The following is a 57,671-nucleotide window of genomic DNA, read 5'->3' as shown; positions in this document are numbered from 1 at the left end:
GTCAGTATATTTTTGTGCTGCCGTATCGTATGTGCTTTGACCAACAACGCCAATTTTTGCGCCTTCAAGGTCTGCTTCAGATGTGATTTCTGTATTGCCAGCTTTCGTGAAAATAACGCCACCTGAGTAATAGTATGGATCAGAGAACGAAACTTGTTCTTCACGCTCTTCTGTTATCGCCATTGATCCGATGATTGCATCGAAACGATTCGTCGTCAATCCCTGAAGAATGGTCTCCCAAGGGGTTGTGACCGGGTTTGGCTCAAGACCCATTTCTTCTGAAAGCGCGTTACTAATATCAATATCAAAGCCTGTTAAGTCGCCGCCTTCCGTAAAGTTGAATGGCTTATAAAGACCACTTGAAGCAGTAGTGAATTTGCCTTCTTCAACCAAGTTCAAATCGCTGCTTCCGCCATCTGAGTTTGATCCTTCTTCCGAGCTAGATGAGTCGTCTCCTCCACAAGCTGCTAACAACATTCCTGCAGAAAAAATTACGCTTAAAAATGATAATTTCTTTTTCATTTTGCTCTCCCCTTTTCGTTTATAATTGACCAAACCGCTAAAGCGTTTCGGAAATTCCCAGTAAATCGAGTGTTGTTAAATAAAGAGATTTCGATCTTTATAGATCGCTTCTACTTTTGCCAAACTGCCAGTTACTTTTGCATGTTCTTTGACGTATACAAATCGCATAATCGAAGTTAACAAAGCATGTACAGAAGTATACGAATCAATATTCAAATTTGAGTTCACAGCTACTGTTAAATTGTAATCTGCATAAGCAAGAGCTGGAGATTCTTCCGAATCTGTCAAAACAATCACTTCAGCACCCTGCGCTTTAGCACTTTTCAACGTATCAATAGCTAATCTGGTGTATCTAGGGAACACAAAGGCGATGATCAAATCCCCTTTTTCTACTTTAGAAAGCTGTGTATAGTATTCGCCAGTTGAAGGATACATTGTTTCCGTATGACCCAATACAAGATTTAGCCAGTTAGCGAACCAGTGAGCAATGCCATAATCAAAGAAATTTCCAGTTACATAAATCTGATTTGCTTGACTGATTTTGTCGACGACTTCGAGAAGTTTTTCTTCATTAATCGTTTTTTTCAGTTGTACAATGCTCAGAATATCCGCATCCAATAAATTTTCTAAAAAAGATTGATCAGCAACAGGTTCTGGTGTTTTTTGTTCGGCTTTATCTAATCGCTCTTCAGCCAATTTTCGCTGTATAACTTGTTGAAACTCTGCATAGCCCTTGTACCCAAGTTTTTGTGTCCACCGAATTACTGTCGATTCACTGACATTAACCCGCTTGCCGACTTCTAGAGCAGATGAGAATGCTAAAAAAATGGGTTCTTTAAAAAATAAATCGCCGATCTTTTTCTGTCCTGCACTAAATTCTGGGTAGGAACTAGACACACTTCGCAGTAAATCCTGCATATTTAACGCCTCCACTTGAAGAACACACTCATTTACTCTCTAAAGTATACCTTTATGCAGGAAACCCTGCAATAGTTTACTGAAAATTCGATAACGATTGTTTTATCAGATAACTGAAAATTCAGCTCATAAACCGCGTCCTAATAACATTAATGACATGATCTATGAATTTAAAAAAATTTAGTTTTTGACGCTCGTTTAACTAAATAAGCATCTAGAAATCAAAATTACTTGAGGAATTACTAGAGAATGAGGAGTTTCAGTGAAAAATTTAACTGTGTAACTTATTTAATAAGAATAATAGAAAAATACCCACAAAATACCATCCCCTTTTTTATACAATTCAAACGCGAAATTCATACTTTGTTTACTCGACCACTTGTTTTCATATTTTAAGTGGACTCCTGTATAATATTTGTATAAGTCATTTTATTAAGGAGCTGTTGTTGTGTGGGAAAATCGGATATTTAAACTCTTTATTTTTTGGTATATTTGTGGAGTTGTATTGCTTGGATTCGACCTCTTACCTTCTTGGTTGGAATGGGCAAATGCATTCTTTTTGATACTCGCTGGTTCTCTAGGGTTTTTATATTTTCTTAACCGTTTCGGAGTAATTAGTGGATCTATATTAGGTAGTTTCATCTTCTTCTCTACTTTTATCGTAGAGTGGGCAGGTTCAGACAGCGGATTCTTATTTGGCTCTTATGATTACACAGAACGTTTTGCACCAAACATATTTGGTGTACCTATCGCTATTGGTTTTGCTTGGTTAATGGTTATGGCTACTACGCATGTCGTGGCACGTTGGGCAGTTCCTACTGGCGGTTTTCTGTACGCCGTGGTGGGAGCAATTGGCGCTGTGATTATAGATTTGATCATTGACCCTGTAGCCTATCAAGTTAAACAATATTGGATTTGGGAAGATACTGGTCTTTATTATGATATTCCGTGGACGAACTTTTTTGGATGGTTCGTAGTAGCCTTTGTGCTTCATATTGCAATTGACTTGCTAATGAAAAAGAAATCTTTGATTATCACTGCCGAACAACCTGAAAAACGAATGGTTCTTTTATATGTATTGATGATCGCTATGTTTGTTATGCTCGGGTCTATCGGTGGTTTATTGTTAGCCGCTTTCTTGACTACTGGATTAACCACTTTGATCGTTTTAATCGCTTGGAAGAGGCGACCCGTATGATTAAAGCCAATAAATCCACCTTATTTGAAACCGGTTTTAATCTGTATTTAACACCACTTATTCGATTCTCTTTTTCTCGCTTGCTTGGACAAGGAGTAAAAGTAATTCCTGAAAAGCCGGTATTGTTTATCGCCAATCATAGCTCTTGGTGGGATGGCCTTGTGTTCTTTTATTTAAATCGCACGATTTGGCATCACGATATTCATATGATGATGCATGAAGAAGGCCTTAAAAAGTATCCTTATTTCCGCTTTCTTGGAGCATTCTCTGTTAATCGGCAGAAACCAAAAGAAATTCTGACTTCCCTTCAATATGCGGAGTCTTTATTAAAAGAAGGAAAATCCGTTGTTCTTTTTCCTCAAGGAGATGAATTTCATCTCGAAAAGAGACCGCTTGTGTTCCAATCAGGTGTCGCGTATTTGATGGAGAATTGTCCAGAAGTTCCTATAATCCCGATTAGCTTTTATTATTCTTTTGGACATCAGCAAAAGCCCGATCTTTGGATTCGCCAACACGCACCGGTTCGAAATGAAGAAATCGCTCATTTGACGCGAAAAGAAAAAACCTTGCACCTTCAACAACTTTGCACTGAACAGCTCAACCGTTTAAAAAGCACCGTTATAAGCGAAAACAGCGAAGCGTTTCAGTCTCTCAGGAAAAGGAGAAGTTGATCATGATTCTTTATATCGGAATCCACGTATTTTTTTTAGCCTGGATTATTATCAATCGACTGTTTCTGCCTTCCTTGCCAAAACAGCCTAAACTTATAACCGAACCTTTAGTTTCTGTCTTGGTTCCTATGAGAAACGAAGAACGCAATGTCGCAACGTTAATAAAATCCTTAAAAGGTGCTACTTATCGTCATGTAGAATTCATCATTTTAAACGATCAATCAACGGATGGCACACAACAATTACTTACTCAAGAAATTGCAGGAGACCCCCGTTTTAAAATTATTATGGGCAAAGAACTTCCTAAAGATTGGGTCGGCAAAGTTCATGCCTGTCATCAATTACAACAGGAAGCTTCCGGAGAATATTTATTGTTTGTAGATGCTGATGTTCGGTTCCGGCCAAAAGCAATTGAGCAATCACTTGCTTTGCTTCAACGAAAAAAAGCGCAATTGTTAACGGGCTTCCCGGCTTTTGATGTATCGCCTTTTCTAAGTAAACTTCTCGTTCCGATGTTGCATTTTTTAGTACTGTTTCATCTACCTATTTTTCTAGCCAATCACACTAAGTTTAAAGCAGCTACTGCTGCTAATGGGATGTGGATGATGTTTGAAGCAACTAGCTACCGGAAGATGGGTGGTCATGCAACAGTATATGATTCCTTAGTTGAAGATGTTCATATCGCCCGGGAAATAAAAGAGCATGGCTATAAAGTCGTACTCGCAAACATCACAATGTCTGTAAAATGTCGAATGTATGATACTAACGCCGAAGTTTGGGAAGGTTTTTTGAAAAATAGTTACGCTGGAATTGGCCGCTCTCCTGTCATGGCTTTTTTTCTCATTCTCTTTTACTTTATTTTCTATATCCTTCCCCCGTTTCTCGCAATCTATGGCCTAGGGAATGGATTTTATGTATGGGCAGTTCCATTTGCGTTAACAGTGGCTCAGCGGTGGTACATTGATATGGTAACCAACCAACGCTGGTACTTAGCATTCCTCATTCCTTTCCAAGCTTTAGCAATGCTTGCCGTACTCACACAATCTATGCGCAAATCCTTTAAAAACCAATCTTATTCATGGAAGGGAAGGCATTACTCATGAAAAAAATTGTTATTGTTGGCGGGGGACTAGGTGGATTGGCTTCTGCCGTGACTCTTGCCCATGCAGGTTTTGACGTAGAGTTATTTGAAAAAAACGATCATTTTGGTGGGAAAATGATGCCTGTTCAACTTGGAAATTACCATTTTGATTTCGGTCCAAATACCATTACAATGCCAGATATTTTCACTAAAATTATTTCTCAAACGGGAGAAAATCCACAAGACTATTTAGACTTTATCCCTTTAAAAGCGCATACCCGCAATCACTTTCCCGATGGTAGTTTTTTTGACTTTACAAACAATCAGCAGCATATGATTTCTCAGCTTCAAACAATTGATTCTCATGCAGCAGTGACTTACCCAACTTTTATAAAGGAAATTAGCCGTTTGTATAAATTATCCGAACGCTATTTTTTCCCAGTAACATTTCAATCTTGGCGCGATTATTTGTCACCCTCCCTCGGTTTTGCACTTTTCCAAGTACGTCCTGCGGAATCTATGCATCACTTTTTTAAACGTTATTTTTCAAACCCTTTCTTAGTACAGGCTTTTGACCGGTATGCCACATATATCGGCTCATCCCCTTACCAAGCACCTGCTACATTCTCCATGATTGCTTATTTAGAGTTAGTTGAAGGGGTGTACTATACAAAAGGAGGAAATACAAAAATCGCTGAAGCATTTGCTGCCGTTGCAAAAAAATCTGGGGCTCAACTACATTTGAATACAGCCGTTACTAAGATTGTTACAGAAAAAGGGCAAGCAAGGGGTGTCGAACTTCAAGATGAGACATTTATTGCAGCTGACAAAGTAATTTTAAACGGAGATTTGTTATCGGCTTTTCCTGACTTAGTCGCAGAAAAAGCACGCCCATCTTTATCCGATAAGAAAATAGCAGCTTTTGAACCATCTATATCGGCGTTCGTGATCACCGCTGGCTTAACAAGAAAACTCGACACCCTAAAACATCACAATGTTTTTTTCTCATCGGATTATAAAAAGGAATTTGATGAGTTATTCGAGACTTCGACATATAGTGATGAACCCACAGTTTATATCAGCAATTCATCTTATACAGATCCAACCGTCTCACCTGATGGTGACAATTTGTTTATTTTGATCAATGCACCTGCGTTAACTAAAGAAGGACATCTTCAAATTGACCCTGAGTTATATAAAGAACGGATATACGATTTTTTGTTAAGTTATGGCATTGATATTCGAAGTTATTTGATAGAAGAAAAAATTTTCACTCCTGCTTTTATTCGCGAGAAATTCGGTTCGTTCCGAGGCGCATTGTATGGCCCGTCATCTAACCGTAGAAAAGATGCTTTTTTGCGCCCTCCCAATGCAAGCCGCGATATTCAAAATCTTTATTTCGTTGGTGGCAGTACACACCCAGGCGGTGGATCGCCGATGGTGGTTTTAAGCGGGTGGAATGTGTCGCAAGAGATTATCAAAAAAAGGTAAAAATATCTCTCGACTTATACTAGTAAAAATAAAAAACCACTTAAACATGGGTTCTATCCGTGTTTAAGTGGTTTTATTATTTATCTTCTGGTAAAGAGTCAAATTCTACTCTTTTCTGTTCAAACCATGCCTTCATTTCTTCCGGTGTTAATTTACTCATCTTGTTCATCGCATCTAGATGAGCTTGATCTCTTTGCTGAAACATTTCTTTCCCGTGTTGTTGACTTTTATTCGCCATTTCTTCAAAAGAATTTGCACTAAATGGTTGATCGCAAGCACCTGCTAATTGTTTACAGGTCATGGTCTTCATTATGGTGCACTCCTCTCAGTTAACAATCTCTTTTTCATAAACAAGCTAATATGGCTTGTTTTGATTCGTCTGGCACAAAATGCTTTTCACGGAACACGTTATATTCTTTTGAGCGAATTGTTGCTAAAATCTCGCGGTAAACGAGGGCTGCTCCTTTAACAGGTACACGCGAAGATAATGGATACTCATGAATGGTTTCAAAAGCTTTTTTGTAATGACATTCAGCTTTGTCAGCTAAGTCTTCCCAAACTGCGATAAATTGAGGACTAACAATCCCTGCTCGTAATTCATCTTCACGCAAATCATATTTCTCCATAATTTCTTCTGGCAAATAGATTCTTCCCATCTCCAAATCTTCACCAATATCACGAAGTATATTGGTAATTTGCATAGCATAACCAAGCGAAATAGCACCTTCTTTTAAAATCGCTATTTTCCCCGGAGCTAAAATTGGCAACAACATTAAACCCACTGTACTAGCTACATAAAAGCTATAGTTCAACAATTCTTCCATGGTCCGGTAGCGATTGATGGTCAAGTCCATTTCTTGCCCCGTAATTAAGCCAGAAAATGCCTCAACGTCCATTTCATAATTATCGAATACATCTGCCAGTGCTACCCACATTGGGTTTTCTTTGTCATAGATGCCTGTCAAAAACCTTTGAAAATCTTGTTAAAATTGTGCAAGCTCTTCAGTGGAATTTGTTCCTTCATCGACAATATCGTCTACTGTGCGACAAAAAGCATATACGGCCCAAACTGCTTTTCTTTTTTCTTTCGGCAATAATGAAAAAGCTTTATAGAAACTTTTCGAATGCATAGCAATGACTTTTTCACAGGAGATATAAGCATCTTTTAAATTCATTATGCATTGCTCCTTTCCTTTGCAAAATCGCCTTGGATTTGTTCAGCTAGCAACTTTGCGCCTTGCATCACAATTGGAATGCCTCCTCCTGGATGTACTGAAGCACCTACTGCATACAAGCGATCTGTTTTAAACGGTTTAACTTGCGGACGGAAAACACCTGATTGGAATAAAGTGGGGCCAATTCCGAAACTACCTCCTTTGAATAAACCAAAAGCCTCTGCTTCAGAAGGTGTACGAACTTCCATCCATTCAACAGCTTTACGAAAATCCGGGAAGGCTAAACTTTCCATACGATCGATAATTCGGTCAATCCATGCTTGATCATTTGCCCAATCAATATCCGTTCCGGAAGGTACAGGAACTAATACATATAGTACGCCCTTGCCTTCTGGCGCTAGTGAATCATCTATTTTTGATGGATGGAACGTGTAAATTGCAGGATTTTCAGTCTTCTGCTTTTTCACAAATACATCATCCATATGATCAACGTAACTATCCCCCATGAAAAATTGATGAACATTTCCTTCTTCGTATACTTTATTTAATCCAAAATACAATAATACGCATCCAGAAGATGCTGTATAGCTTTTCTTTTTCTGTTCAGGCAATACTTTTTCAATGCCAGGAAAATCACCATTATAGACAACCGCATCGAACGCTTCAAAGCCGGCTGCTGTTTCAATACCAATCGCTTTTTGGTTTTCTGTTACGATTTGTTTAACTGGACTAATCGTTTTAATCGTTACGTTAGTACGTGATCGAAGTGCTTTTTCTAACACCGGAATTAAGCTGCCGTATCCACCTTTTAGGTAGTACACACCGTGTTCGTGTTCACTAAAAGGAACTAATGCATACATGGCAGGTGCACGAAATGGATCTCCACCGATATACAAGGACTGTAAGGAATAGGCTAATTGCAGTCGTTCATCTCGGAAATAATTCGACATGAGTTTGTTAACAGATTGCTGAGGTTTTAATTTCATTAACTTTTTTATATTTTCTGCTGTAAAAAAATCAGCTTTTCTAACAAATGAATGCTCTAAAAATGAAGATTTACCGACTTTAAAACGCTCACGCCCTTCTGAAATAAATCGAAGAAATCCTTCTTTTTCAGAAGGGAAAACGTCTTCGATCTCCTGTAACTGCCGATCAATGTCTGGATATTTTGTGTAGACTACTCCATCTGGAAAGCGAATTGAGTAAAGTGGATCACATAATAACAATTCGGTATCCTCTTCTGGAACTCCTGCTTGTTGTAAAAGGTCTTGGAACATTTCAGGTAGCAATACAATAGTAGGGCCTTGATCAATCTTAAAGCCATCCCGCTCAACAAATGTTAAACGGCCACCCAACTTTTCTTCTTTTTCAAATATGGTGACGTCAAAGCCCATATTAGACAAATACAAAGCACCCATCATGCCCCCAACGCCGCCACCAATCATTGCGATTTTCATGCAAATCCCTCCATTGCTGGAAGCGGTAAGATTGGAATTCCTTTTTTACCATGTTGCTCAAGAATACCGTTAGTTGTAATACGTGCCGATTCTAAGATTGTCGGTAATCCACTTCCTGGATGCGTACCTCCACCGACTAACCAACAATTGCCCAGTTCTTCAAATTTATTGTGAGGACGGAACACCATCATTTGTGTTAATTGATGTCCTAAGTTAAATGTTGCTCCTTGATAAACTGAATAATCTTCTTGCCAGCCCATCGGTGTTAACATTTTTTCAACTTCTATATGATCACGGAGGTTTTTAAATTCCGATTTTTCTTCAATCGTGTCTAATACCAATTCACGAAATGCCTGTTGCTCGTTTTCCCAACCGATGTCGCTGAAGTTATTTGGAACTGGCGCTAAAATATACAAGGCCGATTTTCCTTCAGGGGCTAAAGTAGGGTCTGTCACACTTGCATTTTGCACATAAATTGAAGGGTCTGCAGAGAGGATACGCGATTTCGTCATTTCTTCCACATTTTTTTTATAATCTTTAGCGAATATAATCGTATGGTGAGAAAGATCGTATTTTTTATCCAGTCCTAAGTAGAGCATAAATGTAGAGCACGAATATTTTTTCTTCGCCAATTTCTCCGGTGTGTATTTTTTTAAAATTCCCGGTTCGACCAAATTATTCATAACGTGTGCAAAGTCACCGTTAATAATGACCTGATCGGCTTTTTCGCGCTTGCCATTTTCTAAGTCTACTCCTTTGACTTTACGATTTTCGATCCATAGTTTTTTTACACCTGTACTAGTATGAATTTTACCACCTAGTTCTTCTACTACTTTCGCCATGGCTTGCGATAATTGATTTACTCCACCAATTGGATGGTAAATGCCGTAAGCGTGCTCCATATAAGAAAGAATAGAAAATGCACCAGGACACTCCCATGGAGACATCCCTAAATACTTGGATTGAAAGGCAAAGGCCATTTTTAATCGCTCATCTTTAAAATATCTAGACAAAACATCGTACAGGGTTTTGTTTATTTCAAGTTCTGGCAACGCTTTTAAAACTTTAGGATGGACCATATCAAAATAGTTATCCATCTTTGATTGCAACATCGGCGACAATGCTTCTAATTTCTTTCCCGTTTCTTTCATAAAACGTTCATAACCTTCTCCATCGCCTTCGAATTTCTCGTTGATTTGCTTTTTCATTTCTTGGTTGTTTCGTGTCATTACTAAATTTTCATCTTCAAAAATCAGTTCATACATCGGATTTAGTTCAACTGCATTCATATAATCTTTTAAGTTACGACCTGTTGTTTCAAACAACTCTTCTACTAAATGCAACATACTTAAAAAAGTGGGGCCAGTATCAAAAGTAAACTCACCGAGGCGCAGCTTTGCATTTCGGCCACCTACCCATGGTTGTTTCTCATAGACATCTACTTTATATCCTCTACTTGCTAATAACATAGCAGCGGCTAGTCCACCTGGGCCTGCGCCTATGACAATCATTCTCTCTGACATAACAGATGCCTCCATTTCAAATCTTCCGTAAAACTCTACAATAGTTATACAAATATTATACCGTTCGATTTTAAAAAAGACTATTTATTTGAATTTACCCTCTTTCAAGCTTTTTTATGTCTTTATTCATGTTTAAGTAGGAATGTTTAAAATGTACGCTATTAACACTAACGAATTTATGTAAGAAATCTATTTCTTATTTAAATTTTTTAATACAAAAAACTCCAGCTCTCAAGATGAGCTGGAGTTTTATTTGTATTAGTTTAATATTTTTATTTTTACGTTTTTACGTCCCCAACGAAGCGCATTGCTTTGAGTTGGGATGAAAACATCAATTTTATTTCCTTTAATTGCGCTTCCTGTATCGCCAGCAACCGCGTAACCATAACCTTCTACATGAACTTTTGAGCCTAATGGAATAACCTTTGGATCCACTGCAATCACTTTAAGTCCTGGGTTTTTCTTTAAGTTAATCCCTGTTTTTGTAATACCCGAGCAACCTTTGCAATATGCGGTGTAGGCAGTCGCACTAACCGTGAATTCTTTTGCTACCGACCCGCTTGTTGAACGAGAAGGAGTTGTTTTCTTTGAAACTGTTGTTGCTGTTTTGTTTAACTTAAGTTTTTGGTTTGGATAAATCGTACTCGACTTTAAGCCATTCCATGCCTTTAAGTTACTAACTGACACTTTTTGCGATTTCGAAATTTTATATAATGTATCTCCACGTTTTACTGTGTATACTGTCGAACTTCCGCTCTTAGAAGCAGTAGCTTTTTTGGAAACTGTTTGTACTGTAGCTTTTTTTAATTTAATTTTTTGATTTGGATAAATTGTATTAGATTTTAAACCGTTCCAAGCTTTCAAGTTACTAACTGAAACATTGTTCATTTTAGAAATTTTATATAGGGAATCTCCACTTTTTACTATGTATACGTTTGATGCTGCTGAACTTTCAATCGAAGTGCCTAGGAATAAAATCAGTGCAAAACTCAAGACCATCAATAGTTTTTTCAATCCGCTATCCCCTTTGCTTTTTCTTAGTACAACCAAAATAGCACGTCAATATTACAAACGTGTAACAATTAGAGTCAAGTTTCATTACAATACAGCTTCATTTTGTGACATAAGTATTGCCAAGTCTTATTTTTACTCCTAAATAATGGTTTTAAAAAAGACTATTAGACCATTTCATATGGTACACACACAATTTATTTCCGAGGAAATAAAAAAACACGCACTCACAAGGAGCACGTGTTTTCGGCTTATTTATTTGCCTTATGAACTTTTAACGTCTTACCTTTTACGGTTTTATCCTTCATCGCTTTTAGCACCATCGGACCTTTACCATTCAAAATATCTATATACGTTACCGTATCTTGAATTTTAATGATCCCGATATCTTCAGCTGTCACTCCAGGAATGCTTGTTAACGTACCAACAAAGTCAAAAGCACGCAATTTCTTTTTCTTACCGCCATTAAAGTATAGTTTTAAAATATCTTTATTGACTTGCTCGTTTTTATTTTTCTTTAATTTTGGACGACTTTCTAGCTTTTCTGTAAATGCAAGCATCGCTGTGTCTACTTCATGAACAGAAGGTGCGGTTCTATGCGGAATTTCAAATCCGATATAGCTTTCAATTTCAGCTAAAAATTTATCTTCGTTAGGAGTTACAAACGAAATGGCTTTCCCTGTTTTCCCAGCACGTCCTGTACGACCTGAACGGTGCACATAACTTTCTTTTTCCATTGGCAAGTCAAAATTAATGACATGCGTAATGCTATCAATATCAATTCCGCGAGCTGCTACGTCAGTTGCTACTAAATAACGGAATTCTCCACGCTTAAATTCGTTCATAACCGCCGTTCGGTCTTCTTGCAACATACCCCCATGCAATTTATCACATGTGTAATAATGTTTTTCTAATTGTTCCATCACAAAATCAACATTGTCTTTTGTCCGACAAAAAATAATGCAGCTGTCTGGATTTTCAATAATCGTTACATCGCGCAACAACGAAAACTTCTTCTGCTCTGCTACAACAAATAACGAATGATCAATTTGATCTGTTAAAGTTTCTGTAGAAGCAATTTCAATATGCTGAGGATCGATCATGTATTTTTTTTGTAACTTCTCTACATTTTCAGGCAATGTTGCTGAAAACAGCATTGTAGTACGCTGTTTTGGCAATTTGTTTATAATCGATTCTACTTGTTCCACAAACCCCATATTTAACATTTCATCTGCTTCATCAAGAACAAGATACTCAATTTGCTCTAATTTTAATGTCCCGCGTTCAATATGATCTAATACGCGACCAGGAGTTCCAACCACTACGTGGCATTTCTGCTTGAGTTCCGCTTGCTGATAAGCAAATGGCTGCTTGCCGTAAACTGCCGCTGCTTTAATGCGTTTAAAACGTCCAATATTTGTTATGTCTTCTTTTACTTGGTCTGCAAGTTCCCGTGTGGGTGTCAAAATCAATGCTTGCGGCTTGTTTTCTTCCCAATCAACTAGTTCACAAATTGGAATACCGAATGCCGCTGTTTTCCCACTCCCGGTTTGAGACTTTACTGTTAGGTCAGTCTTAGAAAGTGCCACAGGAATAACTTTTTCCTGTACTTCCGTTGGTTCTGTGTAGCCAAGGCCGTCAAGTGCCTTTACAATTTGTTCACTTATTTGGTATTCGTCAAATTTTTTGGTATTCATAATTATTCTCCATCTCCGTTCAAAAATTTCAGGTTCTTTTATTATCGCACGGATTAGAAAATTCTGCAGTTAAACGATTATTAAGTTATATTCATCGTTATTGGTCCATTAAACTTACTGAAACTTTTACGTCTAGTGACTGACTGCCACCTCGGTATACACCTTGAACCGGGCTCACGTCATTGTAATCACGCCCAACTCCAACACGGATATGACTTTCTAATGCCTCTACGTTGTTTGTTGGATCTAGACCAACCCAACCAATTCCTGGCACCATCACTTCTACCCATGCATGACTTGCGGCATCGCCAACAAGAGCAGAGTTTTCACCTACATATAAATAACCGCTAACGTAACGCGCTGGTATATGCTTGCTTCGCAAAATTCCAAGCATTACATGGGTTATATCTTGGCATACCCCTTTTTTAAGGGCAAACGATTCTTCTGCTTTTGTATGAACAGTGGTAGAATCTCCGTCATAAGTAAAATGTTCGTGAATATATTCCATTACATCAATCGCATATTGCACCGGATTTTTCATCGTTCCTAGTTCGCGATCGATTTGGCTCATTTGTTCAGGGGTTAAATATGTGTAAGCCGTGTTGCTTAAAAAGGCTAAATAATGCTCTCCAAATAATTGCGAATGAAAAATAGCGTTCATTTCAGGCGAATAGTCAATTCTATGGATAAAAGGACTTTTTTGAATACTAACAATAGAGCTTGTCTTAACTTCTAAGTGTTGGTGGTGCTCCGCAATAAAAAAGGTTTCAACGTGATTGCCCCAAATATCGATATGTTCTTTCGTTAAAGAAGCGGGTGTTATGTCTGCTCGATAAGAGAGGAGACGCTGACATTCATCCGTTCTTGGCTTTAAGCGAATTGAGTTCATACTTTGATCTACAATGGTATCGTATTCGAATATATTCGTGTGCTCAATCTTATATTTCATAGTTGTTATTCCTTTCGCGCCCATGCTCTGTGATTGGCTAGACCCCACCAATTTCGTCTCGGAATCGCTTAAATAATAGGTTTTCGAAAAAATATGCCCTACTTCATTGCAATTGTTTTGAAAATCATTTAGAAACCCCATAATTTCATCCGAGTTCAACTCATCCATACTGACTTCTTTAAACTCTTTTTGCAATTGATCTAATTTTGCATAAAGCTCCCATGAATAATGCGAAATCTTCCCGCCTTCTAACTCGTCAACCGCTTGACGCACATGTGTTAGACAATAGCGAATTGACCGTGGAAAGTTTGTATTGGCAATAAGAAACGACAATACTTTTTTAGGTTTCATTTGGGGTGGGTTCATTTTTAAATAAGCGTTATAGCCATTAGTCATCCGCAAAGCAGCTAGCCAATAATAATAGTCTTCGGACTGAGTTTGAAACGAGCGCTCTAAGGTTCGCTCGCAAACTATATTTAAGATACGCGCTGTTTTTTCAGCACGTTCTAACCATTTACCAATTTTAATAATTTGATAAGGGACGCCTCGAGGCATTGAAGATTCGACAATCCCTTGGGTAACCAATGAAGTTAATTTGACTTGCTCTAGGAAGTCGCGCATTTCCTTCACTGTACAGCTTTGTTGATCCATCTCTTGTAATGTTAAATAACAGCGATTCCACGCTTCCCAATAGTCATCTGGAATGTGATCTCTACTAATACGCGCATTTTCTCGAACGACTTTTACGCAGCTTGCCACAGAGTTGAAATTACTTTCTTCCATCGCTAAATAATAAACAAGTTGGTCTTCTTGATAACTTGGCATGGATTGGATTTTTTCCATAGTTTCTGTTGAAGCGCAAATCTCATAAACCAATTTCCAGTCACTGCCTCGTGCCAACTCTTCATCAGAAGCTTCGATCATTTGCAATAATTGCACGTCTAAAATGCGGGCGTTATTTTCTGCCCTTTCTACATTTCTCGACATCCAATACAACGAATTCGCTACACGACTAAGCATCAAGAGTCCCCCTCCTCTTCTTTATTTTTGAACACCCACGTATCTTTTCCGCCGCCACCTTGCGAGGAATTGACAACTAACGACCCTTCTTTTAACGCAACTCGAGAAAGTCCGCCTGGCATAACATGGGTATCTTTGCCTCTTACCACAAAAACTCGTAAATCGACATGGCATGGGTAAAAGTCTTGTCCTTGATATGCAGGGGCACGAGATAACTTAATCGTTGGCTGAGCGATGTATTGGTGGGGCGTTTCAATGATTTTTTCTCGGAATATTTCAATCAGTTCTTCCGATGCATGAGGTCCAACAAGCATATCGTAGCCACCTGACGCTCCTACATTTTTGACTACTAGTTCGTGCAAGTGATCCAACACCCATTCCCGTTCTTCTGGGTTGTCTAATAGGTAGGTTTTTACATTATCGATGATAGGTTCTTCCCCCAAATAGTAGCGAATCATATCAGGAACATAAGCATAAATAGCTTTATCATCTGCCACTCCGTTGCCAATGCCATTTAAAATGGCTACATTGCCTTTTCTATAAGCCATCAAAAGTCCTGGAACACCTAACGCAGATTCGGCTAAAAATGCTTCTGGATCTAAGTAATCATCATCAATTCGACGATAAATGATATCTACCCGTTTTAAACCTCTCATAGACTTCATATAAACAATATTTTTTTTGACGATTAAGTCGCGACCTTCTACTAAATCGATTCCCATTTGTTGAGCTAAAAATACATGATCATAATAAGCAGAGTTATACATACCTGGTGTTAACAAAACCGCAAAAGCTTTCTCTTTTCTCGATTCTGGTGCATGATCTAATATCGCTTGATGCAAATGAGACAGTTGGTGCTCGAGGGTGTGAACAGACTGGCTAGCGAAAAATTCGGGGTACACTTGGCGCATAACATATCGATTTTGATATACGTATGACAATCCTGAAGGATTACGCAAGTTATCTTCAAGCACATGGTATTTCCCATCTTCATCACGGATCAAATCAATTCCAGCTAAAAAAATATGGTTTTTAAGCGGGATGTCTATCCCTTTTACTTGTTCATCGTAATAATAAGGGTTTTCTTCTACTAATCGTCTTGGGACGATTCCATCCTGAAGAATGCGTTTTTCATTGTATACATCTTCTAAAAATTGATTTAATGCTTCTGCACGTTGAATCATTCCTTTTTCAATTACTTCCCAATCTTCTGAAGGAATAATAATCGGAACAAAATCAAAAGGCATTGTTCTTTCAGTACCAACATTATTGTTATACACAGTGAATGTAATGCCTTGTCTTAAAAACGACAATTGAGCGGTCTCGTGCTTTTCTCTAAGCTCATCGTTTGAAAACCTTTGGAGAACCTCAAAGAATTTTCGATAATGCGATTTCGGCTTTCCATGCGGCGTAAACATTTCATCAAAAAATGCTCCAGTTGAATAAGTTTTGAACAAACCGGTGACCCCCTTCAATACATAGAATATTCAGACAAAAAATGAGTAAGAAAAAGCTATGCCGTTTCTGCAAACGCGCATAGCTTATCATACTTCTATTATAACAAATTCATTTTCCAAATGTTGAATCTTCTGAAGATGATGGATTTTTTTTCAAAGATTCGCTATATTCAGTGCTTCCGCCATAAACCCCACCTGTCGGCTTATTAGAATCCGAAGAACTTTTACTTTCGTCATCTGCAGAGCTATCGGCTGTTTTAGATGTCGACTCTTGAAATTCTTTATTGGCTTTATCCAATACTTCTTTTTCTTTATTCATCATTTCTTGCTGAGCGTCTATTGCTGTTTTCACTTTTTCTACAGCTTTATTGACCGTTGGTTTTACTTTATCAACCATGCCACCAGATTGTTCATTCAACCGGTCGAGCCCTTTTTTAATATTTGCCTTTATGTCTTCTTTACTGTTTTGACTAGTGCCGTTGGTCATTGTTTTTTGTTGAGTCATTGCCGCACCTATTACCGCACCGAGGCCGATTAACACGAGCTTACCGAATACCCCACCTGATGATTTTCTCGACATGTGAACCTCTCCTTTTCGTAAGTATTAAACGATTGTGTATAAAGTATTGACTATTTTTTTTATTTTCAAACATTTCATTGAAAACAAAAGACACCTAAATATATCATTGGTGTCTTGTCTCCTTAGTTATAAAGTTAACTTTCCTTCTTCTTTTAAAACCTGTTCAAAGGCTTTAACAACTTCCTCGTCATATTGAATCCCAATCAAGCTGTTAATTTCGGCCATTGCATATTCCGCAGACAAAGCAGCACGGTATGCACGATCTTCTGTCATCGCATCAAATGTATCGCAAACACCAATAATTTTAGCTTCTATTAAGATTTCATCACCCTTTAGTCCGAACGGATAGCCTCTTCCGTTTACACGCTCGTGATGCTGTTCAATGATGTCGGCAATATCTGCATAAGGTGTTTCACGAATCATAGCAGCCCCTTCGCCTGGATGAGTTTTCATCAAATCAAACTCTTCGTTTGTAAGTTTTCCAGGTTTCCTCAAAATTTCTTCTGGAATATTGATCTTCCCTATATCGTGCAGTATAGAGGCTAATAACAAGCCTTCTGTTTGCTCTTTTCTTAGTTTCATTTTAGATGCTGTCTTAACAGCATAATGAGCTACTCGAGAACTGTGTTTATGTGTATAGCGATCTTTTTTTTCGACTGCTTTCCCTATCTTGCGCAACTCTTTAATGACATCGCTCATATAATGAAAAGTAGGCGCTGTTGAAATCGATAAAAAAGAGACATCTGTTTTGGCTGTAAAATAAACTTCTTGTTCTAATTTTTTGGCCGAAAAACAATCGTGTGCTTTAAGTACACGTTTTTCGTTATCTATCTCTACTTCCATTTGCCCTTCTAGAACATAGTAAAATTCTTGGACAGTATCGTTCTCTCCTGGAAAAAGAATAATTAGCGTATCTTTTAAAAAGGCTTGTTTCATCAGTTCAATTCCTTCACCACGACCAAGTAAACTTAGCGTCGTACTTCCGTTATTAACTTGTTCAAGAAACCCATTCTCTAATATTTCCAAGCCTTTCATAAATCCACTTCCTCATATATCAAAAATAAAAGCATAGAATGCTCTATGCTTTTATTTTACACTTTTATTAATTTTTTAGGAAATAATTTTCACCAACCAACGCCGACCATTGGATCAATTTGTGCTTCGCGATCAGCAAATTGTACTGTGATCCATACTACTTCAACTGTCACTCCTGCAATTTCAGCCTTTTCGACTTCTTTTTTCGTAATACTTTGTGTTTTCATATCTAAACTCTTAATTTTCTCATTAATTTTGCTATCGTATTTTTCCCATAAAGCTGCTTTTTGCGCTTCGCTTTGAGTAACTTTGAGCTCTTCAAGATAGTTTTTGTACATTTCGTTAGTCTCAACTTGGACTTTTTCGATTTCTGTATAAATTTTCACGTTTGCTTTTTCGATACTTTCAATGATTGCAGCAATTTCTGGTGTCATTTCCTTTGAAGTATCATATTCAACAGGTGGTACATTGATTTCTGCAAGTACGTTCATACCCATTCCCATTGTCATAAGTACAGAAAGTATCGCAACGATTAAACCTTTTTTAAACATATTTATTCCTCCTAATTTCTATTTTGTAAGAGAGGATAAAGTCTCTAATAGTTTATAAGTAAAATAATGTATATTATCATTATTTTTTTACTATAAATTCCAACTCTTCACTCATATAGTATATACATTATAATGAAATTTCACAACGTCTGATTAGATTTCTTCATTCGAAATATATTTTAAAAAAAGCTGTGAACACCTCCTTATTGAAGGTATTCACAGCTTAAAACTATATGAAATTAGTCGTTAAGGTAAGACAGTTGTACCCATCAGGAAACGGTCGCATTCACGTGCGGCTTCACGACCTTCGTTTATCGCCCAAACGATTAAGCTTTGACCACGACGCACATCTCCTGCTGCAAAAATACCTTCTATACTCGTATTGTATTTGCCGTACTCTGCTTTTGCTCTTGAATTCGGTTCTGTCTCAATCTCCAATTGTTGAAGCAGCTCTTGTTCAGGACCACTAAACCCAATAGCAATCAACACTAAATCTGCTTTCCAAACTTTTTCAGTACCTGGAATTTCTTCGCGGATTCGATTGCCTTGCTCGTCTATTTTCAATTTCACATTGACTGTATGCACTTCTTTCAATTCACCTTGTTCGTTGCCGACAAATTTCTTAGTCATAACAGCATAAGCTCGTGGATCTTCCCCAAACGTTGCTGCCGCTTCTTTGTGACCATATTCGATTCGGTGAATTTTTGGATATTGCGGCCAAGGATTTCCTTTTTCATCCCGAATGGCACCTTTTTTATCATATACATCAAACTGAACAAGGCTCTTACATTCGTGACGGACGGAAGTTGCTAAACAATCTGTCCCGGTGTCTCCGCCTCCGATAACGATAACATTTTTGTCTTTTGCAGAAATATAATTACCATCTTCAAAATTCGAATCCAACAAACTTTTTGTACTAGCATGTAAAAAGTCCATTGCAAAGTGAACGCCCTTTAATTCGCGGCCTTCTACATCAATATTCCGATGCACAGTTGCTCCTGTACACATGATTACCGCATCGAAGTCTTCTTTTAGTTTTGAAGAAGGGTAGTTCTTCCCGACTTCTACGCTTGTAATAAACGTAATGCCTTCTTGCTCAAGGATATTCACACGTCTAGTTACCATGTCATATGGTAACTTCATTTCTGGAATACCGTATGTTAGCAAACCTCCAACACGGTCACTTTTCTCAAAGACTGTTACTAAGTGGCCTGCCTTATTTAACTGAGCTGCGGCAGCAAGACCTGCGGGACCAGAACCGATAACTGCAACTTTTTTGCCAGTCCGTGTTTTAGGCGGCTCTGGCACTACCCAACCTTCTGCAAATCCACGCTCGATAATTGAACGCTCTACTGTACGGATCGCTACAGGAGGTTCGTTAATGCCTAATACACAGGCACCTTCGCAAGGTGCTGGACATGCTACTCCGGTAAACTCTGGGAAATTGTTTTTCAAATGCTCTCGGTGCAATGCTTCTTTCCACTGGTCACGATAGACAAGATCATTCCATTCCGGAATGAGATGGTTTACAGGACATCCTGTCGTTACATTATCCAGTTCCATTCCCGTATGACATGTTGGCACGCCACAATCCATGCATCGTGCACCTTGCTTTGCGACTTCTTCATTTGATAAAGGGATGGTGTAATCGTTCCAGTCTTTTGTCCGTTCAGCCGGTTGGCGCTCTTTAACCGTTTGCCTATCGTATTCCATAAATCCTGTTGGTTTCCCCATAGTTTCCCTCCTATACACAATTGCTCATTTTAAAAATCATTGGGTTAAATCATTTTTGAGCGGAAACAGACTTACTTCCCTGCTCCGGCCATTTTACTTTCTTCAAATGCCGCCATTTCAGCTTCGTCTCTTGTCATTCCGCCGCTTTGCAACTTATCGATTCTTTCATTGATTTGAAGATAAGCTTTTGGAATAACACGTACAAATTTAGCCGAATAAATATCCCAATTTGCTAACAAGCGTGTTCCGTTGCGGCTGCTTGTATAATGCACATGTTTCGTAATCATTTCACGTAACTCTTCAATTTCAGCTGGTTCAGCAAGCGGTTGTAAATGAACCATTTCCGCATTGCACCGCTCGCTAAATGTTCCTTCTTCATCAAGGACGTATGCTACGCCTCCTGACATACCTGCTGCGAAGTTTTTGCCGGTTTGTCCTAAAATCGCAACTCGACCGCCAGTCATATATTCACAGCCATGGTCACCAACACCTTCTACCACAATGTTTGCTCCACTGTTTCTAACTGCAAAACGCTCGCCTGCTACCCCATAAATATATGCTTCACCGGCAGATGCTCCATAAAACGAAACATTCCCGATAATAATATTTTTTTCTGGGAGGAAGGTTGAGTCTAATGCTGGGTAAACCAGTATTTTACCACCTGATAATCCTTTTCCAACAAAATCATTGGCATCTCCGATTAAGTTCATCGTCATTCCTTTTGGAATAAATGCTCCGAAGCTTTGTCCGGCTGATCCTTGGAAATTCAAGTTAATGGTATCTTCTGGCAGCCCTTCGGCACCGTAACGCTTAGAAATCGCACTACCCACAATAGTTCCAGTTGCTCGATGAATGTTTCGAATTGCCGTTGCCACTTCGACACGTTCCCCTGTTTCGATGGCTTTTTTACAACGCGGCAATAATTCTTGATAATCTAAAGTTTTTTCCAACTCGTGGTTTTGTTTGATTGTTGCATAGCGCCCTACTTTTTCTGGTAAGTCTGGCTGGTACAACAGAGCCGTCAAATCGATGCCGCCCGCTTTCCAATGATCAATTGCTTGGTTCGCTTCGATAACATCTGTGCGGCCAATCATTTCATCAATTGTACGGAAACCAAGCTCTGCCATTAACTCACGTGCTTCTCTTGCGATAAAGCGCATAAAGTTAACCACATGCTCTGGATCTCCGCCGTATTTTTCACGCAACTCAGGATTTTGAGTGGCAATCCCAACAGGGCATGTATCTAAGTGACATACGCGCATCATGACGCAACCCAGCACTACTAAAGGCGCCGTCGAGAACCCAAATTCTTCAGCTCCAAGTAGAGCTGCTGTTACAACATCGCGACCCGTCATCATTTTGCCGTCTGTTTCAACAACAATGCGATCACGCAGACCATTTAACAACAGCGTTTGATGCGTTTCTGCTAAACCAATTTCCCATGGCAAGCCGGTATGCTTCAAACTTGTTTTAGGTGCCGCTCCAGTTCCTCCGTCATAACCACTAATTAATACGACATCCGCACGACCTTTTGCAACACCCGCTGCAATCGTTCCGACACCGACAGCCGATACCAATTTAACGCTAATACGTGCCGTAGGATTGGCATTTTTCAAGTTAAAAATCAATTCCGCTAAATCTTCAATTGAATAAATATCATGATGCGGTGGAGGTGAAATCAGTTCTACACCTGGAGTAGAGCCACGAACTTCTGCAATCCATGGGTAAACTTTTTTCCCTGGTAAATGTCCGCCTTCTCCAGGTTTAGCTCCTTGTGCTACTTTAATTTGAATTTCATCTGCGTTTACTAAATAATGGCTTGTTACGCCAAAACGACCAGAAGCGACTTGTTTAATCGCACTACGACGGTTATCTCCATTTTCATCCTGGATAAAACGTGAAGTTTCTTCTCCGCCTTCTCCTGAATTACTTCTTCCACCAATGCGATTCATCGCAACGGCAAGAGCTTCGTGCGCTTCTTTACTAATAGAACCATAAGACATGGCACCTGTTTTAAAGCGCGCACAAATTTCTTCAACTGTTTCTACTTCGTCAATCGGTACTGGCGTTTGTTTTTTAAAGGACATTAAGCCACGTAATGATTGAAGATTGGCTTTTTCATCGGTCAATAAGTTCGTATATTTTTTAAAGACATCGTAATTATTCGTACGACATGCATGTTGTAATGTATGAATAGTTTTCGGGTTGTATTGATGATTTTCTCCATTTTCACGGTATTGGAATTCATCTCCCGATTCTAGCGCTTGATCGTCTCCTTGAGCAACAGGATAAGCTGCTGCATGTCTCATGAGAACTTCTTTTGCAATAATATCAAGACCAATTCCGCCTAAACGTGAAGACGTACGAGTAAAGTATTTGTTGATCACGTCCATATGGATGCCGACAGCTTCAAAGATTTGTGCACCACGATAACTTTGAATCGTAGAAATCCCCATTTTAGACAGTACTTTAATAATCCCATCTGTTACAGCTTTAACATACGTTGTTTCTGCTTCTGCAAAGCTAACATTTGGAATATCACCTATCTCGATTAGGTTTTCGATTGTCTCAAAAGCTAAATAAGGGTTAATGCCTTCTGCACCGTATCCAAGAAGAGCCGCAAAATGATGGACTTCACGAGGTTCTGCAGACTCAAGTAAGATGCTCATTTGAACACGCGTTTCTTGGCGAATCAAATAATGATGCAAACCTGAAACTGCTAAAAGTGCAGGAATTGCTGCATACGCTTCATTTACGCCACGGTCGGACAAAATAATTAGTTTGGCGCCTTCTTTAATGGCTTGATCCGCTTCTGCAAAAACAGCTTCCAATCTTTCTTCCATCGCTGCTATGCCTTCATCTTTTTTGAATAAAATTGAAATTGTAGCAGGTTTAAAGGCAGGAAGGTCTTGCTGACGCAATTTTTCCAATTCTGCATTTGTCAAAATAGGTGTTTCTAATCGAATATGACGAGCGCTTTCCGCTGTTGGTTGAACCAAGTTCGCTTCTGCACCAATTGTCGTCCGTGCTGCTGTAATAATATGTTCACGAATCGCATCAATTGGCGGATTCGTTACTTGTGCAAACAATTGTTTAAAATAATTGTAAAGAAGTTGAGGTTTCTTCGATAAAACAGCTAACGGGGAATCATACCCCATCGAACCAACAGGATCTTTTCCTTCGGTCGCTAGCGGTTTAACGATTTTTTGAACTTCTTCCATTGTATAACCAAAAGCCAATTGCTTTTTGATCAACGGTTCCGCATCAATAGATTTTGATGGCATTACCGGTTCTGGAAGATCTTCCATATCAAACATGTTTTTATCGATGAAATCTTTGTATGGCATTTCTCCTGCTATTTGCAGTTTGATTTCTTCATCCGGAATAATTTTGCCTTCTTCTAAGTCAACTAACAACATTTTTCCTGGACGCAAGCGATCTTTATAAATAATGTCATCTGCAAAAATATCCAATGCACCAACTTCAGAACCCATCACAATCATGCCACTTTTTGTTACGTAATAACGGGCAGGACGTAGACCATTACGGTCAAGACAAGCCGCTATTTGATTGCCATCTGTAAATACAAGTGCAGCTGGGCCGTCCCATGGTTCCATCAAAGTACTATGGTATTCATAGAAATCTCTTTTTTCTTTTTTAATCGTTGGGTCATTAACCCATGGTTCTGGCACCATCATCATTGCTGTATGTGCAAGAGATCTTCCAGATAAATGCAAAAATTCAAAACAGTTATCGAACATTGAAGAGTCACTGCCTGTTTCATCAATAACAGGTAAAACTTTTTGAAGATCTTGTTCATTGAACGCAGGTGATTCGCAAAGCACTTGACGAGCGCGCATCCAATTGACGTTACCTCTTAAAGTATTGAATTCTCCATTGTGGATTGAGTAGCGGTTCGGATGTGAACGCTGCCAGCTTGGGAAGGTATTCGTACTAAAGCGAGAGTGGACTAGAGCCAACGCTGATTTGAATTCAGGGTGGTTGAGGTCTATATAAAATGAATCTAATTGTTCTGGGATAAGCATACCTTTGTAAACAATCGTGCCTGCTGAAAGACTACTAAAATAAACGTCTTTAAAATCTTCTTTTCCGAGCATAGCTTGCTCTACTCGCTTACGAATAACATAAAGTCGTCGCTCAAGGTCGATTCGATTTTCTAAACCTTGTGCAGCACCGATAAATACTTGTCGGATAACCGGCTTTGTTTTTGATGCCACTTTCCCAACAAATGAATCATTGACTGGTACTGGTCGCCATCCTAAACAAATTTGTCCTTCTTCTTGGATAATTTGATGAATCATTTCTTTTGTCTTCATGCGTAAATCGTAGTCTTGGGGCATAAAGAGCATACCGATGCCGTATTTTCCTTCTTCAGGTAAAGTAATTCCTTCTTTTTCACATTGCTTAAGGAAAAAACGATGTGGAATTTGAGTCAAAATTCCAGCGCCATCTCCCGTGCTCGTATCTGAAGATTGTCCGCCACGGTGTTCTAGGTTACACAATATATTAATTGCATTTTGTACAATTGCATGTGATTTTTCCCCATTGATATTGGCGATCATCCCTATTCCGCACGCCTCATGCTCTTGATCTGGATGATAAAGTCCTTGTGGGATTGGATACTCTTTTTTACTCATCAAACCGCCTCCTTCACAACACTCATGTGTCATAATATTTTGATAGTATATCATAAGTCTGAATATATATACAATTCCCCTAAGTAAAAAAATATTAATAGCAGTACTGAATTGCCTTCAAATCAATGAAACCGCTTCCAATTATCGGGTATCAAAGAAAAGGACCCTTTAATAAAAACATGTATATTTATACAAGTCAGACAATTTAAAATTTAAAAAACCCCATTTTACATGGGGTTTTTTCGCTTATATTTATTCATTTTTTATTGTCTCAAAAGAACGAATTGCCTGTAAAAATGCTTCTCCATATTTTTCAAGCTTATTCGCACCTACACCGTTCACTTCTAAAAATCCAGCTTCATTTTGCGGTTTTCTTGCAACCATGTCTTGTAAAGTTTTATCAGAAAAAATAACAAAAGGAGGAACACCAGCTTCATCTGCTAACCCTTTGCGAATAACGCGTAATTCCTCGAATAAAGGATCGTTCGTAGCAATTTGCTTTGTTACTACTGCACCTTTTCTTAATACTTGCCGTTTACCTAACAAGACATCTCTTCCGCCATCAGGAACGTAAATTGTTGGAAACGAACCTTGTTCGACAGCTAATAATTCTTGAGAAATCATGAATTCGATTAAATTTGACACTTCTTTTGAATTTTGGTGTTTTAAAATTCCGTAAGTTGAGAGTTTATCAAAACCAAAATCCAATACTTTTTTATTGCGCGACCCTGTTAACACTTGAGCCGTCATGACTTTCCCAAACTTTTGCCCCATGCGAATCACACATGATAGCACCATTTGAACATCTTTTGTGACATCTAAACTTTCGCGGTCATCCAAACAGTTCCCGCAATGTCCACAAGGTTCAGCCGCCGTATCTCCGAAATAGTGAATAATAAATTGCTGCAAACAATTTTCAGTATGACAATAGTCAACCATCCCTTGCAATTTCACCAATTCTCCAGGAATTCGACTCGGATCTTGTGCTTGATCGATTAAAAACCGTTGCGTTTGAACATCTTGGGACGCATACAGCACAATACATTCACTTGGCAAACCATCTCGCCCTGCACGCCCCGCTTCTTGATAGTAGCTTTCCATATTTTTAGGCACTTGATAATGAATTACGAACCGAATATTCGATTTGTCGATACCCATTCCAAATGCATTTGTTGCTACCATAACGGTAACTTCATCATTTAGAAAACGTTCCTGCCCTGTTTTTCTTTCATGATCCGACATCCCCGCATGGTATTTAGCTGCTTTAATGCCTTTTTTTATTAGCATTTCGTAAACCGAGTCTACTGTTTTGCGCGTAGCAGCGTAAATAATACCGGCTTCTTTATCGTTTTTTGCTACATATTCTTTTACAAATCGTTCACGATCTTGTCCTCGCACAACCGAAAACGTTAAGTTTGCTCGTTCAAAACCAGTCATTACCGTATGTTGTTCTTCGATATTTAAAATTCGACAAATGTCTTCACGAACTTGAGGAGTAGCAGTGGCAGTAAGTGCTAACACCGTCGGATTATTTGGAAACAATTCTGTCATACGGCTAATCAAGCGATAACTCGGACGGAAATCATGACCCCATTGCGAAATACAGTGGGCTTCATCCACTGCAATAAGCGGGACATGAACGCCTTGTAATTCATTAAGGAACATTTCTGAATCCAATCGTTCTGGGGCAATGTAAAGCAATTTAATCGCTCCGCGTTGAACGTCCATTAACGTTTCTCGGACTTCATCAAAATCGAGAGAACTATTTATATAAGCAGCCGGAATACCCGCTGCCAAAAGTGCATCCACTTGGTCTTTCATTAACGAAATCAAAGGCGACACCACAATTGTGGTCCCTTCCATCACAAGCGCCGGAATTTGATAGCACATTGACTTGCCTCCGCCTGTCGGCATGACACAAATTGAATTATGCCCTTCAAAAACTTGCGTAATGGCTTGCTCCTGACCGACCCGGAATGACTCATAGCCAAAGTGAGACTGTAGTAATTTCTTTGCGCTTTCCAACAAAATAGAACACTCCTAATACTCGTATCGTATGAGTTAGCTTACCACATTTCTATATCTTTTTCTGTGGCAGAATCTCGAGAAGAGCTTCTATAATAAGGGTCAAAAAAATCGCCCTTCAAGTTTGCAGTTGAAGGACGATTCTTTTATTCCTATTTAGTTCAAGAAATATCCTGCGTTTTAGGAGTTATTTCACACTTAATCTGACTATCTCCTTAATTTCTTCTATTAAATTTCCATATTCCACCGTTGTTCCTCTTCTTCTTTCATTTGTTTCGCTGTTTCATCTGGGAAAACAGTACGGAATTTATGTGTATCAAGAGGAATAATTTCTACCATCTTCTCAATCATTTCAGCAGGATCATATTGGCTTTCCAGAGCTTGATCCGCTTCGGCCATGTCCTCTTTACGCGTAAAGTGAATAGCTTCGTCGTACCACTTCCATTTCGCTTCTGCACTACGATCATTAAACCCTGTAGCAAAAGCACCTGGATTAATCGTAGCTACCTGGACACCATGTTCTTTTAATTCTTTTTGCATAGTAGCTGCAATTCCTTCGATTGCATGTTTGGTTGCGGTATAAGGCCCTACATAAGGAGTTGCCGTAATGCCTGCCATTGAAGACATGAAAATAATTTTCCCTTTTCCTTTGTCTACAAATTTTCGCGCAGCAATTTGTGCAGTTTCCAAAGTGCTGAAGACATTCACTTCAAACAACTCTCTGAAATTTGCCATCGGCACTTCCGCAAGAGGTCCACCTTCGTTTACTGCAGCGTTAGCTACGAAAACATCAAAATCATATTCAAGCATTTGGGATAAATCTTGAGGATTTTTTATGTCCATTTTAAATACTTCTAATTCTAGTCCTTTTGAAGCTGCTTCCTCACGTAAAGCTGTAACTTGTGGAGCTGTTTCAACCGGCGCAATTACTTTATGTCCTTTTTCTGCAAGTCCGAAAGCAGTCCCTTTCGCCAAACCACTTCCCGCGCCAGTAATAAATACTGTCTTAGTCATCTAATTCATCCTTCCTGCGTTTGTTCTACTATGTTTACTGTTTTCCCAGAAGAAGAGGAACTAAACAAAAATTATAGTTAATCAAAAAACCCCCGCTCTCTTTAAAAGAGCGGGGGTTTTATATCGGCCTTTTGACAATTATGAAGTTGCTGTACCATAACTGCCCATACGGCGTTTAACTTGAATGAATGAGGCAGCCTCAGCAATCTCAGTTTGGTTTAGTGGCTGGTCATCTAGCATTAAATTGTAGTCATTTAAGAAACTAGTATTTTGAAGATCTACATTAATAGTCCGTTCGTCGCGATCCAACAAACTGTCGACCGAAATCTCAAAATAATCAGCAAGTCTTTCAAGATGTACTACAGAGACCTGTTTTTTCCCACTTTCATAAGCCCACACCGTGCTTTTCGCAAAGCCGATTGCGTCTGCCAATTCTTCAGTAGATAGTCCTTTAGCTTCTCTTAAGTCCTTGATTCGTTTGCTTAACTGTTTCATTTACATTCCTGCTCCCTGAATAATATTCTAACTATTTTAAATATACTGCACTTTGAGTTTTTTTGCAATGTATATATGGTTATTATTTAAAAAAATTGTGAATTATTAGTGAACAACAACTAAAGATTACTAAAAATGGAAATTAAATAGGATATATTATTTACTTATTTTAACATAAAAATAGTTTTTTCAAATAACAGGTAAATAGACACTATAAATAAAAAATGAAATTTTCATTGTTCGAAATCATTTGCGGAGCTTTAATTTCCTTCTAAGTGCACCAGATGAATATCCACAAACATATTAGTTTCTTCTATAAAAAGAATAAAAGGGAGAAAATAAAATGAGGAGTCAATTAGTCATTACAAAATTAGTATTCAGAATTTAATAACTATTTTAAAAAAACAATACCTTCTTTTAAATGAGACTAATTACACGCCTAAAACAGCCTTTAGTATTGATTTTAAAATTTATTTTGATTTTTTTAACTAAAAAAAGTATTATGTTAGAATAAACAAAATGGAGGTTTGAATGATGTCTGAAAAGTATTCTCGACAAGAGATTGTTAAAAGTGTTCCTCAAAAAGGCTTTTTTGGTCATCCAAAAGGGTTGTTCACACTATTCTTCACTGAGTTCTGGGAACGGTTCTCTTATTATGGGATGAGAGCTATCCTAGTTTTCTATATGTACTACGAAATGTCCGAAGGCGGGCTTGGTCTTGATCAGACTACAGCTTTATCGATTATGTCTATTTACGGATCCCTTGTTTACATGTCTGGGATTATCGGTGGTTGGTTAGCCGACAGGATATTTGGTACTTCTAAAGCTGTATTTTACGGTGGGATACTGATTATGCTTGGGCATATTGCTCTAGCAATACCTGGTAATCTTGCATTATTCTTTGTTTCAATGGTCTTAATTGTACTGGGTACTGGTTTATTAAAACCGAATGTTTCAAGTGTAGTTGGTGAGATTTATGAAGAAAATGATGACCGTCGCGATGCGGGCTTTAGTATTTTCTATATGGGTATTAATATGGGTGGTTTTTTAGCACCGCTAATTGTTGGTACTGTCGGAATGAAAATTAGCTTCCACCTAGGCTTCAGTATTGCTGCTGTCGGGATGTTCCTTGGTCTTGTAATCTTTGTTCTTACAAAGAAAAAAAATCTTGGCTTGGCAGGAACTGTTGTACCAAACCCATTATTGCCTTCAGAACGCAAGGCAACAATGAAAGCGTTCACTATCGGAGCGTTAATTGTTGCAGCAGTAATTGCTATTGGAATTCCAACTGGATTGTTAACATTTAATAGTTTTGTTGGGATTGTCGGGATTTTTGGTATCTTAATTCCGGTCTTGTATTTCACGGTTATGTATCGCAGCAAAAAGACAACAGATGTAGAGCGCTCACATTTATTGGCTTATATTCCTTTGTTTATCGCTTCCGTGATGTTCTGGGCGATACAGGAACAAGGATCTACAATTCTTGCTGCATATGCAGATACGCGTACAGATCTTGAGTTTGCAGGAATGACGATTTCTCCTGCTTGGTTCCAGTCGTTAAATCCATTATTCATCATTATGTTAGCGCCAGTTTTTGCTTGGATGTGGGTTAAACTTGGAAGCAAACAGCCTTCAATTCCGCAAAAGTTCTCTCTTGGATTACTATTTGCCGGATTGTCTTTCTTAGTTATTTTATTGCCAGCTTATTTCGGCGGACCATCAGCATTGGTAAACCCACTTTGGCTTGTTCTTAGTTATTTCATCGTTGTATTAGGTGAACTTTGCCTATCTCCAGTTGGATTATCTGCGACAACAAAACTGGCTCCTACTGCTTTCTCAGCTCAAACAATGAGCTTATGGTTCCTTTCCAATGCTGCTGCTCAAGCAATCAATGCGCAGTTGGTTAAGTTCTACACAGTTGAAAACGAAATGATGTATTTCGGAATCATCGGTGGTGTATCAATCGTTCTAAGTATTGCGTTGTTCGCCTTTGCACCACGCATTCAAAGCTTCATGAAAGGCGTTCGTTAATATTTAGAAGAGTAACTACAAAACCCCGACAGTTTTTTAAACTGTCGGGGTTTTTATCTTTATTAAAAGTTTCTTCTATAACTACTAGTCATTTGCTATAATCATTCCCATTTGACGAGCGAAAGCGATTGCTTGGTCCGTGGAGACGATGCATCCTTGCAGTTTATCTATCGATACTTGAATGCTTTCAAACGTATTAGTGCTAAGGTCGATTCCTTTCAGACTTGTTTGCGTAAAGTTAATATCATTCATATCGCACAAGCGAAATTCACTGCTCTTTAGTTCCATCTCATAAAAGTCTGCAAATCGCATAGAAGAAGAAACAAAGCTCACCGTATTACATAAAGTAAAACCAAATGTGGCATAATTTAAAATACACTCTTCAAAAAGCGTATGGCGAATTCCCGCTTCAGCAAAATTTGCCCCCATCAATTTGGAATTCCGAAATTCCGTCCGGTGGAAAACTGCACGACTCATGTCCATATTGGATAAATCACAATTCAAAAAAACCACATCGACAAACTCCGAGCGTGGCCAACTCGTTTCAAGAAACTTAACGTTTTCAAATACAACTCTATCGATATGCAATGCTTCTTCTGTATTAAAATCAATAGTTTCCTGTGAAATGCGGCAATTGCTTATGTACTGATCATCTATCGCTTCCGTAAAAGAACGTGTTTCTAATTCTTTAGGGAGAAGTGGTGTTAATCTTTTCGTTTTCTTCATAACTTAACGTCTCCTCTTTAAAACACAAAAGACTGCCTCAATGAGGAAGCAGTCTTTTATTGTGGTGTATTTATTTTTTTATTAACTCTTTCCCTAGACACTCATCAATGATTTCAGGCAATTCGATTCGATCTTCTGTTACTTCCACTTGATATATTTTATTGTCATGCATGAATTTAAAGATTCCGTTATCAAAATCGGTACCAATTTCTTTAAAGAAAATCCCTTCAAGCTGACAATTTTTCGATTGGGTAAAGTTGACCTTATAGGTATCAGCGTCTTTCATCAAGTAACAGCGTACGCCTTTTTCAAACTCGTCACCTTCAACGCCTTTCACTGTGCGCGCTACAGAAACAACATGCAAGTCTACAAATGGAATTTCACGAAGCAACAAGTTCAAAAACGAACCTTTCGTAATTTCTTCCCATCTACTTCTCGCCGTCTGTCCCATGACAATTTGCGTGATGTTGCAATCATGTGCAACATCCCCGATGACTTTTGCGGTCGGGCGTTTTTCATTATCACGAACAATAAATTCCTCAGCATCATACTCTTCAGCAAGTTCTCTCCATCTTTCAATATAAGAGGCTTTTTCAGCATCAAATTCATCAACAGGTCTCGAATCTACCGTTAAAATATACAACGGACAGTCTAGCATAGTCGCAAGTTTGTTACCCCGATTGATCAAACGCTCACCATTCGGTCCGTAAAAAACACATACCAAAATACTTTCATCCATTCGCCCTCTGATTTTTTTCATTTATGTTCACCTCACTGAAAATATAATCTATATACTGACATTCAAAACTATGAAATTATACTTCTTCTAATAGAGAAAATCAAGTGCTGCAAGCTTTTTTTGGAATTATCATCCAGTCTGCTCTTTATAGATTTCCCATCGCCATGGGCTGACAAATGAAAACCACACTGATTTCCTGTATAATTTAGATTGATTGCTTAACGAATCCTTACTATAGTACAAGACAGGACAGTCGTAAACCTTTTGTCCTCATTATATACCCGCTTTGTGACTTTTACATTCAAACGTACTTAACTAGTCTATTAACAGGAGGTTTTGCTGTGTATCTATTGATTTTAGCCATTCTCGTCCCTTTTTTCTTTACTGCCTTCATTCCGCTTATACATAACCGAGTGGGGTCAATTCACCTTGGCTGGCTCGTACTAGTTGTGCCACTTGTGTTGTTTAGTATTTTCGTAGTACAAGTCCCCACCATTTCTAATAGTGATACATTGATGCAGACTGTTCATTGGATTCCTTCACTAGGCATTAACTTTACCGTTTATCTTGATGGCCTCAGTTTAATCATGGCCCTACTAATTACAGGTATGGGAGCTCTTGTCGTTCTATACTCCATCTACTATTTGTCACCATCCGATTCTTTTCCGCATTTTTACGCCTACCTACTGCTCTTTATGGGCGCAATGCTTGGGGTTGTCTTATCTGATAACTTGCTTGTGTTGTATGTCTTCTGGGAACTAACGAGTATTTCTTCTTTCCTGTTAATTGCTTTTTGGTACCATCGTAAAAATTCACGCTACGGGGCACAGAAATCACTATTAATTACAGTGTTCGGTGGACTGGGTATGCTCGCTGGTTTCTTAATGTTGCACTCTATGACTGGAACTTTCAGCATACGTGAAATTGTAGCGACAATCGGCCAATATCCAGAGCATGCTTTGTTTTATCCCGCGATGTTCCTAATACTGCTTGGCGCATTTACTAAATCAGCGCAATTTCCTTTTCATATATGGCTACCTGATGCGATGGAAGCACCGACACCGGTTAGTGCTTACTTGCACTCAGCCACAATGGTGAAAGCTGGCATTTATCTAGTCGCTCGTTTTACTCCAGTTTTTGGTGGCAATGCTGCATGGTTTTGGACAGTTACACTTGTCGGGCTTGTCACCTTATTCTGGGGAGCTTACTGCGCTGTTCGACAAACAGATTTAAAAGCGTTGCTTGCTTATTCGACAATTAGCCAATTGGGCTTAATTATGAGCTTGTTCGGCCTTGGTTCAGCGGCGTTACACTTTGGGGATGGTGAGCAAGGGGCACTGTACGGTTTAGCTATTTTTGCCGCTCTTTTCCATATGGTCAATCATTCTACATTTAAAGGTGCTCTTTTCATGGTAGTTGGTATTGTCGATCACCAAGTGGGTACCCGCGACATTCGGCGCTTGGGTGGGCTAATGGCAGCTCTGCCAATCACCTTTACGTTCGCTGTAATTGGCAGCTTCTCAATGGCTGGACTGCCATTTTTAAATGGCTTTTTAAGTAAAGAAATGTTTTTTACAGCTTCAGTTAATGCGGCTAGTCTGCCTATATTTGGTGCTTCAACTTGGGGAATAGTCATTCCAATTATCGCGTGGATCGCTTCAGTATTAACTTTTGTTTACTGTATGATTTTCGTCTTCCGCACTTTTTTCGGAACCCCTCAATCGAAAAAGGCCGATAGAAAACAGGTAGAACCTACGCTTGGTATGCTTGTTTCTCCAGCTATACTTTGTGTATTTATTATTGGTTTGTTTTTTGCTCCGAATTTATTGGGCGATCATTTGTTAAGACCAGCATTAAACGGTATCATTCCAGAAATTTCTGGGGCTACCCCACACATTTATGCATGGCATGGCTTTAATACAGAATTATTTATGACATTAGGAATTGTAATTGTTGGATCCGCTCTTTACCTTACTTTCCGTAGTTGGATTAAAATCTTCCGCCTTCAACCAGCTGGATGGACGTTTACCGCTTTGTACAACTCGTTTTTGAAAAACTTGAAGAGAGCATCTAACTGGATTACCACACATTATATGACAGGTCATTTACCCTCTTATTTTGCTTATATCTTTATGTTCTTTATATTGGCAGCTGGTGGAGCGCTTATATTTACTGGTGCGTTATCCATTGATTTAACTTCAGACTCTCCTATCAGTGTTTACGAAGGCTTATTAACGGCAGTAATGGCTATTGCAGCAATTAGCATCTTATTTGCCAAGTCGCACCTTGCCGCTGTTTTATTAAATGGGGTTTTAGGCTTTTCAATCGCAATATTTTTCGTTCTCTTTCGCGCACCGGATTTAGCACTGACACAGCTTGTTATCGAAACCGTAACAACAGTATTATTTCTTTTATGCTTTCTTTTTTTACCGGAATGGACGGCAGAAGATTCGTCAAAACGAACAAAATTCCGAAATGCCTTCATTGCAATTGGTGCTGGCGTTACCATCACGTTGATCGGTCTTACTGTCAATAGTGGAAAGTTATTCGAAAGCATTTCAGGTTATTTCGAAAATTCCTATGAACTTGCGGGCGGAGACAATATTGTCAATGCGATTTTAGGAGACTTCCGAGCTTTTGATACGATGCTTGAATCTCTTGTATTGTTTATTGCTGGTCTCGGAGTTTATACATTGATTCGCTTAAAGCTCGGAAAGGGGTCCGGAAAAGATGAACATCAATGATGTGATATTAAAAACGGTATCAAAAGCTGTTGTATTGATCATTTTAACGTTCGGCATTTATTTGTTTTTTTCCGGACATAATCATCCAGGCGGTGGGTTTATCGGTGGGTTGGTGATTGCGTCTGCTTTTGTATTGATGTTCTTATCCTACGATTCAGAAACCGTCAGTGAGGCATTGCCTATTGATTTTAAAAAACTTTCTGGGCTTGGCGTACTTCTTGCCATGTCGAGCGGAATAGCACCGATGTTTTTAGGTGGCGCCTTTCTAAGTCAAAGCTTCGGTTATTTTGATTTGCCGATTTTCGGAAAAACCGAATTGGCCACTGTTACCATATTCGAAGCCGGTATCGCATTAACTGTAATTGGCGTTGTCGTGAATATTATTCTAAGCATAAGTGAGGATGAGTAGCCTGTGGAATCATTGATCATTGTTTTGGTCGGCGTCCTTACCACGGTCGCCATCTACCTTGTTTTATCAAAAAACGTAGTTCGCGTCATATTAGGAACAGCTATTTTATCGCATGCAGTCCATCTTCTTATCTTATCAATGGGTGGTTTAAAACTTGGGACTGTCCCTCTCCTGGGTGAAGAAGCCGTCAAGTATGTAGATGCTTTGCCTCAAGCTTTAATTTTAACGGCCATAGTCATTAGCTTCGCTGTTACAGCATTTATACTCGTGCTTGCTTACCGAGCCTATCAGGAGTTGGGAACCGATAATTTAGGGGCAATGCGAGGTTCTGATGATGAATAATCTATTAGTTCTTCCAATGCTACTACCTATTATTGTAGGTGTTTTGCTTATTTTCCTTCGGACTTATGGTCGGATTCAAGCTTGGATCAGTTTAATTGCCATGGCATTAACTGCTAGTATTTCAGGCTTTCTTCTTCAACAAGTTCAAATGGATGGCATTATCCGCTTAGACTTCGGAGGATGGGAACCACCTTTTGGTATTTTGTTTGTCGCTGATTCTTTTGCTGTTTTGCTCGTACTGACTTCTAGTATTGTTACGGCTATTTGTTTGAGTTACGCACTTATTTCTACTAGCAAAGAGCTGCAAACCATGTATTTTTATCCCACGGTGCTATTTCTTATAGCCGGTGTTAATGGCTCTTTTTTAACCGGTGATTTGTTTAATTTATTCGTTTGTTTTGAAGTGATGTTGCTGTCCTCTTATGTATTACTAACTTTAGGTAATTCCAAACGTCAGTTGCGTGAAGCGATTAAGTATGTATCCATCAACATTGTTTCTTCATGGTTTTTCTTAGTCGCCTTAGCCTTTCTTTATGGAGCTGTCGGCACTTTAAACATGGCACATTTGGCTGACCGTGTAGCAGAAGTAGGACAAACTCCATTACTCACTACCATCAGCATTGTCTTTTTAGTTGTTTTCAGTTTAAAAGCTGGATTGCTTCTTTATTTCTGGTTGCCAGGCTCTTATAGTTCACCACCTATTGTCACCTCTGCCCTTTTCGGTGCATTGTTAACTAAAGTCGGCATATACGCTTTGTTTCGTGTATTCTCACTGATTTTTCACCATCAACCAGAAATCACACATACCATCATCGGAATTATGGCTGCATTAACGTTAATCGGCGGAAGTCTCGGCGCGATTTCTTTTAACGATTTGCGTAGTATAGCCGCTTATAATGTTGTCGTTGCAGTTGGGTTTATATTGGTCGGTTTAGCTATTGCGACACCCGCTGCAATTGAAGGATCTATTTACTACATCATCCACGATATGGTTGCAAAAGCGCTGCTATTCCTACTTATTGGGACGATGATTACGTTAAGCGGTACATCAAAAATGGCAGGAATGAGTGGGCTTATGAAAAACTATCCCCTACTAGGCTGGTCTTTCTTTATCGCCATGCTATCCCTTGCCGGAATTCCTCCACTCAGTGGTTTTATCGGTAAAGTCCTAATTTCAAGTGCCGCTATTGACAATGGGTCGTATGTTTTGTTGGCATTGTCCTTACTTTCCAGTATTTTTGTTCTTTACTCTTTGCTTCGCGTCTTTAAGAATTGCTTTTGGGGCGAAACCATTGTTAGTAAAGAAGAACAATTGCCATTACGCCGAGGCGTATTAATCCCATGCTTAGTTTTAGTCGGTTTAACGATTCTTATCGGCTTAGGCACAGAGAGCATGTCTCCTTATGTGAGCGGTGCTGCAGAAACATTAGTAAATCCTAGCATTTATATCGACGCGATATTAGGTAAAATCCAGTAATCCACTTTCTATTGAAAGGAGTGAATTAAAGTGCCGGCACAGTTTCTATTAAATATGACGATTGCGTTCTTATGGACTTTGTTGATGGATGAAGATGCTTTTTACGTCACCACTTTTTTGACGGGTTATTTGATCGGAATCGGAATTCTTTTCTTGATGCATCGTTTCTTTGGAACGAAGTTTTACTTATTGCGTGTGTATTCCACCATTAAATTATTATTGATCTTCATATCGGAACTTTTCCAATCTAGTCTGCTAATTATGAAACAAATTTTAAGTCCAAGATTAAAAATAAAACCCGGCATCTTCACTTACGAACATAGCATGGAAGGTGATTACGAATTAACAACACTTGCACTTTTGCTAACCTTGACCCCTGGTTCTGTAGTTATGGAAGTATCACCTGACGGAAAAACCTTTTATATTCACGCAATGGATGTAGAAAGTTCTCGAGATGCTGTATTAAAGTCTATTAAGGTATTTGAAAAAGCAATCATGGAGGTGACGAGAAATTGATTGAAACGACATTGACAATTGCCCTCTCTCTTTTTATCTTAGCTATTATTTTGGCATTGTATCGCATTATCCGCGGTCCATCCATGCCAGACCGTGTAGTAGCCCTAGACATGATAGGCGTGAATCTAATTTCAGGTGTAGCTGTATTTTCTGTTGTTCTCAGTACACACGCATTTCTCGAAGTTATTTTGATTGTTGGGATTTTGGCATTTATCAGTACCCTTGCGTTAGCTCGCTATGTTGAAAGGGGCGATATCGTTGAGCATAAACACAATCGGTGAGTATTTCGGAGTTTTTCTCATTTTAATCGGCAGCATCATGGCGGTCATTAGTGCGATTGGTATTCTTCGCTTGCCAGATGTTTACACGCGTTCACATGCAGCTACTAAAAGCTCTACATTGGCTGTTTTGTTATCACTATCTGGCACATTTATTTATTTTTGGGCAACGGAAAACTTTATCAGCGTTCGACTTCTACTTGGGATCACATTTGTTTTTTTAACGGCTCCTGTCTCAGGCCATTTGATCACTCGAGCCGCTTATCGATCAAACGTTAAACTAGCCAATGCTTCCACAGAAGATGCATTGGAAAAGTTATTTAAGAAATAAATAACTTTTCTATCTATCAACTATAAACACATTCGATTTAGTCGAGATGTTTGTAGTTTTTTTATTTAGAAAAATCGTTCCTAACACTTTTTTATCAACAAAGCAAAAGTTTACCAAAAACGACGAGAGGGAATAATGAGAGAAAAAGCAGTTAAGAAGGGATAATCGATGGACAATGTGAGAGACACTTTTAAAGAAGTTGCCGCCGCAATCCTTCCGGTTACCACTGTTGTTATTTTATTACAGCTTATTTTTATCCGAATCCCCTTTGAAGCGCTAATCCAATTTCTTGTTGGTGTTGCGTTTGTTAGCGTTGGATTTTTCTTATTTCTTATAGGTGTAAATGCCGGACTCTTGCCCATTGGTGAAATGATCGGTAGAAAACTTCCCAGTACGAAGAATGTCGGGTTAATTATCGCGACAGGTTTTTTGCTTGGGCTTGTAGTAACAATCGCAGAACCTGACGTCCGTATTCTTGCAAAACAAATCGACGAGACGTCTGAAGGAACTGTCAGTGCCACAATCCTTATTTGGTCGGTCTCACTTGGACTCGCTATTTTCGTAGCATTAGCCATGATTCGCACCATTTTCAGAATTCCCCTCCATTACTTGCTTATCGGTGGTTATACCGTGGTTTTTCTATTATCTTTTTTTGTTCCAAAAGATTTTATCGCTATTTCGTTCGATGCAGGAGGTGTGACTACAGGCCCAATGGCAGTTCCTTTCATTTTAGCGCTGGGGATTGGTGTTGCATCTGTTTTGCGCTTAGAGACTGAGAACTCTGGTGAGAAATTCGGGTTAATCGGCCTAGCATCTATCGGTCCTATCTTGGCAGTTATGTTGCTGGGGGTGTTATTCAGGTGAACATCCAAATTTTCGAAGGATTTCAAACGGTCATGCTCGAAGTTAGTATTGCACTACTTCCTTTGATAGCATTTTTTGCAGCTTTTCAAATTTTCTTATTAAAGTTACCTATGCAACGTGTTCTTCAAGTGGGACTCGGGTTTATTTTGACCTTTTTTGGTCTTTCTTTTTTTATCCAAGGCGTTCATGTCGGTTTTATGCCTATCGGAACAATGATTGGTGAAAGGCTTGGCAGTCGAGATTATAAATGGGTGTTGATCCCGATTGGCTTTGTCCTTGGATTTTCCGCTACTTTTGCGGAACCGGCAGTGAGCATTATGACAGATGAAGTCGACCAAGAAACAGGCGGCTATATTTCTCGCAAAATGATGCTCTACACCTTATCCATGGGAGTGGGCATTTCTATCGCCTTATCCATGTTACGAATTTTGACGGGTTGGTCGCTTTGGTATTTCATCATTCCTGGTTATTTATTAGCCTTTATACTCGTATTTTTTTCAACCCAAACTTTTATCGGCATTGCTTTTGATTCAGGAGGAGTGGCAACGGGTCCAATGACTGTTACATTTCTCGTTGCTGTTTCTGTAGGGATTTCATCTGTTATTAAAGGGAGTAATCCACTGACCGACGGTTTTGGCATGATTGCCCTTGTCGCTCTTACTCCAATCATTGCGGTACTTATATTGGGCATTATTTTCACTAAAAAAGGTGGGAAAAACAAATGATTCTTAATCATAGATTAATGATCGCCATCGTTAAAAGAGGCCAATCCCGCGATGTAATTGCTGCGGCTAAAAAAGCTGGAGTGGACGGGGCGACTATTATATATGGGGAAGGAATAGGACGAAATGAAAAACCAACTTTTCTCGGCTTGCCTGTAACTCACGAAAAAGACATTATCCTCTTTGCATTAGACGGTGACAGTGAGACGGCCATCGCAGAAGCTGTCGCTTCAGCTGGTAGCCTAGGAAAGTCTGGTCACGGTCTTGGCTTTACAATTCATTTGAGCAAATTGCTCGGCGTACCCCATCTCTCCCGTCGTCAAGACGATCGGAAAAGAAAGAGAGGTTTAACCAATTTGGACTCAGAAATGACAGCTTTTCAACTAATTGTCACCATTGTAAACTCAGGGGATTCCGCAGCTGTTGTGAAAGCTGCTGCAGAAGCGGGCGCAGAAGGCGGAACCATCTTAAATGGCCGTGGTACAGGCGTCAACGAACAGCAAAAATTTTTGAATTTTACTATTGATCCTGAAAAAGACATCGTACTTACATTAATTCCAAATAGCTATGCTGAAAAAGTGGTTAAAAGTATCGAACAAGCGATTGACTTAAACGCACCTGGTAAAGGGATTTCTTTTTTAATTGATGTTGAAAACGTATTTGGCGTTAACCATTCTTCTTTGCGAAATCAGAAATCTGATGTCTAAATCACTCAATTTAGACATCCGTTAATATGTCTTAAAAGCTGACTAGTCCTGAGGGCTCGCCAGCTTTTTCCTACGTACGTTCGGTGAACTCGTTGGCCAATACGCCTCAATAAATTACACGAATTCAAAATAGACAAAGAGCGCAATATATGAAAAACTAAAGAGATGATAACTAGCAGAAAGCAGGGTTTTAAATGAGTGTAGAATTAAAGGAAAAAGGCCGCTTAGATGCCTTAACTGTATTTTTCAAAGTATCAGCTGCCTATACCCTGTCTTTGTTTACCAAAAAGAAAGACAGCAAGAAAATTGTATTGGTTGGAGGAAATCTAGGAGAGAAATACGAGGATAATGCCGCAGTTTACCACAACTACTTACTAAACCACCATAAAGAACATGTGACCGCCTATTGGATGTATGACCCGAAAACCACATATGCCAAAGATCAAAAAATCGAAAATGCGGTACCACTTGGAAGTTTTAAAAACTACTTGTTGTTTTTCCAAGCTGACTACACATTTCATGGCCATTCTCTTCTTTACGATATTGCTCCAGCAGCGGATAAATTTCTTTTTCTTAACCGCAAAACAATCATTACTCACATTAGTCATGGTATTGAAGGATTTAAGAAAATACTTATCCAAAAAGAAGATGTTCCTTTATTAAAAAGAACCGATTATTTTAATTGCGCTTCTCAATACGAATATAGTTTAAAGCTACATGAATGGAAAATGCCCGAACATAAATTGATTGTTACAGGTTTTCCTCGGTTTGATCGTTATCCTCCTCAACAACCTGTTAAAGAAGTTAAAAATATCTTGATGATGATGACTTGGCGTGAATGGCTTTTTGACTTAACAAAAGAGGAATTTATCGACAGTCCTTATTTTAAAAGCATGACTGGTATATTGCAGCATGAAGGTATTCAAAAACTATTAGCAGAACACGATATTCATTTAAATATCGCGTTGCATCCTTTTATGAAAAAGTTTGAAAACTATTTTACCAATCTGTCGAACGATGAACAGCGTGTTGAATTCCTCGATTTCAACAAACAAACAATTGCACAATCTATTGATAAAAACGATATGTTATTAACCGATATCACAAGCGTCTCATGGGATTTTCTTTACTTAAACAAACCGATCATTTTCTACATGTTTGATCAACAAGAATATTTAGAGAAACGTGGAACCTACTTAAACATGGATACTGACCTTTCTGGATATAAAGCAAATTCTATCGAACACGTTTATGAATATTTGAACAAAATAGTCGAAGAAAAAATCACTTGGAATGAATGGTATCCAAAAGCAACCGATTATATCGACTACTTCGATCAAGACAATTGTAAACGTTTGACTCATCGTGTCATGAATTTACAATAGTTCCACGTGAAACGATTAAAACTAAAATAAAAGGACGCAGAAAAGCGACAGGCTTTTCTGCGTCCTTTTAACATTCTATTTGTAACTCAACAGGGCAATGATCAGAACCCCATATATCTTTGTGTATTTTCGCATTTTGAAGTTCTGGCACTAGTCGTTGAGATGCTAAGAAATAATCGATTCGCCATCCAACATTTTTCTCGCGACAGTTAGAACGGTACGACCACCAAGAATAATGCCCTTCTTCTTCTGGGTAAAAATAACGGAACGTGTCTACAAATCCACTTTCTAAAAACTGTGTCATCTTGCTTCGTTCTTCAGGTGTAAACCCAGAATTCTTTTTATTAGCTTTTGGATTTTTTAAATCTATTTCTTCGTGTGCCACGTTCAAATCCCCACATAACAATACCGGCTTATGATTGTCTAATGTTTTTACGAATGACAAAATAGCCTCTTCCCACAATAACCGATAGTCCAGACGCAACAAGCCATGCTGTGAATTCGGGGTATAAACGGTGATTACATAATAGCTATCAAATTCTAATGTAATAATTCGACCTTCTGTGTCGAGTTCTTCTAAACCCAAACCGTATTGAACTGCTACAGGCTTTTGTTTTGTGAAAATCGCTGTACCTGAATAGCCTTTTTTATGAGCGTAATTCCAATACGTATAATAACCAGGAAGATCCATCTCAATTTGTCCTTCTTGTAATTTTATTTCTTGTAAACAAAATACATCCGCATTTACTTCAGTAAAAAAATCCATAAAGCCTTTTTTCATAACTGCCCGAAGGCCGTTAACATTCCACGAAATTAACTTCAACAATTACCCCTTCTTTCTCTTTCTCAATTTTAAACGAAGCTTTACTCAGACTCAACAAATCGCCAGTAGCTACTCAATATATGTAAAATTTCTGTATTTTCTTAAATATTCTGCATCATTCATATGGAACTTCTTGTACAATAAAGCTATCTTACAAAGCACAGTGTCACTCGTCGCAAATTTGAGTCTCTTGAATGCCAACTATTCAATTGAGCTCCTCAGAGACAAAGGGGATTAAACCATGAAAAAGTATTCAAAAGAAGAGAAAAGCTGGGCATTATACGATTGGGGAAGTTCTGCTTATTCTATTATAATTACGACAGCCGTGTTCCCGATTTACTATAAAGCTTCAGCTACTGGAGCGGGTGTTAGTTTATCCGACTCTACAGCTTACTTAGGGTATACGATTGCGATCTTCACGTTCATATTAGCGATGATTGGACCTATATTAGGCACTATCGCTGATTACGAAGGCATGAAAAAGCGCTTTTTTGTTGGCTTCTTCCTACTAGGAACCATTTCAACAGCATTACTTGCTTTTATACCAAACGAAAATTGGTTGTTGATGTTAATTTGTTATGTATTCGCTGCTCTTGGCGCAACCGGTGCTAATTTATTTTATGATGCATTTATTGTCGACGTCACGACAGAAAAACGGATGAACAGCGTCTCTTCTTTTGGTTATGGATTGGGGTATATCGGCTCAACGATTCCATTTATCCTTTCGATCGCTATTATTTTACTGTCCCAAAATGGTGTATTGCCCATTTCTGTAACCATCGCTAGCCGAATCGCATTTTTAATCACAGCCATTTGGTGGGTTGTTTTCTCGATTCCAATGTTCCGTCATGTGAAACAAGTTCACTATATTAAACGAGAACCACGTCTTGTTCGGCAGAGCTTTAAGCGTCTGGGTAAAACAATTCGCGAAATCCGCCAATACCGTGCGTTAGTATTGTTTTTAATCGCTTATTTCTTTTATATTGATGGAGTCGGAACAATTATTGCTTTATCAACTGCTTATGGAACGGACCTAGGTTTGGATTCATCGAGCTTACTCATTGTTTTGTTTGTGACGCAAGTAGTTGCTGCTCCATTCGCCATCCTTTATGGACGGTTAGCAAACCGGTTTACAGGTAAAAAGATGCTGTATGTCGGCATTTGCGTTTATATTGTCATTTGCATTTACGCCTTTTTCCTTGAGACTATTACAGATTTTTGGATTCTTGCTATGCTTGTGGCAACGAGCCAAGGAGGCATTCAAGCACTCAGCCGTTCTTATTTCGGCAAGCTTGTCCCGAAAGAAAATTCCAATGAATTTTTCGGTTTTTATAATATTTTCGGAAAGTTTGCCGCTATTCTAGGACCGTTGCTTGTAGCAGTCACTTCTCAAGTAACGGGGAAATCCAATATGGGCGTGTTTAGCCTTGTTGTGTTATTTGTTATCGGACTTGTCGTCTTGTCCCGCGTACCAGAACCAAAACCTCATGAATCAATAGATGAAGTATCAAGCGTTTAAAATAATCTGCTTAAACTCAAAAAAAAGTGCCTTCCAATTAAATTGGAAGGCACTTTTTAATGATTATTTTTTATTGTGATCTTCAGTTTTTACGGTTACGTTGCCTGCATTGTCTTTTGTGACAGTGGCATCTTTTAAATCAACAACTTCCGTTCCACTTTCTTCTTTGCCTGCTTCTTTATTAGCCTTTTTGATTTCTTTTTCTACTGTTTTTTCAGCTTTTTCATGTTCTTTTTCAGCTTTTTCTTCTTGTTTTTCTTCTTTTTTCATAGCTTTTTCTTGCTCTTTTACTTCTTTTTCAATTGCTTTTTCTTGTTTTTTCACTTCTTTTTCTTCTTGTTTTTCCATACGTTTCGCTTTAAGTTCATCAGCTTTACCTTTAGCTGTTTCTTTTATGTCATTCGTTTTTTCTTTTAGTTGGTTGGCTCTTTCTTTTACTTGGTCTATTGCGCCACCCGAACCTTCAGCATTCTCTTCTTTTAACGATCCCGCTTTTTCTTTAACGATTTCTTGAAGTTCTTTGCCGCTCTTTGGCGCCAATAACAGTCCTGCTGCGGCTCCAATAAGTGCGCCGGTTGCAGCACCTGCTAGAAATCCTCCGCCTCCGCCACTTTCTTTACGCTCGGCTTCTGTAGGTTGTGGGTTATGAATTTTCCCACCGCGTACAAGACGTTCTTCTACTTCTTCTACGATTTCGTATAATGTACGACCTTTAGCTTCAACAAGCGATACGCTCATATGATAATCAGCTAAATCCTCCTGATCTCTTACAACGATTACGTCATAATCAGTCGAATCTGTCTTATCCTCTAACATATCTGCCTGATAACCCTTTTTCTCTAATGCTTCACGTACTGATGTAAATGGATGCTCAACTGCAACTTTTGCCATATTCTGTCCACTCCCTTTAATAAAGTCTATATCTATTCAGTTTCCCTAATTGGAAAATAATAAACATTCACTTAAATCCTGATCCCCATTGCCATACTTCGAGTGTATTGACTTTGCGCAATCGCACGATCAATACCATACCTAATAGGGCCCCCGTCAAGCTAGAGATGAAAAAAGGAGGGATAAAAAACAAAGCTCCAAATTCTGTGCCTAATAAAAGTCGGGCGTATGGTACTGCGATTAACGACGCAATTAGACCTGTCCCTACCACTTCACCAAGTGCAGCGAACCAAACTTTGCCGAACTTGACATATAGAACGCCTGCCAAAAATGCACCAATCATGCCTCCTGGAAAAGCTAACAATGAACCTGTGCCAGTTAACACGCGAACAACACCGGTCAAAAAAGCGATTAATACTGCTGGACCTGGTCCAAAGAGAATTGCCGCAATCACATTAATTGCGTGTTGAATTGGATACGCACGGGCAATACCTGCAGGAAAATAAACAAAAGCAGAACCTGCCACTCCTATCGCAACAAACATAGCCATTAAGATTAGTTTTTTTGTGTTCATCTTTCGATTCCTTCCCTACAAGATAATTGAAAAGCTTTTACTTGCTCGGCAATATCTTTTGCGTTCGTTATAGCCGAAATAACCGCAATCCCTGATGCACCTGCTCGCCACACTTGATCAGCGTTTTCTGGTGTAATTCCTCCAATGCCTACAATTGGCAAATGAGGATATTCCTGTTTAACTTCTATAATTCCTGCGACTCCTGCAGGCTTTTTTGCATCCGCTTTAGACGTCGTACCAAAAACCGGGCCCATTCCAACATAATCAGCACCCGCTTGAATAGCCAGCCTTGCTTCCTCTACAGAATGTACAGAAACACCTAACAACTTTTCTTCTCCAATCAGTTGACGTACTTGAAAAGCTGTTTCGTCATCTTGACCTACATGAACGCCAGCAGCATCAATACTACATGCTAATTCCACATCATCATTAATGATAAATGGCACTGAATAGCTTTGGCATAATTGCTGACACCTCAATGCAAAATTTCGTAAAGCATGACCCGTTAAAGCTCCCGTGCCTTTTTCACGCAACTGAAAATGCGTGATACCTCCTTCTAGCGCTTCTTCTAATGCAGTTAAAGGAGCTTTTGCCTTCAAATTTTGAGAACCCATTACAAAGTAAATGGCGGGTTTATTGGAAAACCTCAATTTTAGTTACCTCCATCTTTTCACTTCTTCTCAGTTGGTAAGCTCCGTGATTTGTAGGACCGTGCCCATTGCCGATATTCAGTGGCTCGTTAAGCGCCGCTTGGATAAATTCCTTCGCTGTCAAAATTGCTTTTTTAAGGTCTTGACCTTTAGCAAGCTGTGCCGTTACTGCCGCGGCGAATGTGCAACCTGTACCATGTGTTTGGTTTGTCGAAATGCGAGCGGCGCGATACACTGCCGATTCGCCGTTCATATGCAGAAAATAATCTTCTGCATATTTTGAATCAGTTGCATGCCCGCCTTTTATGACCACCGCTTGTGCTCCTAATGATAAAATCTGCTCGGCTGCTCGGCGTCGACTAAAAACATCCGTAATCGAAATACCGGTTAACGCTTCTGCTTCCGGAATGTTGGGTGTGACAAGAAACGCCAAAGGCAATAAATAATTTTTTAATGCTTCTACTGCGGCAGGCTGTAATAAATTTGCACCACCTTTAGCAATCATAACTGGATCGACGACTAAATTTTCCCACCCATAGTGTCGGATTGCATTTGCGGTTTCTTGAATTATTTCAGGATTAAATAGCATGCCCGTTTTCAAAGCGCTGATGTCAAAATCATCACCTACTGCTGCTAATTGAGTTTGAATCGCTCCTGTCGACATCGGATAAATTGCGCTAACACCCATTGTGTTTTGAGCTGTGACCGCCGTGATGGCAGAAGTCCCATAAACACCTAGTTCTTGAAAGGTTTTTAAATCGGCTTGAATGCCAGCTCCTCCTCCTGAATCTGAACCCGCTATTGTCAAAGTTTGTGGTGTTTTTTTCATACCGTCTCCTCCTGTAAAGAAATTCGCTGACTTACTTCCCTGTCGGTCAAGCTAGCTAATCGATTCATAAAAGCTTGCTGAAAATCTCCAGGCAGCTGTGCATCTCGACGAGCTTGTTCCCCCGCAATTGCGTAAAAACGTAAAACATCACGAACAGTTTCTACCGGTTTTTTAGTAGAAACAGCAAGACCCGCAGCAACTACACTACTCAATAAACAACCTGTACCTGTAATAGACGCCATAAGTGGATCTCCATAAGGAATTTCAATAACAGATTCTCCGTCCGTCACAATATCTATTGGCCCTGTGACCGCTATGATCACTTCTAATTTTTTTGAAGTGACAACAGCAAGCTCCTTAACGTCTATGAGCCCTTCTCCTGCGTCCACACCTTTTGACTCCCATTGTTCCCCTGCTATTGCCGCAAGCTCTCCTGCGTTGCATCGAAGCACATTAACGTATACTGTACCTAAAATTTCACGAACAGCGTTTAGACGAAAGCCACTTGCCCCTGCTCCAACGGGATCTAACACAACTGGAATGCCCAATTGATTCGCCCGTTTCCCCGCAAGCAACATGCTTTTTAATGACTCTGTATGCAAGGTTCCGATATTTAATGACAACGCTTGAGATAATGCTGCCAGTTCTGCCGCTTCTTCTGGTGCTTCCCCCATAATTGGTGACGCACCAATTGCTAAAAGACCATTCGCTTGAAAATTAGATACCACATGATTGGTAATACAATGCACCACTGGATTTTGCTCTTTTATAAGCTGAATCATATTAGACACCTACTTTTTCAATCGCTTCTATAGACCACGTTTCTTTTCTCCACGCTTGATCCCAGAAGTTCAATTCGTAATAACTGCTCTTTTGGAAATGGTCTTTTAGTTCTTTGCGACGTGTTTCTGGCAATCCTTCCGCTAACCGATTCATCCGTTCGATTTGTTCACGAACAAGTTCACCGAATTCCTCAGAACCGTAAGTTTCAATCCAGCGATCGTAAATCGGATGGTCTGGTTCTGCATTTTTCAAACGTTCTCCGATTTCGTAGTACAGCCAATAACACGGTAAAATGGCGGCTAATACATCTGCTAATTCTCCTGCAGATGCGCGATACATATGAGATACATATGCATATGCAGTCGGGGAAGGTTGGAATTCTAACCAATCTTTTTCCGTAACATCTAAAATTTTCATAAAGGATTGGTGTAAAGATAATTCAGCCGTACTTGTATGTGATGCATGAATCGCAAAACGTTGCGCTGTTTCTAAGTCTTTTGCTTTTGATGCACCAAGTGCTTGAATTTTTGCGAAATGTGATAAGTAATAAGCATCTTGCATGACGTAAAAACGGAATATATCGACCGGCAATGTCCCATCTTCAATTCCTTTAACAAACGGATGATCAAAACTTGCCTGCCATAGGTGGTCACATTCTTTTCTTACTTCTTTACAAAAAGTCATTTCTCCATCTCCCTTTTTTATGTTCATTTACACAAAATAAAAACGCCGCTCCCCAATAAAGGGAAGCGGCGTATGCAGTCGATAAGAAAATAGCAGACAGTCCGCCACTTCCCTCCGCTGGTATGATCCAGATCAGGTTCAAAGGGTCCGAGCTTATGCTCGTCTCAGCCGATATCCGGCTCCCCTAGTGGTGTTTTTATTTATGTTTTCGAAATCACTATATCATAGATTCAGAAAATTCTACAGCTTTTATAAAACTCTTCTTAACGTTAAAAGGTACAAAACTAAATTTTTATCGCTACTATTCTACATTCGATTTTACTAGATATTAATCAATCAATACTTCTATTTCTTTTTCATTTTCTTCTACCAGCTTTTCTATTAAATCATTGTATTCTTCTCCAAATTTCTCAATCCATTTTGGATCATTAATGTTTCCACCACCTAATTTCTCTTCAAGATACGTATTGATATAAGCACTTTGTTGATTGAGCTTTTTAGCGTATTGTTGTTGAAATTCTTCGGGTGTCATATCTAATTTTTTCGCTTGAGCGATGGCATATTTACGAACTTGTTTACTGCCTTCATCTTTTGTGTTTTCAGGAGGAAGTTTTTCAAAATCATCCTGACTTTCTTCAGCCATTAAGTGAGGAGAAATATCAAGATTCATTTCTTGTACTTCTTGTTTGATCAGTTCTGTCACTATTACCGAATCCAAATAATCTAATGCTTTATCATCTGGATATAAAAAGCGCAAATCACCTATCGTAATTTCATGATTATTTACAATAGCCGCTACTTCATTATCCTCATACGTTGAAATACCGTTACAACTAGCTAATATGGTTGCTCCGAGCAAAACCCCTATGCACAGAATCTTCTTCAATACCCCACTCCCTTTTAGTAGCTTAAGGTTAACGTATTCACCCTATAAAGATGGATACGCTCTTAACGTTCAATAAGTTTCATAAATTAAACAAAAAAGACCACAAACAACTCGAGTTGTTTGTGGTCTGAGGTTCCTGAACATCAGGAACACTGTTGTTTATTAAACTGTTACTTCTTTTTTATCTTTTTTGATTTGTTTGCTTCGTAATTGACCACAAGCAGCATCGATGTCGGCGCCTTGTTCGTGACGTACGCCACAGTTGATGCCTTTTTTCTTCAATGCATCATAGAAGGCACTGATTGCTTCTGGTGTACTTTGTTGATATTGATCGTGCTCATCAACAGAGTTGTACGGAATCAAGTTAACGTATGACAAGTGACGCTTATCTTCTAGCAATTTCGCCAGTTGATTTGCTTCTTCGACATGGTCATTCACATCACGCAATAAAATATATTCAAACGTGATACGACGGTTCGATTTCTCCAAATAGTAATCGATAGAAGCCATTAGCTTCTCGATTGGATACGCTTTGTTAATTTTCATGATGCGCGTACGCAATTCATTTGTTGGAGCATGAATTGAGATTGCAAGGTTTACTTGCAAGCCTTCGTCTGCGTAGTCATAAATTTTCGGTACAATACCACTTGTAGATACGGTAATGTGGCGAGCTCCAATAGCCAAGCCTTTTTGAGAATTGACAACTTTTAAGAAGTCCATCAAATTCGTATAGTTATCGAATGGTTCACCAATACCCATAACTACGATATGACTTACACGTTCTTCTTTTTGTTGTGTATCAAAATGCGCTTGTACTTGCATAATCTGCTCAACAATTTCGCCCGCATTTAAATCGCGGCTCTTTTTCAATAGTCCGCTGGCACAGAAACTACAGCCAATGTTACAACCAACTTGTGTTGTTACGCAGACAGAATTTCCGTATTTAAAGCGCATCAATACCGTTTCGATCAAGTTGCCATCTTGCATTTGGAAAAGGAACTTGATTGTGCCGTCTGCAGATTCTTGTTTAACTGTTTCTTTTAACGTACGAATCGCAAAGTTGTCTTCAAGTAGTTGAATACACTCTTTCGAAAGATTGTTCATTTCCGCAAATTCAGTGACACGTTTAATATACAACCAATCCCATACCTGCTCCGCACGGTACTTTTTCTGGCCGTTTTCTAAAAACCATTCTTTTAACTGGTCTATCGTTAATCCATAGATGGAATTTTTCATTTTAGAACCCTCATTTCAAATTTCACAATTGCTTATTATAATACTAAAAATAACGCTTGACAACAACTATTTTTGTTTAGACAGAAAAATCTGATTAAATAATCCAGTCATATCAAGGGCTCAAGAAATAATTTGGGTAAAAAGAATGGTATTCTCTAAGCTCAATTCCCTATTTTATAGATTAGCATGAGAAAAACCAGGCGCTTTTAGCAAACCTGGTTGGGGTGAATTATTAATAAATTGAGCTATGCGGCTGAAAAAACGCCGCTTCGCCAGAGTCTCTTATGCCCGTCAGAGCTACACGGGAGCCTCCGCTTTTCTTTTTGTCTAGCTCCAGCGCCCAGATTCTAGGGTCATAAGCCACTCTAGCTGTGCGGCTGAAAACACGCCGCTTCGCCAGAGCGTCTTATGCCCGTCGAATCTACACGGGAGCCTCCGCTTTTCTTTAGACTAATTGCTCTTTTTTTTGTAGCATGGTGCCATTTTTTGCTAGGTCTGTATGCCACGAGAAAGCTTTTTCTAATACGTGCGGTGTTTGTCCGCCGCGTGTTAATGCTTCATCGTAATACTCACGAAGTTGAGTTCGATACATCGGATGTACACAGTTAGCCAAAATCACTTCTACACGCTCACGCGGCGCAAGTCCACGAAGATCGGCATAGCCTTGTTCAGTTACTACTACGTCCACATCGTGTTCTGTGTGATCTACATGAGAAACAAACGGCACGACACTTGAGATGTTGCCGCCTTTCGCAATTGATTTCGTAACAAAAATCGCCAAGCGCGAGTTTCGAGCAAAATCACCGGAACCGCCGATGCCATTCATCATTTTTGTACCCGATACATGTGTTGAGTTAACGTTTCCATACATATCAAATTCTAATGCCGTATTGATCGCTATTAATCCGAGTCGACGGATAATTTCAGGATGATTGGAAATCTCTTGTGGCCGCATTACGATTTTGTTGCGGTAATTTTCAAATTCTCCGTAAACTTGTTTCATTTTTGGTTCGGATAACGTAATCGAACAACATGATGCAAAGCTTACTTTTCCGGCATCCATCAAATCAAAAACAGCGTCTTGCAATACTTCTGAATACACTTCTAAATCTTCGAATTCAGAATCAATCATGCCATGTAGAACTGCATTAGCGACTGATCCAATACCTGACTGCAATGGAGCCAATTTCTCCGTTAAACGTCCTGACCGGACTTCCGAACGTAAAAATTCGAGCAAATGATCCGCCATCATTTTTGTTTCTTCATCAGGTGACACGATAGTGGATGGTGAATCCAATTGTTCCGTGAAAACAATGCCACGGATTTTTTCCATGTCGACTGGAATACCTTTCGTTCCGATGCGTTGATCAACTGCTGTCAACGGAATTGGTAATCGTTCACCTTGTTTTCCTGTATCGTAAATATCATGAATGCCTTCAAACAATTCCGGTTGTGAGGTATTGATTTCAACGATGATATTTTTTGCGTGCTTGGCAAACACAGCAGAGTTTCCAACGGAAGTTGTCGGAATGATCATGCCGTCTTCTGTAATTGACAAAGCTTCCACAATGGCAAAGTCAATCGTTTCTGTCACACCTGTACGAATCCATTCTGCCGTATGTGATAAATGATGATCGACAAACAACATGTCACCTTCATTGATTTTTTTGCGCATGGTCGGTTCTGCTTGGAAAGGTAAGCGTTTGTTCACAATACCCGCTTCTGCAAAAAGTCGATCGATATCCGAGCCTAAAGAAGCACCAGTAAAAACGTTTACTTTAAAGCGTTCAGTTTCTGCCCGATCGACTAGCGCTAAAGGAACCGCTTTCACATCACCTGCTCGTGTAAAGCCGCTTAGGCCAAGCGTCATGCCGTCTTGTATCCATGAAGCTGCTTCTTGCGGAGTCACTACTCGTTTTTGTAACTGTTCTGCTTTGATTCGGTCTAATTTCTTTTCCATTATCTATCACTCTCTTTCACTAGTTGTTTTGGTTGTTCTTTGGATTAAATAAAGCGTTTTCATAAGCGTGTATCCGATTCAAAATCGCATCGCTTTTAAAAGGGTGTAATTTTTCATTATCTCGTAACACTTAATTATTAGATAATTTTAACTTATTCTTATGCATCATCGATTTTTACAGCGCGGAAAAGCGTTTAATGCTACAAAGCAGTAAATCGGGTGCTTTAAGCAGCATTTTTTCATCACAAATAAAAAAGCATCCATCCAAAAAATTTGGAAAGATACTTTTTCTTTGTGGCGATGCGATGTCGGAGCTAACCGGCTGCTTTCGCTTTTCTCTTTGTCTAGCTACAGCAGCCAGCTCCTCGGGTCATAAGTCGTTCTGGCTGTGTGGCTGGAAATACGCCACTTCGCCAGACCGTCTTATGCCTGTCGGAACTAACCGGCTGCTTTCGCTTTTCGTTAGAACCCTAGAAGTTTTCTGAAGTAACTTGAATAGGATTGGCTGACGGGGATTTTTACGTCGTTGTCCATTGCCAACATGAATGTCGAGTGTGTATCTGGGTAAATTTCTTTTATGTGATGCACATTAACGATAAACGATCGATGACAACGGATAAACGATTCACGTGGCAACAAAAATTCAAATTCCTGAAGTGAGTTTTTATTTGTTCCGGAATATCCTTCTGCGTACACATGCGTTTTACGATCCTTCACTTCCAAATACTTTACTTCTGTAAACGGAATCGGCTTCCAGCCATCTGGACTTTTTACCGTAACCACCGATTTCCCTTCTGTGAATGCCGGATAGATGGCCATGACACAACCTTGAAGCTCGCCTTCATGTTCAAATGGCACCGCCATCCCGTGATATGGTACACCAAAAAGTTCTCGATTGATAAACTCAGACGTTTTTTGATTGGCCTGTAATGCTTTGTGGGCAATCGTTCCCGGCTTGACGGGATCTCCCGGTTGAATTTTCAAATCTACTCGTTTGCTTGGGCGATAATATATGTACTCTTTTGTATTTGTGACAGCTATTGAGATTTCATCAGAAAACAATTCTCCCATGACATCCAATAGTGAACCCAGTGTAAAGCTTTCCATCATAACCCTCCCGTTTCGAATCTATGCTTCGATTATACATGAAAATATTTTTCTACATAAAAAACCAGCCCGTAACAGGCTGGTTTCAACCGTTATTCTGATAGCAACATACTGCCGTTAGTTGCTAAATTCGCATGCCATGAAAATGCTTTTTCTAAAACATGCGGGGTTTGACCACCACGTAACAGTGCTTCCGCATAATAAGCACGCATTTGGTCTCGGTACATTGGGTGAACACAATTTTCTATAATAACAGGTACTCGTTCGCGTGGAGCCAGTCCTCGCAAATCTGCATATCCTTGTTCGGTCACTACAATGTCTACATCGTGTTCCGTATGATCAACATGCGATACAAATGGCACCACACTTGAAATAATACCTTCTTTAGCAATTGACTTCGTTACAAAAATGGATAATCGTGCATTACGCGCAAAATCTCCTGATCCACCAATACCATTCATCATTCTTGTACCCGATACATGGGTCGAATTCACATTGCCATAAATATCGAACTCTAGCGCAGTATTAATCGATATCAACCCGAGTCGGCGAATAAGTCCGGGATGATTTGTAATTTCTTGTGGACGCAAAAGAATTTTATCGCGATAGTTTTCAAAGTCTCCAAATACTTGCGCCATTTTTTCTTTTGATAAAGTGATAGAAGAAGCCGAAGCAAAATTCACTTTCCCTGCATCAATCAAATCAAAAACGGCATCTTGAAGCACTTCTGAATAAACTTCCATATCGTGAAACTCTGAATCGACCAAACCGTGGAGAACTGCGTTCGCTACTGAACCGATTCCTGACTGTAAAGGGGCAAGCTGGTTAGTTAATCGCCCTGAGGCTACTTCTGCTCGCAAGAAATCCAGTAAATGACCGGCCATCATTTCTGTTTCTTCATCTGACTGTAAAATTGTTGATGGCGAATCCGCTTGATCAGTAAACACAATACCTCTTACCTTATCTAAGTCCACCGGTATGCCGATTGTTCCAATGCGATCGTTCACACCCGTCAATGGAATCGGCGAGCGTTGACCTTGTTTGCCAGGTTCATAAATATCATGAACCCCTCTAAATAGCTCTGGCTGCGAAAGATTGATTTCAATAATGACGTTTTTCGCATGCTTCACGAAAACCGATGAGTTCCCAACAGAAGTTGTGGGAATAATCATGCCGTCTTCAGTAATTTCTAAAGCTTCAATAACAGCAAAGTCGATTGGTTCGATGACGCCTGCTCGAATCCATTCAGCTGTTTGAGACAAATGATGGTCGACAAACATGATGTCGCCATTGTTTATTTTTCTACGCATGGCGGGATCGGCCTGAAATGGCAATCGCTTATGAACGATTCCTGCTTCTGCCATTAATTTATCAACGTCTGAGCCTAAAGAAGCTCCCGTAAAGACATTTACTTTAAACTGTTCTTTTTCGGCGCGACGCACCAATGCATAAGGGATTGCTTTCGCATCTCCTGCACGCGTGAATCCACTTAATCCGAGTGTCATTCCGTCTTCTATCCAAGAAGCTGCTTCATCAGCAGATACAACTCGTTCCTGTAATTCCGTGACTTTAATACGATGAAGTTTATTGTCCATCCTTATCACCTTTCGGAGGCTTGAGTTTTTGTTAGCCTATACATTAATTATATCTTATTGCGCTCATTCTCAAGACTAGCTAGACTCCAACAGAACGGTTTCTGTCCGTATTTCTTCACATTCCTGCAACAATATGATGCGTAAAACCCTTACCCCAACACTTATTTCTTGCAATAAAAACGGGGCTTCCTTCATTCTCATTTTAGATGGAAAAAATATCAAGTCTCTTCTATTGACAATCGTTTTACAGCTGAAATAATATAGAAAAGTTGTAGAAAATAAATTCGTATAATTTTATATAGAAGAAAAGAGGCTACTTGCCATGTCGCCAGACCAAAAGAAGAAGATTTTTATTTTGATGATTAATATGTTTATCGCGGTTGCAAGTTTCGGAATTGTTATACCCATTATGCCTTCTTATCTTGTGTCCATTAACCAAGGCGGGATGGCAGCTGGCTTGATGATTGCGATCTTCGCGGCTTCCCAATTTCTTTTTTCACCGATTGCCGGTAAATGGGCAGATCAATACGGCCGCCGAAAAATGATTATTTATGGGTTACTCGGCTTAACGCTTTCTATGTTTGTGTTTTATGCTTCCGACTCTATTTGGACTTTGTATTTCTCTCGTGTTATTGGTGGAATCGGAGCGGCCATGCTTATTCCAGCTATTTTTGCTTATATTGCAGACATTACAACATTTGATCAGCGCGCAAAAGGCACAAGTCTCGTTTCTGCTTCGATGTCTCTCGGCATTGTTGTGGGGCCTGGTATTGGGGGGTTTTTAGCGGATTACTCGCTAAAACTACCTTTTCTTGTTTCTGCACTCGTTTCTTTGGCCGCCGTTATTTTCTCTATTTTATGGTTAAAGGAATATGATGCGACTGATGCCAATCCAGCACTTGCCGCTAAATTAACCGATGAAGAGTCCATGTTCACTAAAATTGGACGCTCTACGAAAATGCCGTATTTTATTCCATTAATTATTACGCTCGTTATGAGTTTTGGTTTACTAGCATACGAATCCGTCGTTGGGCTGTATTTAGACAATCAATTCAATTCTACCGCGAAAGATATCGCCGTTATGATTACCGCAACCGGAATTGTCAGCGTGATTGTGCAATTGTTTGTGGTGGACCGCATCGTTCGTCGTTATGGTGAAGTGGCGATTCTCGTTGTATTTCTCGGGGTTTCGGCATTTGGTTTCTTATTATCTCTTTTTGCCGGAAGTTATGCGATGTTCTTCGCTGTTTCGCTTGTGATTTTCTTAGCTACTTCAATTTTACGTCCTGTTTTGAATACATTAATCTCAAAAATGGCTGAAGGCGAAGTTGGGTTTGCGATGGGGATGAACAATGCCTACATGAGCATCGGCAATGTCATTGGCCCTTTACTTGCGGGTATTTTATACGATGTCAACATCGTCTTCCCGTTCATGTTAGGCCTGCTCATGCTGTTACTGACACTGTCCATTACAGTCGTTTGGCAACGTTCACGTGCCGTAAAAGCATCTACTATTGGCTAGTCACGAGTTCTCTCAGGAGAGCTCTTTTTTTGTATCGTAAACATATTTTGGAAAATTTTTTATTTTCCAAAGCTTAGCGCTTGCCTCCAGCTTTACGGGTCTATTGTTAAGTTGTATAATATTTGTACAACATCAACTATAAATCTATAGAATGAAGGTAATGCTATGTATAACATTAAAGCAGCTGCCAAAATCTTAGATATGCCGAAAGTGACAATTCGTTCGTGGGAAACGCGCTACAACGCAATTACTCCCGCCCGAACAGAATCTGGACACCGCTTGTATTCGGACCAAAATCTGGAAGATTTGAAATGGCTTAAAATACAAGTACAAGACAACGGCATGAAAATCAGTGAAGCTGTAAAAAAATTACACACTTCGCGTAAGCAATTTATCACAACGCCAGCAGACCTTTCTCTAAACGATAACTCGAAATACAGTGAACAAATCAACCAGCTTTTTCAAGCTGCCGCTGAAATGGATACGGAACGCTTTAATTATTTATTAGATTTGCACTTTTCTTTATTCCATCACCAAACTGTCTTTTTTTCAATCATTGCACCGTTGATGATTCGCATTGGCGAAGCTTGGGAAGATGGCATCATTAGCGTCGCACATGAGCACATGATCACGCATATTGTTCAGCAACGATTTAATCAGTTTTTCCGTGTGTTCCCGACCTCATCAAACTTACCAAAAGTCATGGCGCTTAGCCCAAGTGGCGAGCAACACCAATTAGGGTTGCTTTTATTTACTTTGTTCTTACGGGAAAATGGTTTTTCAGTTGTTTACATTGGGCCTGACACCCCACTCGATGGGTTAGAAGAAATGGTCGTTAAACACAACTTTAAGATAATGTGTCTATCTATCGCTTCTCCTGCATTGATGGAAGTCGCGAATCAGTATATGGATACACTTTCACAAGCTAAGCCAGAAATGCAGTTTATTCTTGGCGGTCAAGGCGTCAAAGCAAAATCGGGTGAAAATAATCGCTGGCACCTCGGTACCGATTTAAAAGTTTGGCAAAAATGGCTGACAGACCAAAAGTTTTAACTCATACAAAACGCCTCACTTAATAA

At 39.3% G+C, this 57,671-nt stretch carries 50 protein-coding genes, 1 pseudogene and 1 riboswitch (1 of these 52 running past the window's edge); of the genes and pseudogenes, 19 read left to right on the top strand and 32 right to left on the bottom strand.

What is annotated here, in order from left to right:
- Both GPDM_RS12960 and GPDM_RS12955 read right to left on the bottom strand, forming a co-directional pair.
- Positions 1-522, bottom strand: the 5' portion of a protein-coding gene (locus GPDM_RS12960; RefSeq protein ID WP_008432040.1) for a transporter substrate-binding domain-containing protein. Its footprint begins 318 nt before the window's first position; the window shows 522 of its 840 coding nt (coding positions 1-522); the start codon lies at positions 520-522; the stop codon falls past the left edge of the window.
- Positions 523-597: 75 nt separating this feature from the next.
- Positions 598-1,440 (bottom strand): MurR/RpiR family transcriptional regulator, encoded by an 843-nt coding sequence (locus GPDM_RS12955; protein ID WP_008432038.1) that lies wholly within the window; start codon positions 1,438-1,440, stop codon positions 598-600.
- Positions 1,441-1,888: 448 nt separating this feature from the next.
- Between GPDM_RS12955 and GPDM_RS12950 the strand changes: the two genes are divergently transcribed.
- From GPDM_RS12950 to GPDM_RS12935, 4 genes are read left to right on the top strand one after another with little or no spacing between them, the layout of a single operon-like run.
- Entirely contained in the window at positions 1,889-2,638 is a 750-nt protein-coding gene (locus tag GPDM_RS12950) for a carotenoid biosynthesis protein (RefSeq protein ID WP_008432036.1), read from the top strand.
- Positions 2,635-3,309: a lysophospholipid acyltransferase family protein gene (locus GPDM_RS12945; protein WP_008432035.1), complete on the top strand. Its 675-nt coding sequence runs from the start codon at positions 2,635-2,637 to the stop codon at positions 3,307-3,309. Before GPDM_RS12950 ends, GPDM_RS12945 begins: the two co-directional genes overlap by 4 nt.
- A gap of 2 nt (positions 3,310-3,311) precedes the next feature.
- A complete protein-coding gene (locus tag GPDM_RS12940; protein ID WP_008432034.1) occupies positions 3,312-4,412 on the top strand; it encodes a glycosyltransferase family 2 protein in 1,101 nt (366 codons plus the stop codon).
- Entirely contained in the window at positions 4,409-5,881 is a 1,473-nt protein-coding gene (locus GPDM_RS12935; protein ID WP_008432033.1) for a phytoene desaturase family protein, read from the top strand. Before GPDM_RS12940 ends, GPDM_RS12935 begins: the two co-directional genes overlap by 4 nt.
- A gap of 76 nt (positions 5,882-5,957) precedes the next feature.
- Here the strand turns inward: GPDM_RS12935 and GPDM_RS12930 are convergent, their stop codons facing one another.
- The 16 genes and pseudogenes from GPDM_RS12930 to GPDM_RS12855 all read right to left on the bottom strand — a co-directional run bounded on the left by GPDM_RS12930 (position 5,958) and on the right by GPDM_RS12855 (position 28,262).
- A complete protein-coding gene (locus tag GPDM_RS12930) occupies positions 5,958-6,191 on the bottom strand; it encodes a hypothetical protein (RefSeq protein ID WP_008432030.1) in 234 nt (77 codons plus the stop codon).
- Positions 6,192-6,225: 34 nt separating this feature from the next.
- Positions 6,226-7,059: pseudogene (locus GPDM_RS12925) on the bottom strand (phytoene/squalene synthase family protein).
- Positions 7,056-8,513, bottom strand: a complete 1,458-nt coding sequence (locus GPDM_RS12920; RefSeq protein WP_008432028.1) for a phytoene desaturase family protein — start codon at positions 8,511-8,513, stop codon at positions 7,056-7,058. Before GPDM_RS12920 ends, GPDM_RS12925 begins: the two are co-directional and overlap by 4 nt.
- Entirely contained in the window at positions 8,510-10,036 is a 1,527-nt protein-coding gene (locus GPDM_RS12915) for a phytoene desaturase family protein (RefSeq protein WP_008432026.1), read from the bottom strand. Before GPDM_RS12915 ends, GPDM_RS12920 begins: the two co-directional genes overlap by 4 nt.
- Before the next feature lie 258 nt (positions 10,037-10,294).
- Positions 10,295-11,050, bottom strand: a complete 756-nt coding sequence (locus GPDM_RS12910; RefSeq protein WP_008432024.1) for a LysM peptidoglycan-binding and 3D domain-containing protein — start codon at positions 11,048-11,050, stop codon at positions 10,295-10,297.
- A gap of 248 nt (positions 11,051-11,298) precedes the next feature.
- On the bottom strand, positions 11,299-12,744 hold the full coding sequence (locus tag GPDM_RS12905; protein ID WP_008432023.1) for a DEAD/DEAH box helicase: 1,446 nt from the start codon (positions 12,742-12,744) through the stop codon (positions 11,299-11,301).
- Positions 12,745-12,841: 97 nt separating this feature from the next.
- Positions 12,842-14,713 carry an alpha-E domain-containing protein gene (locus GPDM_RS12900; protein ID WP_008432022.1) on the bottom strand — a complete coding sequence of 624 codons (1,872 nt, stop codon included), beginning with the start codon at positions 14,711-14,713 and terminating at the stop codon, positions 12,842-12,844.
- The gene (locus tag GPDM_RS12895; RefSeq protein WP_008432021.1) at positions 14,713-16,170 is read right to left on the bottom strand and encodes a circularly permuted type 2 ATP-grasp protein; all 1,458 of its coding nucleotides are present in this window, start codon (positions 16,168-16,170) and stop codon (positions 14,713-14,715) included. Before GPDM_RS12895 ends, GPDM_RS12900 begins: the two co-directional genes overlap by 1 nt.
- A gap of 109 nt (positions 16,171-16,279) precedes the next feature.
- Entirely contained in the window at positions 16,280-16,750 is a 471-nt protein-coding gene (locus GPDM_RS12890) for a hypothetical protein (RefSeq protein WP_008432020.1), read from the bottom strand.
- Positions 16,751-16,876: 126 nt separating this feature from the next.
- On the bottom strand, positions 16,877-17,785 hold the full coding sequence (locus GPDM_RS12885; RefSeq protein ID WP_008432019.1) for an HD-GYP domain-containing protein: 909 nt from the start codon (positions 17,783-17,785) through the stop codon (positions 16,877-16,879).
- An 89-nt stretch (positions 17,786-17,874) separates the two neighbouring features.
- Positions 17,875-18,336: a hypothetical protein gene (locus GPDM_RS12880; RefSeq protein WP_008432017.1), complete on the bottom strand. Its 462-nt coding sequence runs from the start codon at positions 18,334-18,336 to the stop codon at positions 17,875-17,877.
- 246 nt (positions 18,337-18,582) lie between these two features.
- Positions 18,583-20,070: a glutamate synthase subunit beta gene (locus GPDM_RS12875; RefSeq protein ID WP_008432016.1), complete on the bottom strand. Its 1,488-nt coding sequence runs from the start codon at positions 20,068-20,070 to the stop codon at positions 18,583-18,585.
- A gap of 71 nt (positions 20,071-20,141) precedes the next feature.
- The gene (gene gltB / locus GPDM_RS12870; protein WP_008432013.1) at positions 20,142-24,728 is read right to left on the bottom strand and encodes a glutamate synthase large subunit; all 4,587 of its coding nucleotides are present in this window, start codon (positions 24,726-24,728) and stop codon (positions 20,142-20,144) included.
- Between the two features lie 252 nt (positions 24,729-24,980).
- Positions 24,981-26,756 carry a DNA helicase RecQ gene (recQ, locus tag GPDM_RS12865; protein WP_008432011.1) on the bottom strand — a complete coding sequence of 592 codons (1,776 nt, stop codon included), beginning with the start codon at positions 26,754-26,756 and terminating at the stop codon, positions 24,981-24,983.
- Between the two features lie 225 nt (positions 26,757-26,981).
- The gene (locus GPDM_RS12860; protein ID WP_008432010.1) at positions 26,982-27,767 is read right to left on the bottom strand and encodes an SDR family oxidoreductase; all 786 of its coding nucleotides are present in this window, start codon (positions 27,765-27,767) and stop codon (positions 26,982-26,984) included.
- Between the two features lie 138 nt (positions 27,768-27,905).
- Positions 27,906-28,262: a helix-turn-helix domain-containing protein gene (locus GPDM_RS12855; RefSeq protein WP_008432008.1), complete on the bottom strand. Its 357-nt coding sequence runs from the start codon at positions 28,260-28,262 to the stop codon at positions 27,906-27,908.
- A 534-nt stretch (positions 28,263-28,796) separates the two neighbouring features.
- Between GPDM_RS12855 and GPDM_RS12850 the strand changes: the two genes are divergently transcribed.
- Entirely contained in the window at positions 28,797-30,293 is a 1,497-nt protein-coding gene (locus tag GPDM_RS12850; protein ID WP_008432006.1) for a peptide MFS transporter, read from the top strand.
- 84 nt (positions 30,294-30,377) lie between these two features.
- Here the strand turns inward: GPDM_RS12850 and GPDM_RS12845 are convergent, their stop codons facing one another.
- Together GPDM_RS12845 and GPDM_RS12840 are read right to left on the bottom strand one after the other, a co-directional pair.
- Positions 30,378-31,019, bottom strand: coding sequence for a pentapeptide repeat-containing protein (locus tag GPDM_RS12845; protein ID WP_008432004.1), 642 nt, complete (start codon positions 31,017-31,019; stop codon positions 30,378-30,380).
- A gap of 70 nt (positions 31,020-31,089) precedes the next feature.
- Positions 31,090-31,779 carry a universal stress protein gene (locus tag GPDM_RS12840; protein ID WP_008432002.1) on the bottom strand — a complete coding sequence of 230 codons (690 nt, stop codon included), beginning with the start codon at positions 31,777-31,779 and terminating at the stop codon, positions 31,090-31,092.
- 320 nt (positions 31,780-32,099) lie between these two features.
- On the opposite strand from GPDM_RS12840, the gene GPDM_RS12835 reads away from it, so the two are divergent.
- The 11 genes from GPDM_RS12835 to GPDM_RS12785 all read left to right on the top strand — a co-directional run bounded on the left by GPDM_RS12835 (position 32,100) and on the right by GPDM_RS12785 (position 41,533).
- Positions 32,100-34,502: a Na+/H+ antiporter subunit A gene (locus tag GPDM_RS12835; protein ID WP_008432000.1), complete on the top strand. Its 2,403-nt coding sequence runs from the start codon at positions 32,100-32,102 to the stop codon at positions 34,500-34,502.
- A complete protein-coding gene (locus tag GPDM_RS12830; protein ID WP_008431998.1) occupies positions 34,489-34,911 on the top strand; it encodes a Na(+)/H(+) antiporter subunit B in 423 nt (140 codons plus the stop codon). Before GPDM_RS12835 ends, GPDM_RS12830 begins: the two co-directional genes overlap by 14 nt.
- A gap of 3 nt (positions 34,912-34,914) precedes the next feature.
- Positions 34,915-35,253, top strand: a complete 339-nt coding sequence (locus tag GPDM_RS12825) for a Na(+)/H(+) antiporter subunit C (RefSeq protein ID WP_008431997.1) — start codon at positions 34,915-34,917, stop codon at positions 35,251-35,253.
- Positions 35,246-36,730, top strand: coding sequence for a Na+/H+ antiporter subunit D (locus GPDM_RS12820; protein WP_039863415.1), 1,485 nt, complete (start codon positions 35,246-35,248; stop codon positions 36,728-36,730). Before GPDM_RS12825 ends, GPDM_RS12820 begins: the two co-directional genes overlap by 8 nt.
- Before the next feature lie 30 nt (positions 36,731-36,760).
- Positions 36,761-37,246 (top strand): Na+/H+ antiporter subunit E, encoded by a 486-nt coding sequence (locus GPDM_RS12815; protein WP_008431994.1) that lies wholly within the window; start codon positions 36,761-36,763, stop codon positions 37,244-37,246.
- Positions 37,243-37,527, top strand: a complete 285-nt coding sequence (locus tag GPDM_RS12810; protein ID WP_008431993.1) for a Na(+)/H(+) antiporter subunit F1 — start codon at positions 37,243-37,245, stop codon at positions 37,525-37,527. The genes GPDM_RS12815 and GPDM_RS12810 overlap by 4 nt, the downstream gene beginning before the upstream one ends.
- Positions 37,505-37,855 (top strand): Na+/H+ antiporter subunit G, encoded by a 351-nt coding sequence (locus tag GPDM_RS12805; protein ID WP_008431992.1) that lies wholly within the window; start codon positions 37,505-37,507, stop codon positions 37,853-37,855. The genes GPDM_RS12810 and GPDM_RS12805 overlap by 23 nt, the downstream gene beginning before the upstream one ends.
- Before the next feature lie 168 nt (positions 37,856-38,023).
- Positions 38,024-38,719: a DUF1538 domain-containing protein gene (locus tag GPDM_RS12800; protein ID WP_008431990.1), complete on the top strand. Its 696-nt coding sequence runs from the start codon at positions 38,024-38,026 to the stop codon at positions 38,717-38,719.
- Positions 38,716-39,444: a DUF1538 domain-containing protein gene (locus GPDM_RS12795; RefSeq protein WP_008431988.1), complete on the top strand. Its 729-nt coding sequence runs from the start codon at positions 38,716-38,718 to the stop codon at positions 39,442-39,444. Before GPDM_RS12800 ends, GPDM_RS12795 begins: the two co-directional genes overlap by 4 nt.
- Positions 39,441-40,148, top strand: coding sequence for a P-II family nitrogen regulator (locus GPDM_RS12790; protein WP_008431986.1), 708 nt, complete (start codon positions 39,441-39,443; stop codon positions 40,146-40,148). Before GPDM_RS12795 ends, GPDM_RS12790 begins: the two co-directional genes overlap by 4 nt.
- A gap of 194 nt (positions 40,149-40,342) precedes the next feature.
- Positions 40,343-41,533 carry a CDP-glycerol--glycerophosphate glycerophosphotransferase gene (locus tag GPDM_RS12785; protein ID WP_008431983.1) on the top strand — a complete coding sequence of 397 codons (1,191 nt, stop codon included), beginning with the start codon at positions 40,343-40,345 and terminating at the stop codon, positions 41,531-41,533.
- A gap of 67 nt (positions 41,534-41,600) precedes the next feature.
- On the opposite strand, the gene GPDM_RS12780 is transcribed toward GPDM_RS12785, so the two are convergent.
- Positions 41,601-42,356, bottom strand: coding sequence for an exodeoxyribonuclease III (locus tag GPDM_RS12780; RefSeq protein WP_008431981.1), 756 nt, complete (start codon positions 42,354-42,356; stop codon positions 41,601-41,603).
- Between the two features lie 241 nt (positions 42,357-42,597).
- Between GPDM_RS12780 and GPDM_RS12775 the strand changes: the two genes are divergently transcribed.
- Entirely contained in the window at positions 42,598-43,875 is a 1,278-nt protein-coding gene (locus GPDM_RS12775; RefSeq protein ID WP_008431980.1) for an MFS transporter, read from the top strand.
- A gap of 63 nt (positions 43,876-43,938) precedes the next feature.
- Here the strand turns inward: GPDM_RS12775 and GPDM_RS12770 are convergent, their stop codons facing one another.
- The 11 genes from GPDM_RS12770 to GPDM_RS12720 form a co-directional block, all read right to left on the bottom strand.
- Positions 43,939-44,766 carry a YkuS family protein gene (locus GPDM_RS12770; RefSeq protein WP_008431979.1) on the bottom strand — a complete coding sequence of 276 codons (828 nt, stop codon included), beginning with the start codon at positions 44,764-44,766 and terminating at the stop codon, positions 43,939-43,941.
- Between the two features lie 67 nt (positions 44,767-44,833).
- Positions 44,834-45,340, bottom strand: a complete 507-nt coding sequence (gene thiW / locus GPDM_RS12765) for an energy coupling factor transporter S component ThiW (protein ID WP_008431978.1) — start codon at positions 45,338-45,340, stop codon at positions 44,834-44,836.
- A complete protein-coding gene (thiE, locus tag GPDM_RS12760; protein WP_008431976.1) occupies positions 45,337-45,990 on the bottom strand; it encodes a thiamine phosphate synthase in 654 nt (217 codons plus the stop codon). The genes thiW and thiE overlap by 4 nt, the downstream gene beginning before the upstream one ends.
- A complete protein-coding gene (gene thiD, locus GPDM_RS12755) occupies positions 45,974-46,819 on the bottom strand; it encodes a bifunctional hydroxymethylpyrimidine kinase/phosphomethylpyrimidine kinase (RefSeq protein WP_008431974.1) in 846 nt (281 codons plus the stop codon). Before thiD ends, thiE begins: the two co-directional genes overlap by 17 nt.
- Positions 46,816-47,601: a hydroxyethylthiazole kinase gene (gene thiM / locus GPDM_RS12750; protein ID WP_008431973.1), complete on the bottom strand. Its 786-nt coding sequence runs from the start codon at positions 47,599-47,601 to the stop codon at positions 46,816-46,818. Before thiM ends, thiD begins: the two co-directional genes overlap by 4 nt.
- Position 47,602: 1 nt before the next feature.
- Positions 47,603-48,286: a thiaminase II gene (gene tenA / locus GPDM_RS12745; RefSeq protein WP_008431972.1), complete on the bottom strand. Its 684-nt coding sequence runs from the start codon at positions 48,284-48,286 to the stop codon at positions 47,603-47,605.
- A 92-nt stretch (positions 48,287-48,378) separates the two neighbouring features.
- A riboswitch (TPP riboswitch) is annotated at positions 48,379-48,482 on the bottom strand.
- A gap of 132 nt (positions 48,483-48,614) precedes the next feature.
- Positions 48,615-49,172 (bottom strand): hypothetical protein, encoded by a 558-nt coding sequence (locus GPDM_RS12740; RefSeq protein WP_039863413.1) that lies wholly within the window; start codon positions 49,170-49,172, stop codon positions 48,615-48,617.
- A 162-nt stretch (positions 49,173-49,334) separates the two neighbouring features.
- Positions 49,335-50,408: a dual-specificity RNA methyltransferase RlmN gene (gene rlmN, locus GPDM_RS12735; protein ID WP_008431970.1), complete on the bottom strand. Its 1,074-nt coding sequence runs from the start codon at positions 50,406-50,408 to the stop codon at positions 49,335-49,337.
- Between the two features lie 445 nt (positions 50,409-50,853).
- Positions 50,854-52,368 carry an acetyl-CoA hydrolase/transferase family protein gene (locus GPDM_RS12730; protein ID WP_008431969.1) on the bottom strand — a complete coding sequence of 505 codons (1,515 nt, stop codon included), beginning with the start codon at positions 52,366-52,368 and terminating at the stop codon, positions 50,854-50,856.
- Positions 52,369-52,830: 462 nt separating this feature from the next.
- Positions 52,831-53,475, bottom strand: a complete 645-nt coding sequence (locus GPDM_RS12725; RefSeq protein WP_008431968.1) for a LytTR family DNA-binding domain-containing protein — start codon at positions 53,473-53,475, stop codon at positions 52,831-52,833.
- Between the two features lie 92 nt (positions 53,476-53,567).
- Positions 53,568-55,070 carry an acetyl-CoA hydrolase/transferase family protein gene (locus GPDM_RS12720; protein WP_008431967.1) on the bottom strand — a complete coding sequence of 501 codons (1,503 nt, stop codon included), beginning with the start codon at positions 55,068-55,070 and terminating at the stop codon, positions 53,568-53,570.
- Between the two features lie 322 nt (positions 55,071-55,392).
- Between GPDM_RS12720 and GPDM_RS12715 the strand changes: the two genes are divergently transcribed.
- On the top strand, positions 55,393-56,592 hold the full coding sequence (locus GPDM_RS12715; protein WP_008431966.1) for an MFS transporter: 1,200 nt from the start codon (positions 55,393-55,395) through the stop codon (positions 56,590-56,592).
- A gap of 165 nt (positions 56,593-56,757) precedes the next feature.
- Positions 56,758-57,645, top strand: coding sequence for a MerR family transcriptional regulator (locus tag GPDM_RS12710; RefSeq protein ID WP_008431965.1), 888 nt, complete (start codon positions 56,758-56,760; stop codon positions 57,643-57,645).
- The last annotated feature ends 26 nt before the right edge of the window (positions 57,646-57,671 follow it).

The organism is Planococcus donghaensis MPA1U2 (genome assembly GCF_000189395.1).
Taxonomy (GTDB): domain Bacteria; phylum Bacillota; class Bacilli; order Bacillales_A; family Planococcaceae; genus Planococcus; species Planococcus donghaensis_B.
Note: the sequence above shows the minus strand (reverse complement) of the source record. Positions and strands in the feature narration are given on the sequence as shown.

What these genes read in the sequence shown, in the direction of transcription:
- GPDM_RS12955 (WP_008432038.1), bottom strand. Translation starts at nt 1,440, where the DNA reads ATGCAGGATTTACTGCGAAGTGTGTCTAGTTCCTACCCAGAATTTAGT.
- GPDM_RS12945 (WP_008432035.1), top strand. Translation starts at nt 2,635, where the DNA reads ATGATTAAAGCCAATAAATCCACCTTATTTGAAACCGGTTTTAATCTG.
- GPDM_RS12940 (WP_008432034.1), top strand. Translation starts at nt 3,312, where the DNA reads ATGATTCTTTATATCGGAATCCACGTATTTTTTTTAGCCTGGATTATT.
- GPDM_RS12935 (WP_008432033.1), top strand. Translation starts at nt 4,409, where the DNA reads ATGAAAAAAATTGTTATTGTTGGCGGGGGACTAGGTGGATTGGCTTCT.
- GPDM_RS12930 (WP_008432030.1), bottom strand. Translation starts at nt 6,191, where the DNA reads ATGAAGACCATGACCTGTAAACAATTAGCAGGTGCTTGCGATCAACCA.
- GPDM_RS12920 (WP_008432028.1), bottom strand. Translation starts at nt 8,513, where the DNA reads ATGAAAATCGCAATGATTGGTGGCGGCGTTGGGGGCATGATGGGTGCT.
- GPDM_RS12915 (WP_008432026.1), bottom strand. Translation starts at nt 10,036, where the DNA reads ATGTCAGAGAGAATGATTGTCATAGGCGCAGGCCCAGGTGGACTAGCC.
- GPDM_RS12905 (WP_008432023.1), bottom strand. Translation starts at nt 12,744, where the DNA reads ATGAATACCAAAAAATTTGACGAATACCAAATAAGTGAACAAATTGTA.
- GPDM_RS12900 (WP_008432022.1), bottom strand. Translation starts at nt 14,713, where the DNA reads ATGCTTAGTCGTGTAGCGAATTCGTTGTATTGGATGTCGAGAAATGTA.
- GPDM_RS12890 (WP_008432020.1), bottom strand. Translation starts at nt 16,750, where the DNA reads ATGTCGAGAAAATCATCAGGTGGGGTATTCGGTAAGCTCGTGTTAATC.
- GPDM_RS12885 (WP_008432019.1), bottom strand. Translation starts at nt 17,785, where the DNA reads ATGAAAGGCTTGGAAATATTAGAGAATGGGTTTCTTGAACAAGTTAAT.
- GPDM_RS12880 (WP_008432017.1), bottom strand. Translation starts at nt 18,336, where the DNA reads ATGTTTAAAAAAGGTTTAATCGTTGCGATACTTTCTGTACTTATGACA.
- GPDM_RS12875 (WP_008432016.1), bottom strand. Translation starts at nt 20,070, where the DNA reads ATGGGGAAACCAACAGGATTTATGGAATACGATAGGCAAACGGTTAAA.
- gltB (WP_008432013.1), bottom strand. Translation starts at nt 24,728, where the DNA reads ATGAGTAAAAAAGAGTATCCAATCCCACAAGGACTTTATCATCCAGAT.
- GPDM_RS12860 (WP_008432010.1), bottom strand. Translation starts at nt 27,767, where the DNA reads ATGACTAAGACAGTATTTATTACTGGCGCGGGAAGTGGTTTGGCGAAA.
- GPDM_RS12855 (WP_008432008.1), bottom strand. Translation starts at nt 28,262, where the DNA reads ATGAAACAGTTAAGCAAACGAATCAAGGACTTAAGAGAAGCTAAAGGA.
- GPDM_RS12850 (WP_008432006.1), top strand. Translation starts at nt 28,797, where the DNA reads ATGTCTGAAAAGTATTCTCGACAAGAGATTGTTAAAAGTGTTCCTCAA.
- GPDM_RS12845 (WP_008432004.1), bottom strand. Translation starts at nt 31,019, where the DNA reads ATGAAGAAAACGAAAAGATTAACACCACTTCTCCCTAAAGAATTAGAA.
- GPDM_RS12840 (WP_008432002.1), bottom strand. Translation starts at nt 31,779, where the DNA reads ATGAAAAAAATCAGAGGGCGAATGGATGAAAGTATTTTGGTATGTGTT.
- GPDM_RS12830 (WP_008431998.1), top strand. Translation starts at nt 34,489, where the DNA reads ATGAACATCAATGATGTGATATTAAAAACGGTATCAAAAGCTGTTGTA.
- GPDM_RS12820 (WP_039863415.1), top strand. Translation starts at nt 35,246, where the DNA reads ATGAATAATCTATTAGTTCTTCCAATGCTACTACCTATTATTGTAGGT.
- GPDM_RS12800 (WP_008431990.1), top strand. Translation starts at nt 38,024, where the DNA reads ATGGACAATGTGAGAGACACTTTTAAAGAAGTTGCCGCCGCAATCCTT.
- GPDM_RS12790 (WP_008431986.1), top strand. Translation starts at nt 39,441, where the DNA reads ATGATTCTTAATCATAGATTAATGATCGCCATCGTTAAAAGAGGCCAA.
- GPDM_RS12785 (WP_008431983.1), top strand. Translation starts at nt 40,343, where the DNA reads ATGAGTGTAGAATTAAAGGAAAAAGGCCGCTTAGATGCCTTAACTGTA.
- GPDM_RS12775 (WP_008431980.1), top strand. Translation starts at nt 42,598, where the DNA reads ATGAAAAAGTATTCAAAAGAAGAGAAAAGCTGGGCATTATACGATTGG.
- GPDM_RS12770 (WP_008431979.1), bottom strand. Translation starts at nt 44,766, where the DNA reads ATGGCAAAAGTTGCAGTTGAGCATCCATTTACATCAGTACGTGAAGCA.
- thiW (WP_008431978.1), bottom strand. Translation starts at nt 45,340, where the DNA reads ATGAACACAAAAAAACTAATCTTAATGGCTATGTTTGTTGCGATAGGA.
- thiD (WP_008431974.1), bottom strand. Translation starts at nt 46,819, where the DNA reads ATGAAAAAAACACCACAAACTTTGACAATAGCGGGTTCAGATTCAGGA.
- thiM (WP_008431973.1), bottom strand. Translation starts at nt 47,601, where the DNA reads ATGATTCAGCTTATAAAAGAGCAAAATCCAGTGGTGCATTGTATTACC.
- tenA (WP_008431972.1), bottom strand. Translation starts at nt 48,286, where the DNA reads ATGACTTTTTGTAAAGAAGTAAGAAAAGAATGTGACCACCTATGGCAG.
- rlmN (WP_008431970.1), bottom strand. Translation starts at nt 50,408, where the DNA reads ATGAAAAATTCCATCTATGGATTAACGATAGACCAGTTAAAAGAATGG.
- GPDM_RS12730 (WP_008431969.1), bottom strand. Translation starts at nt 52,368, where the DNA reads ATGGAAAAGAAATTAGACCGAATCAAAGCAGAACAGTTACAAAAACGA.
- GPDM_RS12725 (WP_008431968.1), bottom strand. Translation starts at nt 53,475, where the DNA reads ATGGAAAGCTTTACACTGGGTTCACTATTGGATGTCATGGGAGAATTG.
- GPDM_RS12720 (WP_008431967.1), bottom strand. Translation starts at nt 55,070, where the DNA reads ATGGACAATAAACTTCATCGTATTAAAGTCACGGAATTACAGGAACGA.
- GPDM_RS12715 (WP_008431966.1), top strand. Translation starts at nt 55,393, where the DNA reads ATGTCGCCAGACCAAAAGAAGAAGATTTTTATTTTGATGATTAATATG.
- GPDM_RS12710 (WP_008431965.1), top strand. Translation starts at nt 56,758, where the DNA reads ATGTATAACATTAAAGCAGCTGCCAAAATCTTAGATATGCCGAAAGTG.